We start from the raw sequence: 55477 nt of genomic DNA, 5'->3' as shown, positions 1-55477 counted from the left end.
GGCGTCATCCAGGTGAGCTCGAGCGCGTCCTGCCGCGGTTCGCAGGTGCCGGTGACGGGCACGACGTAGACCAGCGAGACGGCGTGCTGGCGGTCGTCGTGGAAGGCGGAGAGACCGGGCATCGGAAAGTATTCGGCCACAGAGAACGGCACGGGGCTGAGTGGCAGCTGCGGGAACGCCATCGGGCCGAGGTCCTTCTCCAGGTGCCGGAACAGCGCATCGCGCACGGTCTCGCCGTACATCACCCGGCCGGAGACGAGGGTGCGCGTCATCTCGCCGATCGCGGTCGCCCGCAGCAGCACGCCGAGCTCCGTCACCTGGCCGAGCCCGTCCACCCGCACGGGAACGGCCTCGACGTAGAGCAGCGGCAGCCGCTCGCGGATCTCGGCGAGCTCCAGATCGCTCAGCCAGCCCGGCGACGGCACCGCGGAGCGGGGCGGTTCGGAATCCGGTGTCCACTCTGGGTCGGGATCAGGTGTGCGCACGCTCATGGCTCCATTGTGTATCACCGCGCACCCACACGCGGCTGCTCGCGCCAATCTCATGGAGTCGGTGTCAAGATGGATCAGTCAGGATGGAGCGAGGAGCACCAGGCAGAAAGGCACGTGATGAGCGAGAGCAGCCCCGTTCAGCCGGCTGTCGGCGGCCCGGTCCTGTTCAGTGAACGGCTGCGCCTGCGGCCCGTCACGCTCGACGACACGGCGGCCGTGCAGAGCTACCGTGGGCGTGACGACGTCGTGCGCTACCTCACCCACGACCCGCTCTCGCTCGACGCGACCCGTGCCAGGATGCGCGTCTCCGTCGAACACTGGCGGCGCTATCCGGCCGACTGGTTCAACGCCAACTTCGCGGCGGAGTTGCCGGCCGGTGGCGCCGAGAGCGACGGCAAGCGAGTTCCGGGCGCCGGCCGCGTGATCGGCGATCTGCGGGCATGGAACCTCGAGCTCGACGCCAGCGGCCCGGCCACGGAGAGCGCCGACGTCTTCTGGATCGGCTACGCCTTCCACCCCGACATGCAGGGCAAGGGCTACGCGCGCGAGGCCGCCGCCCGCATGGTGCGCTGGCTCTTCGACGAGCGCTCGGCGCGCGAGCTGCGCGCCATCGCCTGGACCCCCAACACGGCGTCGATCATGCTGCTTGAGAAGCTCGGATTCCGCATCTTCCGTGAACTCCCAGCAGAGCTTGAGGAGCACCCCAAGAAGCTGCCTGCCGTGCACCTGCGCCTCATGCGCTCCGACTGGGCGGCCGCCCAGCACAAGCACGCCACCCGGCAGAGCACCAGCCGAACACAGACAGAGGAATCATGACCGCTCTCTCGCTCGACGCCGACGCCGTTCTCTGGTCGGCCAACGAACACGACCGCGCCGACCGGCCGCTGCTCGTGCTCCTGCATGGCTACGGCTCGAACGAGGCCGATCTCTTCGACCTCGCGCCCTATCTGCCGCTCGAACCCGTGATCGCCTCCGTGCGCGCGCCCCTCCCGATGGGGCCGGGGCACGCCTGGTTCCCGTTGGGCGCCCAGCCCGGCGTCCCCGATCCGCAGACGGTGACGGATGCCGCCCGCGGCGTGCTCGCCTGGCTCGACGGTCTCACGGTGCAGCCCACCTCCGTCGGCCTGCTCGGCTTCTCGCAGGGCGGCGCGATGGCGCTGCAACTGCTGCGGCTGGCGCCATCGCGCTTCGACTACGCGGTCGTGCTCGCCGGCTTCCAGGCCGGCGGCCAGCAGGCGGGCGACACCGAACTCGGAGCCAGCAGGCCGCCGGTGTTCTGGGGGCGCGGCACGGCAGACCCGGTCATCTCGGCGGCGGCGATCGACCGCACCCAGGCGTGGCTGCCCGACCACAGCACGCTCACCGAGCGCATCTACGAGGGGCTCGGGCACTCCGTGTCGCAGGCCGAACTGGCCGACACGGTCGCATTCCTGCGCGAGCGCTACGCAGCCGCGCCACGCAGCTAGCCGTACCGGAGGCCGCCGCGGCGCAACCTGTTCGCGCCACCTGCTGCGTTCCGCGCCGCACTCTGTGGCGCGGAACGCAGCACGTGGCGCAGACGAGTCGGCCGGGCGGAGTGTAGGGCTCCACCCGGCCGGCCCGACGGTTTCGCCGGGCCGGCGACAACGTGCGGCCTAGGCCGCCGCGCGGGCTCCGGTGACCGCGCCGAGCGCCTCGTCGATGATCGCGAGGGCGCTGGCGACCTCCTCGGCCGACACGGTGGCCGGCGGCACGACGTGGATGCGGTTGTCTGCGATGAACGGCAGCAGGCCGCGCTGCAGCAGCTGTGCCTTGACGGCGCCCATGAAGGCGGCATCCACCGGCGTCCGGCTCTCGCGGTCTGCAACGAGCTCGACCGCCCAGAACACGCCACGGCCGCGCACCTCGCCGATGACGGCGTGACGCTCGGCGAGCGCGAGCAGGCCGGGGCCGAGGTGGTCCCGGCCGATCATGGCGGCGTTCTCGACGATCTGTTCCTCCTCGAATGCGGTGATCGAGGCCACGATCGATGCGGCGGCGAGCGGGTGGCCGGAGTAGGTCAGGCCGCCGGGGAATACGCGCTCGTCGAAGGTCGCGGCGATCTCCTCGGAGATGATGACGCCGCCGACCGGAACGTAGCCGGAGTTGACGCCCTTGGCGAAGGTGATGAGGTCGGGCACGACGTCGAAGGCGTCCAGGGCGAACCAGTCGCCCGTGCGGCCGAAGCCGGACATGACCTCGTCCAGGATGAGCAGGATACCGAACTCGTCGCAGAGCGCGCGCACCCCGGCGAGGTAGCCGGGCGGCGGAACGAGTACGCCGGCCGTGCCCGGGATCGTCTCGAGCAGGATGGCGGCGATGCTCTCGGCACCCTCGGCCACGATCGTTCGGCGCAGGTACTCGAGGGCGCGCTCGCTCTCCTGCTCCGGCGTCGTCGCCCAGAAGTTGCTGCGGTAGAGGTACGGGCCGAAGACGTGGAGGTGCCCGCGGGCGTACTCGTTGGGGATGCGGCGCCAGTCCCCGGTCGCGACGATGGCCGCACCGGTGTTGCCGTGGTACGAGCGGTACCGCGAGATCACCTTGTCGCGCCCGGTGTGCAGGCGTGCCATGCGGATGGCGTTCTCGTTGGCATCCGCACCGCCGTTGGTGAAGAACACCTTGCTCATGTTGGCCGGGGCGTGCGCGAGGATCTTCTCCGCCGCCGTGCCGCGCACATCGCTGGCGTGGGCCGGGGCGAGGGTGGCGAGCTGGGCGAGCTGGTTCTGGATGCCGGCGATGACCGCCGGGTGCTGGTGCCCGATGTTGACGTTGACGAGCTGGCTCGAGAAGTCGAGGTACTCGTTGCCCTCGTAGTCCCAGATCGTCGTCCCAGAGCCGCCGGCGAAGGCGAGCGGCTTGAGGGCGGCCTGCGCCGACCAGGAGTGGAAGACGTTGGCGCGATCACGCGCGACGGCGTCGGCGTTGCTCGTCTCGCGGGGGCTGTCGAGGGTCGTCATGGGGGTCCTTCCGTCATGGATGCCACCATCCTGACTCACCGAGCCCGCCCCACCCACTCGACTTCTGTATAGTCGCGCGTAGTTGTCTCAACATATGTACACAGCGCGAGCTGCGCAGAACCTCAGCTGCGCAGCACGTCACCAGCACAGAGTCGGAAGCGAGCAGAGATGCCACCATCCATCCGGGCGATCCTGCAGAACCCGGCGTTCAACGTGCGCGTCGTCAACGTTCGGGACGGCGCCCCGGCCGGTGCACCGGATGGCGCGCTCGACGAGCCGCTCAGCTGGGTGCACAGCTCCGACCTGGCCGACCCGACCGAGTTCCTCGAGCCTGGGCAGCTGCTGCTCACCGACGGTGCCCAGTTCCCGCAGCGTGCCAGGGCGCAGGAGTATTACGACGCCTACGTCGAGCGGCTCGCCGCCCTCGGCATCCGGGGCCTCGGCTTCGCCACGGCCGTGATCCACCCGCAGATCCCGCCCCGCCTCATCAGCGCCTGCGAGCGCGCGGGGATGCCGCTGCTCGAGGTCTCGAACCGCACGCCGTTCATCGCCATCATCCGCTTCATCTCCGCCGAACTCTCGCGCGAGCAGCTGGCGCGCGTTGAGTGGTCGCTCAACGCCCAGCGGGCCATCTCCCGCGCCGCGCTGCGCCCCGACGGCCTGCGCTCGATCCTCGCCGAGCTCGAGAAGCAGCTCGGTTGCTGGGTGCTGCTCTTCGATGCGGCCGGCAATCGGGTGCCGTTCCCGACCCGGCACCCCATCCCAGGTGACCTCGTCGACTCCGTGGCGGATGCCGCCACGCAGGCGCTGAAGAAGGGCACCCGCTCCGCCTCCCGCCAGAGCGGGCCGCAGGAGTTCACGCTGCAGACGCTCGGCGGCGGCAAGCGCCTCCGCGGCGCCCTGGCCCTCGGGACCTCTGAGGCGATGGACCCGGCCGGCGCCGATCTTCTCGGCAGCGTGATCGGCCTCGCCAGCCTCGCCCTGGAGCAGAACCGCGCGCTCGACAACGCGCGGCGCCACCTCCGGGCCGGCCTGCTCGAGCAGCTCCTCGCCGGCGACCGCACCGTCGCCGATCGCACAGCGGAGAAGGTGTGGGGCCGACTGCCGGAGGAGCCGATCACGGTCTCTGTTGTGCGCGACGCACAGCACGGCGACCACCTGCTCGAGGCGTTGGAGCTCGAATCCGACGAGCACCGCGGCGGGGTCTTCTACGCACAGCGCAACGATCACATCGTCGCGATCGCCGGAGAGAAGCACGGCGGCGACCTGCGCGAGCTCTTCGCCGCGCACCGGGCGACCGTCGGCAGCTCCACCCCCATGCGCTACGCCGAGCTGGGCCGCGGGGTCACCGAGGCCGAGCGCGCACTGGCGCGCGCGGTGGAGACGGGGGCGGATGACGTCGGCTTCACCGAGTTGCTCGGCGACGGCATGCTGGGCCTCCTCAGCACCGACAGAGCCGCTGCGGTCGCCCGCGGCGTGCTGCTTCCGGTCGCCGGCCACGACGCGAGGGAGGGGACCGCGCTGGTGCCGACCCTGCGCGCCTGGATCGCCAACAACTGCGCGTGGGAGCCGACGGCGCAGCGGCTCGGCATCCACCGGCACACGCTGCGCAACCGGATCGACCTCGCTGGAACGCTGCTCGGGCTCGACCTCGACCTGTTGCAGGACCGCCTGGAGCTCTGGGCAGCGGTGCAGTTCACCGAGTAGCGCGGCCCGGCTGTCCTCGTACCGCGCCCAACTCGAAGAATCGGCGGCATCTCCCGCGAGAATGCAGCCGATTCTTCGAGTTCAGTGGCTGCGGGGCTACTCGTTCTCGGGGAAGCCGAGGTTGATGCCGCCGTGGGTGGCCGGGTCGAGCCAGCGGCTCGTGATCGCCTTCTGACGGGTGTAGAAGTCGAAGCCGGCGACGCCGTAGGCCTTCGAGTCACCGAACAGCGAGTCCTTCCAGCCACCGAAGGAGTGGTACGCGACGGGAACCGGGATCGGCACGTTGATGCCGATCATGCCGACCTCGACCTCGTTCTGGAAGCGGCGGGCGGCGCCGCCGTCGTTGGTGAAGATGGCCGTTCCGTTGCCGAACTGGCCGGAGTTGATGAGCTCGAGGCCCTCGGTGTAGCTCGCCACGCGCACGATGGAGAGCACCGGTCCGAAGATCTCCTCCGTGTAGACCCGACTGCTCGTCGGAACGGCGTCGAGCAGGGTCGGGCCGAGCCAGAAGCCGTTCGGGTCGCCGTCGACCTCGATGCCACGCCCGTCGACGACGACGGTCGCGCCATCCGCGGCCGCGATGTCGATGTAGGAGGCGACCTTGTCGCGGTGCGCCTCGGTCACGAGCGGGCCCATGTCGAGGTCACGGCGGCCGTCGCCGATGCGCAGCGTCGCGATGCGCTCGGTGATCTTCTCGATCAGCACGTCGGCAACGGGCTCGACGGCGAGGACGACGGAGATGGCCATGCAGCGCTCACCGGCCGAGCCGAAGCCCGCGTTGATGGCCTGGTCCGCCACGAGGTCGAGGTCGGCATCCGGAAGCACCAGCATGTGGTTCTTCGCGCCGCCGAGAGCCTGCACGCGCTTGCCGTGCTTGGCGGCCGTCTCGTAGATGTACTGCGCGATCGGGGTGGAGCCGACGAAGGAGATCGCCTTGACCTCCGGGTGGGTGAGCAGGCCGTCGACGGCCTCCTTGTCGCCGTTGAGCACGGTGAAGACGCCGTCGGGCAGACCGGCCTCCTTCCATAGCTCCGCCAGCCAGAGCGCGGCGGACGGGTCCTTCTCCGACGGCTTCAGCACGACGGTGTTGCCGACCGCGATCGCGATCGGGAAGAACCAGAGCGGCACCATGGCAGGGAAGTTGAACGGGCTGATGACCCCGACGACGCCGAGCGCCTGCTTGGTCGAGTACACGTCGACACCGGTGGAGACGTTCTCGGAGAAGTCACCCTTGACCAGGTGCGGGAAACCGGTGGCGAGCTCGACGACCTCGAGGCCGCGCTGCACCTCGCCCGCGGCATCCGAGAGGGCCTTGCCGTGCTCGCTGGTGATGATCGCGGCCAGCTCGTGCTTGCGGGCGCTCAGCAGCTCGCGGAAGGCGAAGACGATCGACTGGCGCTTGGCCATCGAGGTCGCGCTCCACGCGGGGAAGGCGGCGGCCGCGGAGGCGATGGCCTTCTCGATCTCGCCCTGGTCGGCGAGGCCGACGTTCGCGGTCACGACACCGAGAGCTGGGTCGTAGACCGGCGCGGTGCGACCGCTCGTGGATTCGTGACGGGTGCCGTCGATCCAGTGCGGGATGGTTGGCAGTTGCTTCTCGCTCATGTGGGGTTCTCTCTCTGTGGGGCTGCATCACACACTAGGTATGAGCAGCCCCGCCACATGATGGACATTTGTCAGGGGCAGTGCCCCGGTCTCGACAAACGTCCCGATCGTTACTTCGTCTTCTTGAGCGCTTCCTTGCCGGCCTTCGCGTTCTTCACGCGGATCTGCTCCTCGCGCACCTCGTGCTGGGTCGCGCGCTCGACGACGAGCCACTGCGGCTTGGTCTCGAGCAGGTGCTTGATCTCGGCGGTGGTCAGCGGCTCGGTGACGTCGGCACGGATCAGGCCGGAGATCGAGACGCCGAGCTTGGCGGCGACGACGGGGCGCGGGTGCGGGCCGTTGGCACGCAGCTCGACGAGCCAGACGGGCGGCTCGGCGATGATCGCTTCGAGGCCGTCACGGGTGATCGGCTCGCTGGTGAACTCTGCGGGGGCGGCGCTCAGCAGAATGCCGAGCTTCTTGGCCGCCGTCTCCGGCTTCATGATTTGCTGCTTCTTGGGCTTGGGCTGCTGACGCTTGTCTTCGACGTAAACGGGTGCCTCGGCGTTGTCGGCGGCTGGCGCGACTGGATTGCTCTCTTCGGTACTCACCTGCCCAGCGTATAGCCTGAAGCTGTGGGTTCGGCATCCGGTGCCCACCGCCCAGCGCGAGGTCGTCGCGCGGGGCCCAGCCAGCAGAAGGAACCCTCGTGACACTCAAGCTCGGCTTCGTTGAAGGGGTCACCCCCACCAAGTGGATCCGCATCTGGAAAGAGCGATTCGCGGATGTCGCGATCGAGGCGTTCTCGCTGCCGCAGAGCGCGCAGCTCGATCCGCTCAGCGCGGAACCGGGCGCAGCTGGCCACGCCGATCTCGTGCTCGTGCGCCTGCCGCTGAACGCCCCTGACGCGCTCGAGCTGAGCGTCATCCCTCTCTACTCCGAGGTGGCCGTCGTCGTCGTGCCCAAGGACCACGCCATCGCCAAGCTCGACGAGCTCACCCTGGCTGAGCTGGCCGAGCTCGCCGGCGAGAGCACGACGGGCTACGCGCCGGGCGACCCGGATCTCGGCATCGCGATGGAGCTCGTCGCAGCCGGCGTCGGCCCGATCATCGTGCCGCACAGCATCGCCAGGCTGCACAGCCGCAAGGACCTGACCGCCAAGCCGGTGACGGATGCCGCAGAGACCCGCATCGCGATCGCCTGGCCGGTCGATGCGACGACCGAGCAGGTCGAGGAGTTCGTCGGCATCGTGCGCGGCCGCACCGCGCAGAGCTCGCGCGGGATCGCGCCGGAGACCGACGCCAACGGCAAGGTTCTCAGCCGGGCCGCCAAGGCCAAGGCCGCCGCCCGTGCGGTGCGCGAGGCATCGGGCAAGCAGAAGAAGCCCGGCCAGGCCAAGAAGAAGGTCGCCGGAAACGGCCACCGCCCGAACCCCAACCCCGGCCGGCCGCACTCCAACAAGGGCAAGAAGGGCAAACGCCGCTGATGACCACGAGCACTCCGTTCCTCTTCCTCTCGGCGCGCCCGGAGGAAGACGCGGTGACCCCGGAGTACGAGGCGATGCTCGCCGCGACCGGCCTCGGTCCCACCGAGTTGCTGCACCACCGGCTGGATGTCGACGCGCTGCCCCCGTTGCCGCTCGACGGATTCGCCGGGGTGATCGTCGGCGGCAGCCCTTACAACATCACCCAGCTCTCCGAGCGGAAGTCGCCGACGCAGCTGCGCGTCGAGCACGACCTCGCGAAGCTCGCCGACTGGGCGGTCTCCACTGACTTCCCCGTGCTCTTCACCTGCTACGGCATCGGCATGCTCACCCAGTGCCAGGGCGGCGTCGTCGGCACCGAGTTCGGTGAGGAGGCCGGGCCCGTCACCGTGACACTCACCGCCGACGGCCTGGCCGACCCGCTGCTCGCCGGCCTCGAGCCGAGCTTCACTGCGCTCGTCGGCCACAAGGAGGCGACGAGCGTGCTGCCCGCGTCGGCCACGCTCCTCGCCACGAGCGAGGCCTGCCCGGTGCAGATCTACCGCGTCGGGGCGAATGTCTACGCCACGCAGTTCCACCCCGAGGTGCTGCCGCTGGACTTCATCGCGCGCGCACACGTCTACAAGGAGCACGGCTACTTCCCCGCGCACGAGCTCGACGAGGTCGCGGCCAGGCTCGCGGCATCCGTCGTCACCGAACCGCCGAAGATCATGACCCGCTTCGTGGAGCGCTTCACACGGCGTCACGCGGCGTAGGGCTCCGCAACACGGCACACCCGCGCCGCCGGCCTCCGTAGTGTCGAGGCATCGCGGCGTACCCAAGTGGTCAAAGGGAACGGTCTCATAGCCCGTCATTCGCAGGTTCGAATCCTGCCGTCGCGTCTGCTCGGGCCCGCAGTGTGACGACCCCGTCGGGCGGATGCCGTACGCTCACGTGGTGCCCTCCCCCTCCTCCCGAACTCCCGCGTCACGCCAGCGCCGCATGAACCCGTGGCTGCGCCTGTTCATCCCGCTCGCGCTCGTGCTCCTGGCCACCGCCGCCATCTGGGCGCCGAAGCTGGGCTGGTTCGATGCTCTCGGCAGCACGGACAGCGGCGCCGGCAGCGGTATCGAGAGCGGAGCGGCGAGCGAGCAGGGTCTCGAGGCAGGGCCCGCGGCGGCCGCGCCGCCCCGCCCGGATTCGGCCGTCGCCGTCACAGTCGACTACGTCCACGACGGCGACACCCTCTTCGTCTACCCGGAGCAGCCGACCGCAGTGCTCGGCAGCACCGAGAAGACCAAGGTGCGCCTGCTCGGCATCGACACCCCAGAGGTGGGCGAGAACGCCGAGTGCTTCGGTGCGGAGGCGACGGAGGCGCTCCGCGCGCTGCTGCCGGAGGGCAGCACGGCGTGGGCGCTCACCGACGTGAATCCCACCGACAAGTACGGCCGCAGCCTGTTGCTGATGTGGACGGATGACGGCCGCTTCGTCAACAACGAGCTGCTGCTGGGCGGCGCGGCCACCGTGCTGCAGATCGACCCGAACCGGGCGCACACAGCGCTGTTCCAGCAGTCAGAGGCCGCCGCCGCGGAATCCGGCGCCGGCCTCTGGGGTGCGTGCTGAGCGCTGTCACAGCTCGGGGGAAATCTCGTCTTCCCTTCTGGTCGTCTGCTCGCCGCGCACCGGGTCCGAGAGCGTTTGTGTCGTCGAGACGCTGCGGCGCCGACGCATGAGCAGCGCGATGCCGATGATCGTCACCACCGCACCGGCAGCCATCAGGATGTAGCCGACGAGATCGAGGTCGATCCAGTCAAGCGTCACGTTCAGTGCGAAGGTGAGAATGGCGCCGATCGCGATCAGGAAGATGCCGAGTCCGATACTCATGGTTGCACCTCATTTCTCCGTGGGGCCCTGAGTTCGGCTCCCAGTTCGGACCCTACGCGGCAGGCAGGGCGCCGAGAAGGGCTTGACACCGCAGCGGCCTCGGCTCCCCTCTGGCCGATGCGCACCGCCGGGTTGATACTGGAACGGTGCTCTCGCACGCCGGAAGGATCACACCTCATGCCTGACACCCCACCAGCAGGCCTGCCCGCCGAGTCGCCAGCGGGCGCGGCCACCGCACCGGCGGCATCGCCACCCGCGGTTCCCCGGCGTGCGTGGTCCGCACTCATCGTGCTGCTGCTCGGCATGTTCATGGCGCTGCTCGATACCACCATCGTCAACGTCGCGCTGCCGACGATCCGCACCAGCCTCGACGCCTCGGAGGCGACCCTGTCGTGGATCATCTCCGGCTACGCCCTCGCCTTCGGCCTCGCGCTCATCCCGGCCGGCCGCGTCGGTGACCGGATCGGCCACAAGTGGGTGTTCTTCACCGGCCTCGCCCTGTTCACGCTCGCGAGCCTGTTCTGCGGACTCGCAACGAATGACCTCCAGCTCGTCGTCGCCCGCGTGGCGCAGGGCCTCGCCGGCGGTGTCTTCGTGCCGGCCGTCACGGCCCTGATCCAGCTGATGTTCCCGCTGAACGCCCGTGGCAACGCGTTCGCGATCATGGGGGCGACGATCGGGGTCTCCACCGCGATCGGTCCCATCCTCGGTGGCCTCATCATCGAGGCGTTCGGCGAGGTCAACGGCTGGCGCGTCGTGTTCTGGGTGAACCTGCCGATCGGCGTCATCGCGCTGATCGCCGCAGCCATCCTGCTGCCGGTCCGCGGCGGGGCACGAGTCAAGACGGCCACCGATCCGATCGGGCTGCTGCTGCTCTCGGCCGGGCTCATCGCCATCCTCGTCCCACTGATCGAGGGCCAGGACCTCGGCTGGCCACTGTGGACCTACCTCACGCTCGTGGCCGGGGCCGTGCTCATCCTGCTCTTCGCACTCTGGGAGCTGCGCCTGGCCAAGCGCGGGCGCTCACCGCTGGTGCCACCGCACCTGTTCTCCCACCCGGCGTTCAGCGGTGGCGTGATCCTCGCGCTGGTCTACTTCGCGTCGTTCACCGGCATCTTCTTCACGATCTCGCTGCTCTGGCAGGCCGGCCTCGGCCACACCGCCCTCGAAGCGGGCCTCGTCTCGCTGCCATTCGCGATCGGCAGCATCATCGGCGCGGCGCAGAGCGACCGCCTGTCGCGGATGCTGGGCCGCACCGTTCTGGTGATGGGCACCGCGCTCGTGAGCATCGGTCTCATCTGGGTGTGGCTGGTGCTGCTGCTGACGCCGGCCACCGAGCTGAGCAGTTGGCTGCTGCTGGTGCCCCTGTTCATCGCCGGCGTCGGCAACGGCTGCTTCATCGCCCCGAACGCGCAGTTCATCGTCGCCACCGTCGATCGTTCGGAGGCCGGGGCGGCGAGCGGCGTGATCAGCGTCATGCAGCGCGTCGGCGCGGCCATCGGCATCGCCATCGTCGGCAGCGTGTTGTTCGGAACGCTGAACATCACCGGAAACACGCCGGAGGCGGTCGCAGACGCATTTGCGAGCAGCGCGGCATCCGCCCTCGCGGTGAGCGCCGGGCTCAGCATCGTCGCCTTCCTCTTCGTCTTCACCCTGCCGAAGCGGGCGCCGACGCCCTAGAGCGGTGGTTCCCGATCGGCGTGCTGAGCCGACTCGTCGGCCGCCTCCGGTGAAGCCTCGTCATCCTGCGCATCGCCGCCCTGCCTCGCATCGAGCATCGCCGCCTCGACATCAGCCGCGGCTGCATCGTCGATGGCCTGCTGCTCGGCCTCCATGAGCGTGTCGATGGCGGCCGTCGACGGTTCGGGGTTCGGCAGAGCGCTGGCCGTCGTGGCGACCGTTACCGGTTCCGCGGCCGGCCGCTTTCGGAGCGGCCACGGCCAGAGTGCCGGCCGAACCGGCGTTGGCTCCTCGCCGCCGTCGTCGGCATCCAGCCCATAGAAGTCGCCGATGTCGTCGACGAGTTGTGCCCGCCGCGCGAGGGCGTAGGCTCTCCGCTCCCGGCTGAAGGCGATCACGGTCGACCAACAGATCATCAGCATCACGATGCTGAACGGCAGGGCGATGATGATCGCCGCCGTCTGCAGCGCGACGAGGCCGCCAGAGAGCAGGAGCGACGCGGCCAGCAGCGCCGTGATCACAACGAAGAAGACCCGCACCCACCGCGCGGGGTGGATCTGGCCGCCGGATGCGAGCATGCCCATGACCAGCGCACCGGAATCGGCCGAGGTGATGAAGAACACGCCGATCAAGATGATGACGCCGATGGTGAGCACCTGGCCGCCCGGAATCTGGGCGAGCATGGCAAAGAGCGCGCCCTGCAGCTCGACGGTTCCATCCTCACCGACGAGGGTGCCCGGGTTGGTGAGCTCCATGGCGATGGCTGTACCACCCAGAACGCTGAACCAGAGGATGCCGATGAGCGTCGGAACGATGATCACACCGGTGACGAACTGCCGCACGGTGCGGCCCTTCGAGACGCGGGCGATGAAGACGCCGACGAACGGCGCCCACGAGATCCACCAGCCCCAGTAGAACGAGGTCCACTGCGCCTGCCACGCCTCGCCCTCCTCCCCGGTGAAGGCGTTCACGTTGAAGGAGAGGCTGATGAAGTTCTGGATGTACGACCCGATCGACTGCACGAACTCGCGCAGCAGGAACGTCGTCGGCCCCATCACCAGCAGGTACACGACCAGCAGCCCCGCCAGCACGAGGTTCGTGTTGGAGAGCCACTTCATGCCTCTGTCCACGCCGGAGAGCACCGACCACAGCACGAACACGGAGATGACGCCGATGATCAGAAGCTGAGTGAGCTCGGTCGGGTCACCGAGCCCTGCGGCCTCCAGCCCCGAACTGATCTGCAGCACACCGAGGCCGAGCGAGGTGGCCACACCGAACAGGGTGCCGACGAGGGCGACGGTGTCGATCGCGTTTCCCCAGCCGCCGCGCACACGCCGGCCGAGCAGCGGCTCGAGCGCCCAGCGCATCGAGAGCGGGCGTCGGCGTCGGTGGATCGCGTAGGCCAGCGCCAGCCCGACGACCACGTAGATCGACCAGGCGTGGACGCCCCAGTGCAGATAGGTCTGGGTGAGAGCCTGCTGGGCCAGCTGTGCCGGGGTGCCTGAAACACCGGGCCGCGGGTCCGCGTAGTGGCTGAGTGGTTCGCTCACACCGTAGAAGACGAGGCCGATGCCCATTCCGGCGGCGAAGAGCAGCGAGAACCACGACATGAGGGAAAACTCGGGTTCCTCGTCGTCCTTCCCGAGCCGGATGTCGCCGAAACGGCTGAACCCGAGGAAGAGGCTGAACACCACGAAGAACGCGGCGATCAGCACGTAGTACCAGCTGAAGGTGTTGACGATGCTGGACTGGATCGCGCCGAACATGGCTTCGGCCGCCGCCGGGGCAAGCAACGCGAAGCTCACGAAGAGCGTCACGATCACCGCCGCGGGCCAGAAAACCCATCGTTTCACCGCTGGCTGTTTGGACTTCACCACGTTTGCCACATCTCTCAGGCTAGTCACTCCTCGAGATCGTGCCCAGCGCCGCGCGTCGCCAGGACGCGGCGACAGCCCGGCTCACGCGCGGCGACTCCGGCGACGATCGGTCGGGAACGCCTATCTCACCACGGGGATGGCACTCAGGAGGTGGAGTGTCGTTCGGCCGGCTGGCTGGCGGCGAGGACCTCGAGGTAGTGCGGGTTGGACATGACGCCGAGCACATTTCCGAAAGGGTCGACCACGGACGCCGTGACGAACCCGGCATCGCCGTGCGGCGTGATCGGCTGGTACTCGGTGGCTCCCATCGCGAGCAGCCGCGCCACGGTTGCCTCGAGATCGTCAACATGCCAGTGCATGACGACACCGCCCGGTTCCGTCGCGGAACCGGGCGGCGCCCAGGCGCGGCTGATGATGCCGAGCTCGTGCTGATAGTCGCCGACGCGGTACTCGATGTAGGCAGCACGGCCATCGGGTCCAGGCTGGCTGAAGTACGGCTCGATGCCGAGAAATTCGGTGTACCAAACGGATGCGGCCGTGACGTCGTCGGCCCACATGTTGATGGTGCTGAATCCCCGCAGACTCATGAGTTTCCCTCTCTTGTCGTGTCGTTGACACAACGGTAAGGGTCAACCCGGAGATTGCGGCGACAATTTTCTGAAGTTCGTAGTCAAGCGTTGACCGCTCGGTTCCAGATCCGCGCCGCCGGCTGCCTGACCACGGCCGGGTAGCCGAGTCCCGGCGCGGCGCCCGCCGGTGACGCTCGCTCGGCCCGCGGCGCACTAGTCTGGCCCAGTGAAACGTGCGCTGCGGCAGAGACTGACCCTCCTCGGTGTTGCGGCGGCACTCCTCGCACTCGGCGCCGGCGTTGCCGTGCAGGTCTCGGATGCCCTCGGCCTGCAGAGCGAGCCATCGATCGGGATCCCCGTTGAGGAACTCGCGGTCGCACCCGCCACCGCCGCCGTGTTGCCGCCTCAGTTCACGAGCATCGATGCGCCGGATGATCTGCGCACGAACACCGCCATCGACGCGCTCCGTGATGCCGTTGCCGGTGCGGGAGCGACGGAGGGGACCGCGACGCTGACCGTGCGGTTCGATGCAGCCGAGCCGGACTCGGATCAGAGCTACACCGTGTCGGGCAGCGCGGAGGCGATCACGATCGCGGCGCCCACCCGCGCCGGAGCCGTGCTCGGCATCTACGACCTCGCATCCGCGGTACGGGCCGGGCGCCCAGTCGCCGAGAATCTCGGCCGCACCGTCGACTCCGCACTGCCGTTCCGCATGGTCGACCTCGGCGCCGTCGGGGTGAAGCCGGATCCGGCCGGCTACACGGACGGCACCGACTACTCGCACAACTCCAATGCGTTCAAGGACGTCATCCTCGCAGACGCCCCGTACATCGACGCGACGGAGCTGGCCGTCGCGACGAGCGAGTTCGAGGAGTACGTCCGGCACTCACTCGCCCTCGGCTACAACGCGATCGCGGTGCCCGGCTTCATCGAGTACCTCACCTTCGACGCGGTGCGCGACGGCACCGACGTCTACGCCGCCGATGATCAGCACCGCGCCCGCGCACTGGCCATGCGGGAGGCGTTCGGGCCGCTGCTCGACTACGCAGACCAGCTCGGCATGAAGGTCTACATGCGCACCGACATGCTCGCACTCAGCACGCCCCTCGCGCAGTACTTCGACGAGGCCTTCGGCGGGCTCGCAACAGAGGACCCGAGGTTCTGGGATGTCTACCGCGCCGGGCTCGACGAGCTCTACGCCGCCCTGCCCGCCGTCGACGGCGTCGTGATCCGGATCGGCGAGGCCGGCCGCGTCTACGACCTTCCCGGTTGGGACTACTACTCCGAGCTGGCCGTGACCTCGGTCGACGCGGTGCGTGCCATGCTCACCACCTTCAGCGAGCAGGCAGAGGAATCGGGGCGCGAGGTGATCTTCCGCTCGTGGAGCGTCGGCGTCGGAGCCGTCGGCGACATGCACACGAACCCCGAGTCCTACGCCCAGGTGCTCGATGGGATCGACTCCCCCGCCCTCGTCGTGTCGACGAAGTACTCCCTCGGCGACTTCTACAGCTACCTACCGCTGAACACGACGCTCGAGACGGGCAGCCAACGGCGCATCGTCGAGTTCCAGAGCCGACGTGAATTCGAGGCCTTCGGCGCGCTGCCGAACGATCTCGGTTCGCTCTACCAGACCGCCCTGGCCCACTTCATCGCCGCCAACCCCAACGTCGAGGGGATCTGGACCTGGACCCAGGATGGCGGGCCGTGGCGCGCCGGGCCCATGACGCTCGAGTTGAAGGCCGGCTTCTGGCAGCTCTACGAGCTGAACACCGAGCTTGCCGCGCGACTCGCCCGCGACCCGGCGCTGGACCCGGCCGCTCTGACGGCCGACTGGATCCACGAGTGGTTCTCCGATGACCCGGCCACCGTGCGGGCGATCGCCACGGCGATGTCCGAGTCGCGGGACGCCGTGACCGGCGGTCTCTACATCGGTCCATTCGCCTCCCAACGGGTCGAGGCACTCGGCCTGGAGCCGCCGCCCATGATGTGGATCTTCGAATGGGACATCCTCACCGGCGACAGCGCGGTGCTCTCCGTGATCTACCACGTGAGTAAGTCCGAACTCGAGACGGCCATCGACGGCGGCGCCGAGGCCGTACGGACCGCCGAATCCATGCGCGATGTCGTCGCGGCATCCGACCCGGCGACGTGGAAGGACCAGGGGCTGCGTGAGCAGTTCGTTGCCGCCCTCGACTACCAGGTGAATCTGTTCGAGACGCTCGGCTCCTACCGCACCATGGTGCTGCGCCACAGCCAGTGGCTGGACACCGGATCGAGCACGGCCAAGGAGCAGTGGGCGGCCGCGCGCACAGCGTTCGACGGCTTCGCCGCGGAGCACGAGGCCCGCTACGGCGACTCGATCGAGCTGCCGGCGTTCAACCTCACGGCGGCCCGCATCGGCGAGGCCAGAGCGGCCCTCGACCTGCCGATGGCGTGGCTGGCCCGCATCGCAGGCGGGCTGCTCGTGCTCTGGCTCGCTCTGGGGATCCTGGCCAGGTGGCCCCGCTTCGCGGCGTGGCCGGGAGCGGCAGCGGCCCGGGCCCTGTGGCTCGCCGGGACACGGCCGTGGCGCGCCGCGGGCGCCGTCGCCGGACTCTCGACCGCTTCCCGCGTGCTCCTCGTCGGGGTGCCGGCGGTGCTGCTCGTCGTGAGCCGGGGCATCTATGGCTGGTTCCTGGCGCCGTCGCACCTGCTCTTCACCACCGCGGCCTGGCTCATCTTCGCCGCGGCCATCGCGCTCGCGCTGCGCCGCCGCTCTCCGTGGGCGGTGATCGCGGCCGTGGGAGGGGCCGTTCTCCTGCGCACGCTCCTGCTGCTCGCCGTGCTCGCGGTGCGCGGCCCCGGCCACTACTGGTTCGAGTTCTGGACCGATCCGCTCGCCCGAACCGCCTACATCACCGTGGCGTTCGCCCTGTTCCTCTGGGTCCTGGTCGCGGCAGGCTGGTCACTCGGCATCCAGATCGGCGCGCGTCGGGCGACGGGGGTCGTGCTCGCGGCCGCCGGCCTGGTGCTCGCGGTGCTTGGCGGGTTCCTCGGTGCGATCGGGCTCGAGCAGGCGCTGACCGCGTGGAACGACGAGATGTCACTGATGCCGTGGGGGCTCTCGCGCATCCTCGGCCTGACGGTGTACCTCGAGATCCCCGCGTCGACGCCGTGGTACGCCGTGGTCGGCGGCGGAGCCCTGCTTCTCATCGGGGTGCTCTTGGCGTTGCCATGGCGACGCTCCGCTCGCGGGTCGTCGGCCCCGTCCCGCTCGGGAGCCGTCGCCGAGCTCTGACCGCCGGGGAACGCAAAGGGGAGGGGCGCCGAAGCACCCCTCCCACTCACGCGCAGGTTCTCGAACCCGACGGCGCCCGTCAGTCGTCGCGCAGCTGTTCTTTCGCTGCGTTCCGCTTCTTGACGGATTCGGCTTCCGCCTCGGCCTTGCGCACTTCGGCATCCGCCTTCACCTCGTCGATCTTGTCCTTGACGCGATCGACGGTGTCTTCGACCGAGCGCGACACCTTCTCGGCTGCGGCGCCGGCCGTCTCCTTGGCGTCATCGAGAATTCCCATGTTTCCTCCAACTGCGAGTCGTTCGAACAGACAAATGTGTTCGGCCCGCGGCAGCTCAGAGAGCCCTGAGCCGGCGCGGGCCGGGAGTGACCGCGACTACGCGGTCTTCTTGCGGCCGAAGATGAGGCCCCAGATCAGGAGCACGACGATCGAACCGGCGATGGCCACGAGCCAGGTCTGAATCGACCAGAACTCTTCGAGGCTGACGTTGAACAGCAGGCCGCCCAGCCATCCGCCGAGCATCGCGCCGACCACACCGAGGAGGAGCGTGACGAACCACCCACCACCCTGGTTGCCCGGCAGGATCAGCTTGGCGAGGGCCCCGGCGATCAAGCCGAGGAGAAGAAATGCAAAGAACCCCATGGTCATATCCCTTCCCGTTGAGGGCCGAACGCCGAGCGTTCGATCCCTGCTCCTCCGAAGTACGTGAGGAGCGGACTCCACCGTCCCACTCCGGCATTCCTAATGCAACCCATTCGGGGTACATTTCGGTATCGGCGACCGCGCTGAACCCCAGAAACTCGGGGCGCGGAGCGTCGAGCTGGGAAAGCTCTGGGAGAGCGCTGACGGGCTCAGTCTTCGACGATGATGCCCAGATTCGAGGCGATGGCCGGAGCGAGCATGCCGAGCTGAAGCTCGTTGATCGTGACGCCGGCGAGGTTGCGGATGCCGGCCACCTCGTGCACGTCTGCACCACGCAGATCGAAGTCGCGCACGGTCGCGTTGTTGAGGTCGAGCGCGCGGATGCCGCATCCGTCGAATGCGAGCCGCTCGGCCTTGGCCCCGCCGAGGTCGAGCTCGTCGATCGTGCAGTTGACGAAGAGCACGTCGAACAGCGTGGAGCCGCGCAGATTGACGTAGCCGAGCTTGCAATTCTCGAAGCGGAGCGCACGGAGCCCGGACTCGTAGAGTTCGGCCGAGCCGATGCGGGACTCGCGAATGGCCACGTCGCGCCAGGTCGAACGCGCGGCCCGCAGCACGGGAACGTTGAAGCCGTTCAGCACGGAGTCGACGATGCGGATGCTCCGCATCTCGGCCTCGTCGGCAATCACACCCGCGAAGGTGCTCTCACTCACCGTCGCGAAGTCGAGGGCGAGCGTGTCCAGGCTGAGCGCCTCAAAGCCGAGCGCGTCGACGCCCGCGTTCGCGCCGAGGTCACCGGCGTAGCCGGCCGCGAGATTCTGCGGATCGACACGGTCCAGTCGCGGGGCTTTCGTGGTGGAGCGAGCGGTGTTCGTGCGGCGTTCTGGCATCTGGCGCCCCTCCTCGTGCTGGCGTGCGCCCAGCCTATGTCGAAGCGCCGACGCCCGGATTCCGATACGGCTGCGCCCCGCGCTGCTCAGTGCGCCGCGCTGCTGCCGAACTCGACCGTGATCACGCCGGCGGCAATGAGGGCGATGCCGATCGCCATCGTGCGCGAGAGCGGCTCCTTGAAGATGATGCGGGAGAGCACCGCGGTGAGGGCAATGCCCGTTGCGGCCCACACCCCGTACGCGACGGCAACCGGCATCCCGAAATGGAGTGAGAAGCCGAGGCAGACGAACGCGGCGATGTATCCGATGGCGATGGGCGCAGCCCAGATCTTGCGTTTGAGTCCCTCGGAGGCCCGGAGCGAGAGCGTCGCGGCGACCTCGGTGAGGATCGCGAGGGCGAGGAAGAGCCAGCTCATGCGGCCACCTGCTCATTCTCCCGCTCGCGCGCGGCGATGGCACGCTGCGAGCCCACCTCGACGAGGAGGACGCCGCCGATGATCAGGATGATCCCGATGCCCATCACCGGCGTCAGCGGATCGCCGAAGATCACGGCGGAGAGCACCGCCGTGAGCGCGACGCCGCTCGCGCCCCAGATGCCGTATGCGACGCCGACGGGCAGGCCGAGGCGCAGGCAGACGGCGAGCAGCACGAGGGCCGAGGTGTAGCCGACGACGACCAGCACGTACCAGGCGGGGTTCGACAGCGCGGCCTTCAGCGCGAGGGTCGCCGCGACCTCCACGGCGATCGCGACGCCGAGCGCGAACCAGGCCCTGCTCACGCGCGGCACCCCCGACCGCGCTGGCACCGCACGGTACTTCGAACGTGGACGGTCACGGTCATGTCGCGCTGCACTTTCTCTCGGTGCACATCGGTCGGTGGCGACGATCTGCCACGCCATCCCAGATTGTATGGCCAGAGCCCGGGCTTTCATGCGAACTCCATGATGTGACCGGGAATGTCCGGAGGTCGAATGGGGCGTGCAGCGTCGCTGCGATTCCACCAGAGCTTCAGTGAGAGGAAATTTTCATGTCTGACGCAAGCGCCGACGATGCACCCGTGCTCGATCTGCTCGCCCGGATGACGGCCGACTCCCTCGACGCGTCAACCCTCGACCCCGACACGGTGATGTTGGTGCGCCTCGCCGCGCTCGTCGCCGTCGGAGCGCCTCCCGTCTCGTACGCCCTGAACATCGACGTCGGTGCCGAGCTTGGCCTCGATGCCGACGACATCCGCGGCGTGCTGACCGCGATCGCCCCGATCGTCGGAACGGCGAAGGTCGCGGCGGCCACCGGCAGCATCGTGCGGGCCCTGGCCGCCGAGATCGAGCTCGCCGATCTGGAGATCGCGTTGCTCGAAGACGAGGACGACGACTAGTCGCACGTCCCGGGACAGCACAACCCCCTGATGTTCTCGCCATTGCGAGTACATCAGGGGGTTCTCTGCTGGTGGGGCACTGGAGGCGCCCCGGCTCGCAGCTACCTCGTCATCACGCGATCGGAACCGCTGTCTGTGCGACGACCGGTCGTGAGCCGGGCTGGCCCAGATCGTAGTACTCGATGAGGTCGGCGGGCAGGGCAGGAACGGTACGAGCCCCCTGATCCGTGCGCATCGACTCCGTGGCCAGCACTCCGGCCGCGACCGCCTGGCGGGCTGCGATCGGCGATGTGGCGGTGATGCCGCCGTCCGCGACGAACCGGATGAACTCGGCGAGCAGCCGCGGGTCTGCGCCGCCGTGCGTCCCGTCTGCGGCGGGAACGGGGATGACCTCATCGGGTCGCGGATCGCTGCGCCTGCTGGTCCAGACGTGAATGCTCTCGCCGTCCGCGTCGCTGATGTTCTCGATCCGTCCCTCTGTGCCGATGACGGTGTAGTTCCGCGCGGAGTCCGGGGTGTAGTGGCACTGCTGATAGCTGGCCAGGACGCCGTTGTCGAGCTGCATCGTGACCAGTGACAGATCTTCCACGTCGACGTTCGGGTTGATCCCGGTCACCGTCCGCGGCGGCCAGTTCTGCTCGTCGAGCCACTCGGGCATGAGTTCGCCCTCCGGGGTTCCCCGCTCGCCCAACTCGCCGTAGACGGTCAGATCGCCCATCGCCGAGACCCGCCGGGTGTATCCCCCAGCGAGCCAGTGGATCACGTCGATGTCGTGGGCGCCCTTCTGCAACAGCAGGCTCGTCACCCGGCTCCGCTCGGCGTGCCAGTCCTTGAAGTACCAGTCGCCGCCGTTGCCGACGAAGTGCCGAACCCAGATCGACTTCACCGCGCCGATGCGCCCGGCACGGATGACGTCACGCATCGTCGTGAACACCGGCATGTGCCTCAGGTTGTGACCGAGGTACAGCCGCGACCCGGTCCGCCTGGCCACCTCGAGCATCTCGTCGGCGTCCTCGATCGTGATTGCGATCGGCTTTTCGCAGAACACCGCGATCCCGGCTTCAAGGCACGCTTTCGTGATCTGCGCGTGCGTGTCGTCTGGCGAGAGCACGAATACCGCCGCGAGCCCCGCGGCCAAGAACTCCTCGAGGTCCCCGGTCACCAGCGCGTCGGGGAACTGGGCACGCGCACGGCGCTGGCCCGCATCGGATGGATCGCAGATCGCCCGCACGTCAACATCCGGCATCGCCTGGAGTTCCTCGGAGAGGGACGCGCGTGCGCCGAAACCGACGATGCCAACCGGCATACTCATTGTCTTTGTCCTTTCAATTCTTGCTGACCATTGGCGCTACTCCGTTCGTAGCGGCCGATTCCGACTGCGGGCTGCAGTCGGCTGCGAAACTCACATGTGTTCACGACGGCAACGAGACAACGGCGCCCGTGAGACGTGCCTCTTCTGCCGCGAACACCACCCGGTGACTGGCCATGCTCGCGGAGATGCTGGTCGTGAGTGAATCGGGCGATGCCTCCCGAAGGGCCCTGATGAACTCCGTCAGGAGAGCCCTGTCGCCTCCGCCGTGCCCAGCTGCGGCGTCGAAACCGAACTCATCGGTGTCGTACACCGTCGTCTTCAGGGTGCGGAAGTCGTACACGCTGATCATTCGACCGTCGCCGGTGATCTGCCCGGCCGTGCCGAAGAGGCGTGTCTTGCGGTTGGCGCCCTCCGAGAACGCAGTGAGAGTGAAGCTTGCGAGCCTTCCCTCGGTGAACTCCATCTGCACAGTCTGGTGATCGACCATGTCGTTGTCGGCGAGAAATGCACACCGCCCCCACGGACCCGTCTCGAGTGCTCGGTCAATCGCCTCAGGGGTCACCTCGCCTGCCATGACGAGGGCGTTGTACTCCTCGGCCGAACCAGGGTTGTTCAGTCCGCGACGATAGAACCGTACCGCCGAGAACGCACAGGATGATTCCACGGCACAGCTCACACACCGATCAGATCCGCCGGCGGGCTGCGATTCGGGCCGAAAGTACCCCAGCGAGCCGAAGGAGGCCACCCGTTGCACCGGTCGACCCATGATGTGCAGCAGCCAATCGATGTCGTGGCACGATTTCGCAAGCAGCAGGCTGTGTGCCGTTTCTGAACGAGCCCAGTTTCCGCGCACAAAGGAGTGCGCGAAGTGGAGGTGGCCGATCGGCTCGAGATGTTCGATCTGCATGATCTCGCCGATCGCGCCGGCTTCGAGAAGCTGGCGCAGTTTCTGCGTGTACGTGGTGTACCGCAGCACGTGACAGACCGTGATACTGACCCCATTGGCCTTCGCGGCGGCCTCGATGTCGTCGCAGTCTTCTGGGCTGGTCGCGATGGGCTTCTCGAGGAGGATGTCGTAGCCCGCCTCGGCAAACGCAACGCTCGCGTCGCGGTGATACGCATCGGGAAGCGACACGATGACGGCATCCGCGAGGCGAGGCAAAGCGGCGAGCTCGCGCCAGTCGTCGAAGACCTGCGCGTCCGGGAAGAGGCTTGCGAATCGACGCACCGTCGTCGGATTCTTCTCGGCGACGGCCACGATCTCAACACCGGGCATCTCCGCGGCCTCCGCCGCATACGCGTGCCCTCGCATTCCCGCGCCGACGACGGCGAGACGGATGTTCTGCGCGTGCCCGCTATCGGCGTTATCCCTTTGCTGCACCACTTGTCAGCCCTTTCACGAAGTATTTCTGCAAGAAGATGAACAAGATGACGATCGGGATCGTGGCGAGCACCATGTACGCGAACACCGCCCCGTAGTTCGATACGTACTGGCTGATCTGGCGGTACATGCCCACGGTGACCGTGGTTCCGCTACCCGGTCCGAGGATGATCAGCGGAGTGATGAAGTCGTTCCACACCCCGACGGCGAGGAAGATGATGACGCTGGCCGCCGCCGGCCGCAGCAGCGGAAAAACGATCGCCCAGAATGTGCGGATTGGGCCTGCTCCATCGATGGCGGCGGCCTCCTCGATCTCCTTCGGGATGGTCCGCATGAACCCGCTGAAGACCAGCACGCCGAAGGGCAAGTTGCCCGCGACGTAGACGATGATCAGTCCGAAGATCGATCCGATCAGGTGGAAGTCGTCCAGCATGCGCAGCAGCGGCAGCAGGGTGGTCGCCTGGGGGATCATCAGGCCGAGCGGAATCGTGATCCAGAGCAGCTTGGCGAACCAACTCGAGGATCGCACCATGTAGTGGGCCATCATCGCGGCGATGACGGTGGAGAGCAGCGTTCCGATGACAGTGATCTGGATGCTGTTGATCAGGCCAGTCCAGAACAGGCCGTCCGGGCGCGTGAACACGTCGACGAAGTTCTGCAGCGTGAGCGGCATGACCGGCAGCCCGGGGTACTTGTAGATATCCTCCTGCGACTTGAACGCGTTCAGCAGCACGAGATAGATCGGGTAGATGAAGACCGCGGTGACCACGAGTGCGATGATCGTGCGGACCGGGCTTGCGCCGCCCGCCTCCGGGCCGCTCCAACGGCGCCGGCGCCGGCGCGGAGCGCGGTGCTCCTGCGTGGCAGCCACTTCGGTGACGTCTGTCTGTTGGGTGAAGTCTTTCGACGCTGCGATGGTCACAGGTCTACCTCTCGCTTGCGCATCTGTCGGATTGAGAGCATTGAGACGGCGGCGATGATGATGAACATCACGGCAGCCTTGGCCGCGCTGTATCCCACCTCGCCGGAGTCGAGGCCGGTCTGCACGACATCGAATGCGAGCGTCGATGTTGTGCCGACGCCCGGTCCGCCGTTGGTCATGACCTTCACCTGGTCGTAGATCTTGAAGCCGCCGATCAGCGACAGCACTGTCATGATGGTGACGGATGGCGCCAGGAGCGGCCAGGTCACGGTCCAGAACCGCCGCGCGGGACCCGCGCCGTCGATGGCCGCCGCCTCAAGGAGCTCCTTCGGAATGCTCTGCAGCCCGGCGAGGTAGAGCACCACGCAGACACCGACGGATTGCCACGCGACGATGGCTGCGACGCTGTACAGGGCCAGATTGGGGTCGGACAGCCACCCGGGCGGGTCCGAGGTGAACGCGCGCAGCGCGGAGTTGACCAGTCCGTCATCCTTCAGCAACTGCTGCCAGACCACAGCGACGACCACCGAGGAGAGGATGACGGGCACGAAGAAGACCGCTCTCAGTGCGTTGAAGACCCATCCGGTCCGGTCCAGCAGGATGGCGATGCCCAGCCCCACCGCATTGGGCACCACCGCGCAGATGATCGTGAGGATCACCGTGTTGCTGAGGGTCTGAAGGTACGCCGGATCGGAGAACAGTCGAACGTAGTTCTCGAACCACACGAACGAGGTGACGGCCCGGTACGCGTCTTCGTTCGTCAGGCTCGATCCGAACGCGACCAGCAGCGGCCAGAGCACGAATACTGCGTAGAGCGCGGCGCCGGGCAACGCGAATGTGAGGAAATGGAGCGGGCGCACGGGCTTCCGGCGCTTCGTCTGCGTGTTCATGAGGGCATCTTTGCTTCTCGAATATCTCGTGGGGGAAGGGGACGGCTCCGACGGTGGTCGGAATCCGCCCCCTTCCCGTGTGAAGCCGCGGCTACTTCTGCGCTGCGGCGTACTGCTCGTCGAGGTACTTCGCGAAGTCCTCTGGGCTCGTCTTGCCCGTCATCAGGTCGACGTTGGCGGCAACCATCTTGTCGTTGAATCCAGGCGGCAGTGCACCGTCACCCGTCACGTTGCCCCAGGCAGGAACGGTGGCACCAGCGTCGACGGCCCCGTTGTAGGCCTCAACCATCTGCGAGTAGAGCGCACCGACGCCATCGGGGACCGTGTACCCCTTCACCGTCACGATCGCTCCATCCGTGATCACGGTGGAGTCCAGGTTCTCGGTGTTGGTCTGGAACGCCAGCGCCCACTTCTTGGCGAGATCGACGTTCTCCGAGTTGGCGTTCACATTCATGCCCGCACCCGTCACCACCGGGAACGCCGGCTTGCCGCCGTCGCTCGGCCAGCCGAAGACGCCGATGTTGCTCAGGTTCTTGGAGTCCGCCGCCGCCGTGAACCAGGAGCCCATCGGGTACATCGCGGCCTTGCCGTCGAGGAATGCCTGCTCGAGGTCCGCATAGGTGCGGGTCATTCCGTCGGGGTCGGAGAAGCCATCCTTCACGAGGTTCGCGACCTTTGCCGCAGAGCTGACGAACTCAGGATCGGTGAACTTCACCTCGTCCTTCTCACGCTTGAGGAACCACGCCGGATCCTCGATGAGGACATCCGCCGCGACCACCGAGTTCAACGTGAGCACGGTCGCCCAGGTGTCCTCGCCGCCGCCGCCGATCTCGAACGGGGCGATGCCGGCTGCCTTCAGCGCGGCAGCGTCCTCAACGAGCTCGGCGTACGTCGTCGGGGGCGCGCTGATGCCAGCCTTCGCGAAGAGGTCCTTGTTGTAGTACACGAGCGGGATGGCCTGGGCACCCGTAGGGATGCCGTAGAACTTGCCGTTGATGGTGCCAGAGGTGAAGTCGGTGATGCCGGCCGCCTCGAGCTCAGCGCGGGTGTACTCGGCGAGCTCGCCCTTCTGGGCGAGGCCGTTCGCGATGCCGGCCGCGAAGATGTCGGGCGCCTGCCCTGAGGCGAACAGCTGCTGCGCGTAGGCCGGAGTGTTCTCGCCAACCACCTTCTTGATCGTGACGCCGGGAACCTCCTTCGATGCGCGGGCGATCGCGGCATCCCAGTACTCGGGGGTGAGGTTGGGGGATTCGGAGACGAGGAAGGTCAGCGTGACGTCGCCGTCAGCCTCCGAGCCGGTTGAGGGCGCGCCCGCCGTGCAGCCGGTCAGCACGAGGGCCGCCGCCGCGACGATGCCCAATGCCAGGTATTGCGTTCTACGTCGTTGTGTACGCACAGGATTCTCATTTCTTGGTGTGGGAGTGCGGGATTACCAAAATCATTATCATAATGTCTTGGTCCGGGTAGCTTCGCAGGGAGAACGGGTGTTGTCAACTGGTGATCATCCGCTAGTCTCTAGGGAATCGTGAGAGCTTGAGCGATTCAGAAATGAGATTCTTTATGTCGGTCAAGGGTGTCCGCATGGGCCCCGTGTGTGCGGGGACTCGTCTATGCCGCGGAAGTTGAAAGTCGCTGCCGTCATGCGGCTCCTCTATACGGCTCAGGTCAATGCGGCCGACGACGGTTGCGGTGACGGGCGCTACACGGTGACCGAGATCGCCCAGGCCGTGGGAATTTCGCGTCCGACCGCCGAAGACGTGGTGGATGCGCTCATAGCTCAGGGGTGGTTGGCCGAAGCTGCCCCGAACCCGGGTGACGGGCGTCGACAGGCTGGGCGCCCAGCGCGCACGATCTGGTTCGACGCTCAGGCAGGCTGCGTGGTGGGGGTTGATCTCGGTCCGCACTGGGTGCGAGCGCTCGTCTCTGACTTGGTCGGGAGTGTCATCGGGAGCGCGGAGTATCCCGTGGCAGAGGGCGCAACCGCCCGAGAGCGCATCGCTGCCGCACGCACGGCGATCACTGAGGCGCTGCACCTGGCCGGCCGCGAATTCGGACAGGTTCTCGCGGCGGCCGCCGCGACAGTAGGCATCGCGCAAGCGGACGGTCGAATCGTACGCTCAACGGTCCCCCAGCTGATGGGCCACAACATCTCCGAGATGCTCGGCGAGTTCCTTCCCGTCCCGGTGCAGATAGCGAATGACATGCGTGCGGCTGCTCTCGCCGAGTTCTGGAAGGGTGCAGCAGCGGGCAGCGGCAGTGCCGTGTACCTGCACGTGGGACGGCGACTCGGATCGGCCTACCTCATCGACGGCATCTCGCCGCTGGGGCATCACGGAGCTGCGGGTGAGATTCCGCCGCAGTCGGGTCACCGGCTCATCGATGCCTATCGCAAGCTCGTGAGCTTCACCGGGGTCGACGTCGATTCGCTGTCACAGGAGAGGATGCTGGGGATCGACCCGTTGACGGTCTTCGAGGCTGCGCAGCGCGGAGAGGCGGACGCGGGCCAGGCAGTCGCCGACTTCGCCGATGAATTCGCTTCAGGCATCGAGGGACTCGTGATCACCGTCGACCCCGAGGTGGTGGTCGTCGGCGGGGGTGTCGTCGTAGCCGGTGACATCGCAGCGGACGCGATCCGCATGCGGCTCGCCCAGGTGTGTGTCTTTGAACCACGGGTGGCTCTTTCGCCGCTCGGGGAGAGCGCAGCCGCAATGGGGGCGCTCCGTCTGGCCCTCAACGAACTCGAGGAGATGCTGTTCTCGAATCCCTTCGCCCACACGCAGACCGAACAGGATTAGCGGCACCTGCCTGGCAGCATTCACGACGTGATCCTGCGGCCCGGCATCCGCATGACCTGCAGGTGCCGACCGCCGCTCACCTTCACCTCGCCGCGTCGGCTGCCATCGCCACTCACTGACCGCGCACAACGAATGGACACCATGAAGCAGGCTTCACCCCCGTCACCGGTTCTCTCCGGCGCGGTTCACTACTTCCGGTCGCTTCCCGAGCAATGGCCCAATCTGATGCGATCGCTGAAGGCGATGGGCCTCAACACGGTCGAGACATACCTCGCGTGGAACGTGCACGAGCCCCGCGAGGGCGAGTGGCAGCGGCTCGACGAGATCACCCGGTTCCTGGACTGCGCTCACGCCGAGGGACTGCGCACGATCGTGCGTCCCGGCCCGTACATCTGCGCGGAGTGGGACAACGGCGGGCTGCCGTCGTGGCTGACCGGCCGCGTCGGCAAGCACGTGCGCACGCGGCATCCGGAATTCCTGGATGCCGTCGAGCGGTATCTGGACGCCGTCGTGCCCACCTTCGCCGAGCACCCGAGCCTGCTCATGGTGCAGGTCGAGAACGAGTACGGCTCGTTCGGATCCGATGCCGTCTACCTGGGCAAGCTGACGCGCATGCTGGCCGAACGCGGCATCACCGTGCCGCTGTTCACCAGCGACGGCTGGACGGACGCCTGCCTCACAGCTGGGATGATCCCCGGCATCCCGGCGACGGTGAACTTCGGCTCAGACGCGCCGGCGGCGTTCGGCGCGCTGGCGCGGTATCGCCCCGACGATGCGCCGTTCTGCATGGAGTTCTGGAACGGCTGGTTCGACCACTGGGGTCAGCAACATGTGACACGGGCTGCGGACGATGCCGCCGAGTCACTCGCCGAGATCCTGGATGCCGACGGCTCCGTCAACCTCTACATGGCACATGGCGGAACGAACTTCGGTGTCGGGGCCGGAGCCAACCACCACGATCACAATGGCGCGGATGAGTACCGGCCGACCGTGACCAGCTACGACTACGACTCAGCGCTCGATGAGCGCGGAGCGCCGACTCCGAAGTTCCGCGCCTTCCGCGACGTGCTCGCGGCACGAGGAGCCGAGATGGGTGAACTGCCGGAGCTGCCCCCTCTCATGCCCGATGCGACCGTGCCGCTGACCCGCACCGCCGAGGTCGTCTTCGATGATCGTGGGGCTTTCGCGGTTGCCCCCACCTTCGAAGAGCTCGGGATCGACCATGGGCTCGTGAGGTATGAGGTGCCCGTTGCGGGTCCGCGTGAAGCTCTGCCCCTCGAGATGATCGGGCTGCGTGACCGCGCCCACGTGTACGTCGACGACGAGCTGTTGGCGATCGTGGATCGTGACGGCGATACATCGATTCTTCCGCCGGTCGCCGGCGGCAGCATCGTGTCGGTCGTCATCGAATCGATGGGGCGGGTGAACTACGGGCCACGGCTGGGCGAACACAAGGGCCTCACCGGGCTGCGCCAGGGCCTGCAATGGCTCAACGGCTACACGGTGTCGACGCACGCGCTTCCGGAACTGCGCGAACTCACCTGGAGTCCGAACACGGGTGAGCCCGTCGCCGGCATGCGGTACTACCAGGCCGAGGTGCAGCTAACCGAGCAGGCCGACGGCTATCTCGAGGTCCCCGGCGGCGCGAAGGGCTACGTCTGGTTCAACGAGCTGTGCCTCGGTCGGTACTGGAATCGCGGACCACAGACGCGGCTCTACGTGCCGTGGCCGGCGACCAGGGTCGGTGCGAATGTGGTGACGGTGCTCGAACTCGACGGACTGACCGAGGCGACCGTTTCGCTGTCGGGCACGCCCGGGCTCGGTTGACTCCGTCGCGGTGTGATCGCCGAACGACCTGAGGCGGCGCTTCCCGCGGCGGCGGCGGCGCGGTGGAAACTGCACTTCAGCGCCAGACGTTTCCGCCGCGCAGCCGCCGTTTCTGCCGCGCTTGCGGAGCCTGCTCGGTCGGGCCGACGGCGATCCCGTCATCCCGCAATGCAGAGGCCCCCTAGCGTTCTTGCTGGTGCGAGATCGCCAGGGGGCCTCTGTGGCGACTGTCCAGCGCCTACCGCAGGCGCGGAACGTCGACCGTGATCAGGCCTCGACGGTGTCGACGAGCGACTTACGCGAGAAGGCGAAGGTGATCGCGCCGCCGAATCCGAGGAGCAGCCCGGCCAGAATGAACGGGACGGTGAACGAACCCGTGAAGTCGACGAGGTAGCCGGTCACAATCGGTGCGAGCAGGCCGAAGACATTGCCGCCGACCGAGACCAGCGCGAAGACGCGACCCTTCGCGGCATTGCCCTGGATCAGGTCACCGGCCAACGCGTAGTTCAACGTCATCGCCGAGGTGATCATGATCAGCACCCACGCGATCGTGACGACGATGAGCGGGACAGCCGTGATGAAGGGCAACGCGATCAGCGGCAGGCCGAGCAGCATCGTCGCGACGACCAGCTTGCGACGGGCGCCGTTCTTCAGCTGGTCGGTGGGGATGAGGCGGTCGCTGAAGTAGGCGATCGCGATACTGCCGAAAGCGGCGACGGTGTAGGTGATGCCCGTGACCCAGCCGGATCCGAGTCCGACCAAACCGCGTTCGTTCTCCAGGTAGAGCGGCATGAAGCTCAAGAAGAGGTAGTTCGTGTACGCGGCGCAGCCGTGGGCGATGAGCAGACTCCACATGGTGTGCTTGCGGAGCAGCTGAGCCAGCGTCAGCGGGATCGAGGAGAAGACGAAACCACCGTCCGTCGGAGGATCAACACGCTCGCGAACGATCATGTCGCGCTCGGCCGGGCTCAGCCACTTCGCCTTCTCCGGCTTGTTGTAGATGAAGACCCAGATCAGCCCGAAGACGATTCCCACTCCACCAAGGATGAAGAAGGACTCGCGCCAGCCGATGATGGAGATGAGGTAGGCCGCTACGACCGCGCCGACTGCGGGACCGAAGAGGGCGCCGGAGTTGAGCATTCCCACGAACCGCGCACGCTCCTGACGAGGCGCCCAATCCGAGATCACCGAGTTACCGACGGGGTACATTGGGGACTCGCCCGCGCCGAGGATCAACCGGGCGACCACCAGCGAGCCGAGTCCAGCTGCGGCACCGGTGAAGCCGGCGCCAACAGACCACACGACGACGCTGATGGGCAGAATCAGCCGCGCGCCCCACTTGTCGGCCATCATGCCAACGGGGATGAGCATTGCGAGGTATGCCCAGCTGAATGCCGACGTCAGCAGTCCGAACTGACCAGTCGTCAGACCGAACTCCGCCATGATGTGTGAACCGGCCACCGACCAGTTGATCCGGTCCATGTAGCCGAGCGTCACGAGCATGAGCAGCCCGGCACCGATGATGAATCGTCGTTTGCCGACCGCGTTCAAAGCGAGCGGCTCGCTCACTGTTTTCAACGTCATTGTTGATGACCCCTTTTGTTCGAGCGCGCCCCCATGGCCCGCAATAGTATTGGCTATACTATACGACATGGTGTGAAATGAGCGTTCACCACCGCTTAGCCTGCTCCCACCGGTGCACCCATGGGCGCGCCCTGCGGTGCTCGCCACTGAACGGGTTGCCCGGCCGTTCGGCGCCGCAGACCGTCGGAGCAGGCAGTGAGAAACCCCCTGACGTTCTCGCTGTTGCGAGTACATCAGGGGGTTTTCGTGGCGGTACCGGTGGGATTTGAACCCACGGTGGACTTTCACCCACACAACTTTTCGAGAGTTGCACCTTCGGCCGCTCGGACACGGTACCGCGGATTAGTTTAGTTGCGAGATGCGCCGAGCGCGAATCGAGAGCTCAAACCGCGGATGCCGCGCGCGTCGCGCCCTGCGGCATCCGCTCTCTCGCACCGCCAGACGGCCCGCCTGGCGGCCCTGTCGGAGCGGCAGGCTACCCTCGGATCATGGCCAAATCCGTGAGTTCCTTCCGCTGCGTCGAGTGCGGGTGGACCAGCATTCGTTGGGTCGGGCGGTGCGGTGAATGCCAGCAGTGGGGCTCCGTGCAGGACCTCGCCGATCAGGCCGGCCCGGCACGCGCGCTGCGTCCGGTGCAGATCTCCGACGCCCGCTCCGCCCGGCCCATCACGGCCGTCACGACCGAGGCCGTGCAGCACTGGCCGAGCGGCATCGCCGAGTTCGATCGCGTTCTCGGCGGCGGCATCGTCCCGGGTGCGGCGATCCTGCTCAGCGGCGAGCCCGGCGTCGGCAAGTCGACGCTGCTGCTCGAGGTGGCGGCTCGCGCCGCGGCGACCGGCCAGAGGGTGCTCTACGTCAGCGCCGAGGAGTCGGTGCAGCAGGTGCGCCTGCGCGCCGAACGCACGAACGCGCTGGTGCCGACCCTCTACCTCGCCGCCGAAACCGATCTCGCGACGATCCTCGGCCAGATCGACGCCGTCGAACCCCAGCTGCTCATCGTCGACTCGGTGCAGACTGTCGCCAGTTCCCTCTCAGACGGGCTCGCCGGCCAGCCCAGCCAGGTGCGCGAGGTCGCGTCGACGCTCATCCGAGTCGCCAAGGACCGCCACCTCCCCGTTCTCCTGGTCGGTCACGTGACCAAGGACGGCTCGATCGCCGGGCCGCGACTGCTCGAACACCTCGTCGACGTCGTGTGCCAGTTCGAAGGCGACCGGCAGACCGCGCTGCGTTTCGTGCGCGCGCTGAAGAACCGCTTCGGCCCGACCGACGAGGTCGGCTGCTTCGAGATGACGGGCGACGGCATCGCCGAGGTGCCTGACCCGAGCGGGCTCTTCCTCAGCCGCGGCGCGACGGGCGTCAGCGGCACCTGCGTGACCGTCGCCCTCGAGGGGCGGCGCGCACTCCCCGTCGAGGTGCAGGCGCTGCTCGTCAAGTCCACGGGGCCGCAGCCCCGGCGGGTGGTCAACGGCGTCGACCCGTCACGGGTGGCGATGATCCTCGCCGTGCTCGAACGCCGGGCCAAGCTCGCCGGCGTCGGCCAGCTCGACGTCTACATCTCCACCGTCGGCGGTGTGCGGCTGAGCGAACCGGCCGCCGACCTCGCCATCGCCGTCGCCATCGCCTCCGCGATGCACGACCGCCCGGTTCCCCACGACATGGCCGCCTACGGCGAGATCAGCTTGGCCGGAGAGGTGCGCCCGGTCACGGCCGGTAAACTCCGCGGGGCGGAGGCCAGGCGGCTCGGTTTCAACAAGATCCTGGATGCCGAGCTCGGCAGTGTCACGGCCGCGCTCGAACGGCTCCGGCTCGCCGGGCCCAGCACACCGGCCGAGCAGCGCCAGCAGCGCGCCGAGAACCGCGAGCGGGAGCTCGACGGCGCGTTCTGAGCCAGCGACGGGTCGCTGCGGCATCCGCAGGTCGCCTGCCGCCGCGGGCGCCTGCCGGCCGTGCTCGCCTGCCGACGCGGGCGTCTGCCGGCCGTGGCCGGGGACGGATGCCGCGCGACGCTAGAGCTCGAGCGCGGCCAGTAGTTCGTTCGGCGATGCCTGCATCGGGTGCGGGCCCGCGATGTCGAGGAACACGGTCGTGATCTGCTCGCTGTAGCGACGGAGGAACGTCTTCAGCCACTCCGGGCCTTGCAGACCGACGGCGGGCGGCAGGTTCTCCGGCTTGTGGCGCGCGTCACTGAAGAGCAGCAGCGCGATCTCGCCCGTGTTCGGGTCGCGGTACGTCCAGACCTCACCCGATTCGAGCGGCCGATCCCGGTCGCCGGCCTTCATCAGCGGTACGACCGTGTTGCCGTTGCGCAGCGCGAGGGCGACGGCGGCCATGTCCTGGCGTTCGAGCGCCTCGGCGAGGGCCTGCGAGCGGAACTCCTCGGCGCCCGGGCCCTTCTTCGCGGCCTTGGCCGCCTTGCTCGCCGGGTGCCCGCCCACGCGCTTCGTCTTCTTCTGAGCTCCGGATGCCATGACTCCAGCCTAGCCAAGCCGCACGCCCGGCCCCCGGCCGTTCGCTCGCGGCGTGCGCGGAGCGCTCACGACCGGGCTGCGTGCCAGAAACCGCGTTATGCGCCAGAAACTACTACGGCAAAGCGCGGTTTCTGGCGCGCATCGCGCGTGGCCCGCACGCACCGGCGGACGCGGCGGGGAGCGCCTAGTTGAGGATGAACTGCTTCGAGCTCGCCGATTCCACGCCGTCGACACTCACCGACAGGTGGTACGAGGCTCCCCCGGCCGGAGCGGAGTCGCGCTCGGCGGAATCACAGGTGTCCGGCGCCGAACGGGTGCGGTCCCAGACGATCGGCGCGGAGGACTTCACGGGCTCGCCCGGCTGCAGTTGGAACGGCACATCGCTGGACTCGGTCTGGCAGTCGGTCGAGGTCCAGTAGACGTCCTCGCCGCTCTTCACGGTGAAGACCTGGGCGGCCGTTCCGACGTTGAGGGTGCACGCCGTCGCCCCGGTGTTCGTCACGACGAGCGAGAGCTCCGGCTGCTGGTCGGCTGCGTAGTCACCGGCGTCGGTGACGGCCTCGACCGTGACCACCGCTGGCGCGCAGACCGCATCGGCGGAGGCGGGCGTCGTCGGGGGCGTGCTGCTGCCGGCATCCGGCGTCTGGCTGGACGAGCCGGTGGAATCGGGCTTCTGCGCCTCGGCGTTGCCACCGGGTCGCACGATGATCAGCACGACGACAACGATGACGGCGAGCAGACCGAGCAGGACTACGAGCCTCCGGCGCCAGTAGACCTTGCTGGGCTGGGGGCCGACGGGATTCTTGATCGTCGACATGCCATCAGGCTAGAGCGCCGTCTGCGCTTTGCCCGGCATTTACCCGGTGATTCAGCGCTTTCGCAGGGTCGGCCGGGCGCGTCAGAGCCGCTTGAGCATGCGGGTGTTGCCGAGGGTGTTCGGCTTGACCCTGGCCAGGTCGAGGAACTCGGCGACACCCTCGTCTGGCGAGCGCACGAGCTCGGCGTACACCTCGGGGGCCACGGTCTCGGTGCCCATGTCGGCGAAGCCGTGGCGCACGAAGAACGGTACCTCGAAGGTGAGGCAGAAGACGCGCGAGAGGCCGAGCTCACGGGCGTCCTCGAGCAGTCGGTCGAGCAGGGCGTGGCCGACGCCGGTTCCGCGCCAGGCCCGCGACACGGCGAGGGTGCGCACCTCGGCGAGGTCCTGCCACATCACGTGCAGCGCGCCGCATCCGATGATCTCACCGGTGTCGCTCTCCGCGACCCGGAACTCCTGCACCGCCTCGTAGAAGACCACGAGGTCCTTGCCGAGCAGGATGCGCTCCTGCACGAGCGGTTCGATCAGGCGCTGGATGGCGGGGACGTCGCTCGTGCGTGCGCGACGCACCGTGTACTGCTGAGCCACCCTGGCACCCTTCTGTCTGCGTGAATCCAGCGTACTGCCGAAGATTCCGGATGCCGCGCACCGCGACACGACGCGATGCGCGTGGTCCGGCGGCGCGTGGTCCGGCGCGTGGCGCCATGGCACGCAGAAGGCCCCGACGGCCGAAGCTGTCGGGGCCTTCGCGGTGTGCGCTGCGCCTAGCCGGCGATCGCGATGCCGGGCGTGACCGGACCGGTGCCGAGGGCGGCTCCGGCGTTCACGTTCGAGGTCGCGGAGACCGAACGCTGCGTCGTGGTGAAGACGAACTTGCCGTCGACGAAGTCCACGTGCACGTGGTCGCCCGCGTTGAGCTCACCGTGCAGGATCTTCTCGGAGAGCAGGTCCTCGACCTCGTGCTGCACGGCGCGACGCAGCGGGCGCGCACCGAGAGCGGGGTCGAAGCCGACCTCGATGAGGCGCTCCTTGGCGGCGAGCGTGAGCTCCACCGTCATGTCACGGTCGAGCATCCGCTCGGAGAGGCGCTTGATGAAGAGGTCGACGATCTGCAGCAGCTCGGGCTTGCTCAGCTGCGGGAACACGATCGTCTCGTCGACACGGTTGAGGAACTCGGGCTTGAAGTGCTTCTTCAGCTCTTCGACGACCTTGCCCTTCATGATGTCGTAGCCGACCGCGCTGTCACCCTCCAGCTGGAAGCCGACCGGCCCGCCGGAGATGCCCTTCGAACCGAGGTTCGTGGTCATGATGATGACGGTGTTCTTGAAGTCGACGACGCGGCCCTGACCATCGGTCAGGCGGCCTTCTTCAAGCACCTGCAGCAGCGAGTTGAAGATGTCGGGGTGTGCCTTCTCGATCTCGTCGAAGAGCACGACGGAGAACGGCTTGCGGCGCACCTTCTCGGTGAGCTGGCCGCCCTCTTCGAAACCGACGAATCCGGGAGGGGCACCGAACAGGCGCGAGACCGTGTGCTTCTCGCCGTACTCGCTCATGTCGAGCGAGATGATGGCGTCTTCGTCGTCGAACAGGAACTCGGCCAGCGCCTTGGCCAGCTCCGTCTTTCCGACACCGGTCGGGCCGGCGAAGATGAACGAGCCGGACGGACGCTTCGGGTCCTTGAGGCCTGCGCGGGTGCGGCGGATCGTCTTGGAGAGTGCCGAGATGGCCTCCTCCTGGCCGATGACGCGCTCGTGCAGTGCCTTCTCCATGAAGACGAGACGCGAGGACTCCTCCTCGGTGAGCTTGAACACGGGGATGCCGGTGGCCTGAGCGAGCACCTCGGCGATGAGTCCCTCATCCACGACGGCGGTCGTCTTGACGTCGCCGGACTTCCACTGCTTCTCGAGGCGCAAACGCTCGCCGAGGAGGTTCTTCTCCTCGTCGCGCAGGCTGGCGGCCTTCTCGAAGTCCTGGTCCTCGATGGCGGCTTCCTTGTTGCCACGGACGACGGCGATCTTCTCGTCGAACTCACGCAGCTCGGGCGGGCTCGAGAGGATCGAGAGGCGGAGGCGCGCGCCGGCCTCGTCGATCAGGTCGATGGCCTTGTCCGGCAGGAAGCGGTCGGCGATGTAGCGGTCGGCGAGGTTCGCAGCCGCGACGATCGCGCCGTCGGTGATGGACACCTTGTGGTGCGCCTCGTAGCGGTCGCGGAGACCCTTGAGGATGTTGATCGTGTGCGGCAGGCTCGGCTCTGCGACCTGGATCGACTGGAAGCGACGCTCGAGCGCGGCATCCTTCTCGAAGTGCTTGCGGTACTCGTCGAGCGTGGTCGCACCGATGGTCTGCAGCTCGCCACGGGCAAGCAGCGGCTTCAGGATCGAAGCCGCGTCGATGGCGCCCTCTGCGGCACCGGCACCGACGAGGGTGTGGATCTCGTCGATGAAGATGATGATGTCGCCGCGGGTGCGGATCTCCTTGGTGACCTTCTTCAGGCGCTCCTCGAAGTCACCGCGGTAGCGGCTTCCGGCGATGAGCGAACCGAGGTCGAGGGAGTAGAGCTGCTTGTCCTTGAGCGTCTCGGGCACGTCGCCCTTGACGATGGCCTGGGCGAGGCCCTCGACGACGGCGGTCTTGCCGACGCCGGGCTCACCGATCAGCACGGGGTTGTTCTTGGAGCGACGCGAGAGGATCTGCATCACGCGCTCGATCTCCTTCTCGCGCCCGATCACGGGGTCGAGCTTGCCGTCGCGGGCAGCCTGCGTGAGGTTGCGGCCGAACTGGTCGAGGATCTGCGAGCCGCCCTGGGCCTGCGTCTGCTCGTTGGCGCCGACGGCGACCTGCTCCTTGCCCTGGTAGCCGGAGAGGAGCTGGATGACCTGCTGGCGCACGCGGTTGAGGTCGGCGCCGAGCTTGACGAGAACCTGCGCGGCGACGCCTTCACCCTCGCGGATGAGACCGAGCAGGATGTGCTCGGTTCCGATGTAGTTGTGGCCGAGCTGCAGCGCCTCGCGCAGCGACAGCTCGAGCACCTTCTTCGCGCGCGGCGTGAAGGGAATGTGGCCGGTCGGCTGCTGCTGACCCTGACCGATGATGTCCTGCACCTGCTCGCGCACGGCGTCGAGCGAAATGCCGAGCGACTCGAGCGCCTTGGCCGCGACACCCTCACCCTCGTGGATCAGACCGAGCAGAATGTGCTCGGTTCCGATGTAGTTGTGGTTGAGCATCTTGGCCTCTTCCTGGGCCAAGACAACGACGCGGCGGGCACGGTCGGTAAATCTCTCGAACATCATCACTCCTCGCGACGCCACGCAGGTATGCGGCGCCGATACATAGAGAGTAACCAGCGCAGGGTCCGCGCGTGCCGGTGTTCGCCCAGAGCATGACGATGTGACACGGGATGCCGCGGGCGCCCGGCGCAACCCACAGCCGCCGCACAGTTGACAACCGCGGCATCCGCCCCTACCTTAACGATAATCGTTGTTATCGATAAACGTGAAGGAGCCACACCATGCGCACCGCGCCCAGCTACACCATCAAGCGGTCAGACGCCGTCGGACTCTGGGTCTTCATGGCGGTCGGCGCCGCGATCGCCGTGTGGACGAGCATCGCCGCGTCCCAACGGATCATGGAGGTGCTGCCGAACACGGACGTCCGCGTGCTCGGGCAGTTCGCCGGCACCGTCGGGTCCGCGCCGATCGGCGTCGACGGCGCCCCCATCGACGTCGAGCTGGAGCAAGCCATGCTCACCGTGCCCGAACTGCCGGTCGCTGCGCTCTGGGCGATCGTCTTTCAGCAGGTGGTGGTTGTCGTCACCGTGCTCACCGTCGTGGTCGCGCTCATCTGGCTCGGGCGGAACGTGACGCGCAGCATCGTGTTCAGTCGCACGAACACCGTGCTCGTCAGCACGGCGGGAATCGTGGGGCTGATCGGCTACGCCGCCGTGCCGTTCCTCGGCAACATGGCCGCCAACGGCGCCTTCGCGGTGCTGAGCGAGCGCACGTTCGACAACGTGATCATCTCCGTCGAACCGTTCAGCCTTCTACTCCTGGCGTTCATTGCGGCGCTGATGAGCACGGTGTTCGCGATCGGGGAACGCCTGCAGCGCGATACCGATGGGCTCGTCTGATGCCCCCAGCCGAGACCGATGACGACGGCATCCGCTGCCGGCTCGACGAGCTGCTCGCCGAGCGCGGCATGACCCTGACCCGGCTGAGCGAGCTGGTGGGCGTGAGCATCGTGAACCTCAGCGTGCTGAAGAACGACCGCGCCCGCGCCATCCGCTTCTCGACGCTGCGCGCGATCTGCGACGCGCTCGACTGCGAGGTGGGCGAGCTGCTGGTGCGCGCCCCGCGCGGCTGAGCACCGCAGTTACGCACACCGTCGCGCCCACAGGTCCCGACGGCAAAAAAGGACTTCGCGCGGTTGCAAGGATCGAATCGCAGATTCAGTCCGTGCAACCGCGCGAAGTCCTGAGAAACGCGCGAGCGGCGGTGGCTAGTGGTCGGAGCCTTCGGCCGGCGTGGCCGACTTGATCGGCAGCACGATGGTCTGCTCCATCACCGTGATCTCGAGCGGCTCCGTCGTGGTGACATCCTGCGGAGTCCAGAACTCGGTCGTGTGGGGCACCAGATCCATGGTGCACGGCTGGTCGGGCAGCGGCGGAACCTCGATGCTCACCGCGTTGCCCTCGCCCGCCTGCTTCTCAACGTTGATGGCGCTGCCAACGTAGGGGCAGGTCGAGCTGCCGAAGATGGTGATGGCGATCTTGTTCCCGATGCCCAGCCAGGCGGCCACCGGCTCACCCGTCGGCGAATCGCTCTCGACATCGACGCCCTCCGGGAAACCGGGGAAGTCGCCTGTCGGCGTGTTGGGGACGGGCGCGCAGCCCGCCAGCACCAGAACGGATGCCGCAACCACGGTTGCGAGAACGAAACGGTTGCGCACTGTAGTAGCCATGCCGCCACTCTAGCGCCAGAGGCCCGGCGCACCCCAGCATCGATTTGGGCGCGCCGAGCCCGTACATTCGGGCCCCGAGAATGCCCGCACCGGCAGAAACCGGAGCCCTCGTGGAGGGATCCGGGGTTAGCGCTCGGCGGGGAGGGTGAGGCTGGTGCCGTCGAGCACGATCGTGACATCGGAGCTCGGCGTCGTGCTCTTCGGCGTCGCGAAGACGGTCGTGTGCGGCACGAGGTCGCGCGTGCACGGCTTCGCCGGGATCTCCTGCAGTGTCGCCTCGAAGGCGTTGTCCGAAGTCTGCGTCAGCGATTCGACGATCGGCGGGCAGCTCGAACTCCCCCACAGCGTGATGCCGATCTGGCTCGCATCCTGCAGCCAGTACAGCTGCGGCTCGCCGCTCGGATTCTGCGGCAGGCCGACCATGCCCTCCGGCAGCCCGGCGTAGTCCTCCTCCGCGCTGATGGTGGAACCGGCGCCTCCGACGCCGCCCTCCGAACTCGCGCAGGCGCTGATCGTGAGAGCAACGGATGCCGCCAACAGCACGGCCGCGGCGGGGCGGAGAGAGCGGAGACTCGGTGTCATGCCGCCAGACTAGCGCCCCGCACGCGGGCATAGGCTGGGGATATGAGCAATCTTGAGCGGGAGCCGGCCGAGCTCATCTGCGAGTACATCGAGGCGGCGGCATCCGCCCGCCCGGCCCCCGTCGAGGTGCTCCAGCCGCGCGACGTGCCGCTCGGCGGGCCGCGGGCCATGCCGGTGCGGCGCACGCTTCCGCAGCGCGGACGCACCACCATCGGGGCCTGGTGCTTCGCCGACCACTACGGCCCGGATGACGTCGCCGCCACCGGCGGCATGGTCGTCCCGCCGCACCCGCACACCGGCCTGCAGACGGCGAGCTGGCTGTTCGAGGGCGAGATCGAGCACCGCGACAGCGTCGGCAGCCACGCCATGGTGCGCCCGGGCGAGCTCAACCTGATGACCGCGGGCAGCGGCATCTCGCACTCCGAGGTCTCCACGCCGGCCACGACCACCCTGCACGGCGTGCAGCTGTGGATCGTGCTTCCGGATGCCGCACGCGCCACCCAGCCGTTCTTCGAGCGTCACGACGCCCGCGTACTGCGTCGCGGTGCCGCCGAGTTGCGCGTGTTCATCGGCGCCATCGCGGACGAGGCGCAGCCGGCAACCGGCCTCGGCGCGTCAGCCCCTGCCGGCCCGACCGTCTTCAGCCGGCTGCTCGGCGCCCAACTCGATCTGCCTGCGCACGGCGGCGTGACCCTGCCGCTCGACCCCGCCTTCGAGCACGGCATGCTCGTCGACGCCGGCCCCGTCACGGTGCACGACGAGGACCACGACACCGAGGCCGCGGCCTCGACCACGCTGGAACGCTCCGAGCTCGGCTACCTCGCGCCCGGCCGTCACAGCGTCACGCTGCGGGCCGGCGAGCGGCCGGTGCGCGTGCTGCTGCTCGGCGGCGAGCCGTTCACCGAGGAGATCGTGATGTGGTGGAACTTCATCGGACGCAGCCACGACGACATCGTCGAGTACCGCCGGGACTGGCAGCACGACGTGATCAACGAGACCGGGGACGCCACGGCATCCGGTCGTTTCGGAATCGTCGCCGACTACCCCGGCTCCGCACTACCGGCGCCCGCACTGCCGACCGTGCGGCTCAAGCCCCGCGGCTAGGGCCGAGACCGATCGAGTAGGCCGCTTACGGCCGGTTCGAGGGGTGTTACTGCAGCGCGGAGGTGAGGCGGGCGAGCCCGTCCAAAACCGTGGAGCGCAGCGGCTGCTTCATCCACTCGTCGAGGGTGAGCTCCTTGCTGACGGAACGGTAGTGATCCTCGACCACCCGCATGTCGCGCACGAAGCTCTCTCCGCGCACGAGCATGGAGACCTCCATGTTGAGGCCGAATGAGCGCATGTCCATGTTGCTGGAGCCGATCACGGCCACGTCATCGTCGATCGTGAAGTGCTTGGAGTGCAGGATGTACGGCGACTTGTACTGGTAGATGCGCACCCCTGCGCGCAGCAGAGCTTCGTAGTAGGAGCGCTGCGCGTGCCAGACCAAGGCCTGGTCGCCGATCTCAGAGACAAACAGGTCGACGGGCACACCGCGCTCGACGGCGGTCGTGATGGCGTAGAGCATCGACTCGTCCGGAACGAAGTAGGGGCTCGTGATGACGATGCGGTCCTGGGCGCCGTAGAGCAGCGCGAGGAACAGCCTGAGGTTGTTCTCGCCCTCGAAGCCGGGCCCGCTCGGCACCACCTGGCACTCCAGCAGGGCGGGGTCGTCGATCGACTCCAGCACCCGCGCCTCGTTCTCGAGCAGCTCCTCCGACTCGATGTACCAGTCGGTGATGAAGATCAGGTTGAGGGCGTCGACGACGGGCCCCTCGACGCGCGTCACCAGCTCCTGCCACTTGAGGCCGCGCTTGATGTTCGAGCGCTTGTTGTAACTGCGGTCGATCACATTCAGCGAGCCCATGAAGGCCGCCCGCCCGTCCACGACGAGGATCTTGCGGTGGTTGCGCAGGTCCGGGCGCTGGAAGTGTCCGCGCAGCGGCTGCACGGGCAGCATCTGGTGCCACTCTGCACCCATCCCGGTGAGGCGGCGCACCGTGTGCTTGAACCCCTTGCTCCGCCACGACGCCCAGTGGTCGAACAGCACGCGCACCGTCACGCCGCGCGCGATGGCCCGCTCGAGCGCGTCGAAGAACACGGCCGTGGTCTGGTCGCAGGAGAGGATGTAGAACTCGACGTGCACATACTTCGTCGCCAGATCGACCTCGGCCGCCATCGCCCGGATCGTGCCGTCGTAGTCCTCAAGCAGCGTCGCGGTGTTGCCGTCGACCATCGGCATCGAGGTGAGGTTGCGGTTCAGCTGGGCGACCGAGGCGAACCACTCCGGCCACTCCTCGTTGTGCGGCCGCCCGCCCGGAACATCGGAGTTAGCGCGGATGAACGCGTCCATCCGGCGCTGCTTCGCCATGCGCTTGCGCGGGAGCTTGGGGTTTCCGATCAGCAGGAACAGCAGGATGCCGAGGTACGGGATGAAGAAGACGGCGAGCAGCCAGGCCATGCCGGCCGTCGGGCGCCGGTTGCGCGGGATGATGATGATCGCCGCGACGCGGACCGCGAGGTCCACGAGCAACAGCAGGATGATGATGACGAGCGACGTGTCCGATGGATCCGTGAAGTCAATCAGCATCTGCGGCTATCGGGCCGGAGAGTCGAGGCCCAGACGCGCGCGCTCTTCTGCTTCGATGCGGGCGTACACCTTGCGTTCCGTCCGGTCCATCCGGATGATCGAGCGCATGACGATCCAGAAGATGACTCCGACGAGCAGCGTCGGAACAATCGAGAAGATCGCGTTCACCCAGAAGTTATCCATAGCCCCTCCAGAATACGTTGCTTTTGCGGCTCGCGGGTGCCGGGTCGTCTCGGCCGCGCCCCGACGCGAGCTGCGGTGCGAGAACAGGCGTCGGATTGCGCTGGCGACCGTGGCCGCCTGCCGTCGCGGCCGGATGACGCCAACTGCCTGTTTCCGGCACGCGCGCAACCGCTAGGACTGCTGTTGTACACAGCTCGGCGTTCGCCGGCCGCCGTCCACAGAATCCGCCGGACACCTCAGATCGCCGCTTCGAAGCGCCACGCTGGTGTGATGGCACTGACACTGGCGGAGGACATGGACCGGCTCGGCGGGCTCGCCCGTCGAACGCAGCTCGAACAGCTGGGGCACTCGGCTCGCAGAATTCGAGCCGCGATCGAGTCGCGGGCGCTGCGCGTCGTCGCGCGCAGCTGGGTGGCAACACCCTTTGTCCGGCCCGATGCGATGCGAGCGGTCGAGCTGCGCGGCACGCTTGGCGGGGCCAGCGCGCTCGCCAGCTATGGGATCTGGGTCCCGCACGAGGTACCGCTCTGCGTCGCGACGCCTCACAGCGCAAGCCGCCTGCCGCCGGTTCTGGGCACCGAGTGGCGGCTGCGAATTCCAGGCGGCGCGGCGAAAGCCGCCCATCCCCGCACCGCGCAGTGGCGAGTGAGTATCGAAGAGGCCCTGCTTCAGCACGCGCGCGCCTGCCTCGACGGCGACCAGATCGTGGCGTCCTTCGACAGCGCCCTGCACTCGGGCGCGGTGGGTCGACAGTGGCTACTCGCGATCAGCGATGGGATGCCGCGACGGATCCGCCGGCTGTTGAGGCACGTCGATGGGCGCGCCGAGTCGGGGCTGGAAACCTTGTTGCGACTGGCTTTCGAGCGGGAGGGGTGGAGCGTCGAACTCCAGGTGCGAATCGACGGCGTCGGACGCGTCGATCTCGTGATCAACGGGTGGCTGGTGATCGAGGCCGACGGCAAGGCATGGCATGACGACCCGACGTCGGCGCAACGCGACCGCCTGCGCAACGCGGCCCTCGTGCTGAGGGGGTACCGCTGGCACCGATTCGGTTACGAGCAGGTGATGTTCGACCTAGGCGGCTGCGTCGCCGTGGTGCGGGCGCTACTGGCATCCGGTCGCCCGCGGCCGAGCGTGTAGCGAAAACAGGCGCCCGGTGGTTGATACGCCCGTGTGCGCCTGTTCTCGCGGTCACCGGCACCCATCTGCCTGCTTTCGCGACGGACCGGCGAGCCGGCCTGAGCAGGCAGGCCAGCAGGCCGGAGCTAGCCTCCGGTGATGATGCCCCACACGCCGCTGCCGACCATGTAGAGCCCGACACCGCCGACGATGATCCAGATGGCGAGGCGCCCGTTGGAGACCCTCTTCGGGTTCTTCTCCGGCTCGAGTTCACTCTTGGGCAGGAATTCGTCGTTCATGTCGTGTCTTCTGTTCTCTGATGCCAGGCTGCGGTGCCGGGCTGCGGTCTACTTGACCAGCGGGAAGAGGATGGTCTCGCGGATGCCGAGGCCAGTGAGCGCCATCAGCAGGCGGTCGATGCCCATGCCCATGCCACCGGTGGGCGGCATGCCGAACTCGAGGGCGCGCAGGAACTCCTCGTCGAGACGCATGGCCTCAGGGTCGCCGCCCGCCGCAAGGGTTGCCTGCTCGATGAAGCGCTCACGCTGGATGACCGGGTCGACGAGCTCGGAGTAGCCGGTGGCCAGCTCGAAACCGCGGATGTAGAGGTCCCACTTCTCGACGACGCCGGGGATGGAGCGGTGGCCGCGCACGAGCGGGCTCGTGTCGACCGGGAAGTCCATCACGAAGGTCGGGCGCACGAGGCCGCCCTTGACGAAGTGCTCCCAGAGCTCTTCGATGTACTTGCCGTGGATCGGGTGGTCGATCTCGATGCCCTCGCGCTCGGCGAGAGCCTTGAGCTCGCTGATCGGCGTCTCCGGCGTGAACGCGGTTCCGGCTGCTGCGTTCAGGCTGTCGTACATGGAGATGCGGTCCCACTGTCCGCCCAGGTCGTACTCGGTGCCGTCTGCCCAAGTGACGACGTGGCCGCCGGCGATCGCGGTCGCGGAATCCTGGATCAGCTTCTGGGTGAGGTCGGCGATCGAGTTGTAGTCGCCGTAGCCCTCGTAGGCCTCGAGCATGGCGAACTCGGGGCTGTGCGTGGAGTCTGCACCCTCGTTGCGGAAGTTGCGGTTGATCTCGAACACGCGGTCGATGCCACCGACGACGGCGCGCTTGAGGTAGAGCTCCGGAGCGATGCGCAGGAAGAGCTCGGTGTCGAAGGCGTTGGAGTGGGTGACGAACGGACGGGCGGACGCGCCGCCGTGCATGACCTGCAGCATCGGGGTCTCGACCTCGATGAAGCCGAGGTCGTCGAAGGTGCGGCGGAGGCTGGCGACGGCCTTGGCGCGGGCGATCACGTTGGTACGGGCCTGCTCGCGGGCGATCAGGTCGAGGTAGCGGCTGCGCACGCGGTTCTCCTCGGAGAGCTCGTTGTGCAGGTTCGGCATGGGCAGCAGCGTCTTCGACGCGATCTGCCAGCGCGTGGCCATGATCGACAGCTCGCCGCGGCGGCTGGAGATGACCTCGCCCTCGACGAAGAGGTGGTCGCCGAGATCGACGAGCTCTTTCCACTCGGCGAGGCTCTCCTCGCCGACCTCTGCGAGGCTGACCATCGCCTGGATGCGGCTGCCGTCGCCGGCCTGCAGCGTGGCGAAGCAGAGCTTGCCGGTGTTGCGCAGGTACATCACGCGACCGGCGACGCCGGCGATCTCGCCGGTCTCGGCACCGGGCTCGAGCTCGCCGAAGCGGGCGCGCAGTGCGGGAATCGTCGTCGTGACGGGAACGCTCACCGGGTAGGCGCCGCCACCGAGGTCGGCCGCGGCTGCGATGAGCCGCTCACGCTTGGCCAGACGCACGGCCTTCTGCTCGGAGATGTCCTGCTGCTCGGCAGCGATCTCCTCGGCGGTGAGCTCGGTCGTGGTGGGGGCGTCGGCCATGTCTTCTCCGTGAACTGGGGCGTGATGCGGGTATCGAGACGTATACACACGCAGTACTCAAGAGTAGTCGCAGCGAGCTGAGCCTCTGCTCGACGCCGGCCGCGGGCGTCGCGCGCCAGAAACTACGTACGCGCGGCGAAACGTTTCGCCGCGGAGGTGCGGTTTCTACCGCGCGACCGCTTAGCCCAGGATGATGGGCGTGTTGTCGATGAGACGGGTCGCACCGACACGCGCCGCGACGAGCGCGATCGCCGGCCCGCGGAAGTGCTCGTCGACGGGCAGGAAGCTGGCCGGGTCGACGACGACGAGGTAGTCCAGCGTCACGTCGTCGTGGTCGCCGAAGCTGGCCGTGGCCTCGGCGAGCAGTTCGACGAGACCATCGGATGCCGCGGCATCCGCGGACTGCAGAGCGCCGCTCAGTGCCAACGCCGCCCGCCGCGCACCGGCATCGAGGAAGCGGTTGCGGCTGGAGAGCGCCAGGCCGTCGCTCTCCCGCACGGTCGGGACGACCTCGATCACGAGCGGCAGGTTGAGCTCGGCGACCATGCGGCGCACCAGGAACACCTGCTGGGCGTCCTTCTGCCCGAACATGGCAACATCCGGCCGCACGATGTTGAAGAGCTTCGCGACGACAGTGAGCATGCCGTCGAAGTGGCCAGGCCTGGTCGCACCCTCGAGCAGGGTCCCGACGTGGCCGGCGGTGACGCGCGTCTCGCTCGGTCCGTTCGGGTACATCTCCCGGGCGGTCGGCGCGAACACGTACTCGACGCCCTCGGCGGCGAGGGCGGCCAGGTCGGCGTCCAGCGTGCGCGGGTAGGCGTCGAGGTCCTCCCCCGCGCCGAACTGCAACGGGTTCACGAAGATCGACACGATGACGGTGCCTGCAAGTTCCCGCGCACGCCGGACGAGGCTGAGGTGCCCGTCGTGCAGCGCGCCCATGGTCGGCACGAGCGCGATGCCGGATGCCGGGCTGCCTGCCCGCACGGCGGCGAGGGCGTTCTGCACCTCGGCCACCGTCGTCAGCACGACGGGGGTCGCAGGCGCGCTCGGCATGCTGGAGATGGTCATGCGGGGTCCTCCGGGTCGTTGTTGAGGTAGAAGCCGTTCCCGTGGCCGCCGAAGGCGCCGCCGGTGCCGTCGAAGTCGGCCTGGTCGCCGAACGCCGATCCACCGAACGCCTGCCCGCCGAACAGTGTCGGGTCGGCGGCATCCGCCCCGCCGGCCTTGGCCAGTGCCCGCTCAACGGCGGAGCGCACGAGCGGCGCGAGCACCGGGCCGGGCGCCTCGACCCCGATGCCGGCCAAGAGGGCGACGGCCTGGTCGACGATGGCGGTCGAGAAGGAGACGGCGGTGTCGACGGCCTCGGCGTAGGCCGCGCGGTCGGCCTCGGCGATGATGAGCGGTTCCCCGCCCATCTCGACGACGAGCGCCTGGCCGATCGGCAGCACCGGGCTCGGCGCGGTGACGGCGAACCAGGTTCCCGCGAGTTTGGCCAGGTCGAGGCTGGTGCCCGTGAAGGTCATGGCCGGGTGCACGGCGAGCGGGATCGCGCCGGCCGCGAGGGCGGGCGTGAGCACGCCGATCCCGTAGCGGGCGGCCGTGTGCAGCACGAGTTGGCCCGGCTGCCAGGCGCCGCGTGCGGCCAGCCCGGCCACGAGCGGCGCGAGCTCGGCATCCGGCACAGCCAGGATCACCAGCTCGCTGCGCTCGACCAGCACATCGACGTCGAGGATCGGGGCGCCGGGCAGGATCGCCTCTGCCCGCTCGCGGCTCGCGGCGGAGATCGCCGAGATCCCGACGATGGCGTGGCCGGCCCCGGCCAGCGCCGCGCCGAGAATCGGTCCGACGTTGCCGGCCCCGACGATGCCGACACCGAGCCTGCCCGCGCGCTGCGCCATCACTGTGCGTCCTGTCTGGAACCCCAGCGGTGGCTCGTGTCGCTGGCGCCGGACGCCACGGCGCCGGCCGCGAGCGTCTCGAAGAGTTCGGCTGCGATGGAGTCGTCGATCGTGTTCAGGCGAGCGGAGACGGGGCCGGCGACGGTGTGCAGGTGCACGGCGCCGAGACGAAGCTTGCGCTGGATCGGCCCCTGCGTTGCGCCGACGCTCTGCATGCGGGCGAACGGCACGAGCGCGAGCTCGCGCGCGATGACGCCGTGCCGCAGCAGCACGGTGTTCTCGGTGAGAGCGAAGCCGGTGCGGCGCCACGAGAACGGGCGCAGCCAGGCCGCGCGCCGCGGCGCGTTCGTGAAGCCGTCGGCACCGCCCTTGGAGACGAGGCCGCGCTCGATCAGGCTGGGGATCGCGGCGTCGGCGGCGGTCGGCAGCTCGGCCAGAGGCTCGGCCAGCAGCTCGGCCAGAGGCTCGGCCGGCCCGACCGGAAGCCCGGCCGACAGCTCGGCGGTCGGTGCCGGCTGCTCGACCGGCACGGCGCCTGGCGCGAGCGCGGTGAATCCGCTCCCGGCTGGGAGGAGCCCGGATTCCGGCAGCAGCAGTGCGAGCACGCGCTCGACATCGTCGATGCGCCCGACGGGCAGCACCGTCGTGTTCGAGGCGTTCTGGCCGTTCTGCTGCGAGTGCCCCGCGGTGTTGATGCGGATCGTCCACCAGCCGAACGGGCGCCAGAGCAGCGGCTGGGTGACCGCGATCGCGTGGATGCGGCCGGGCGGGATCGTCTCGTTGCTCGTCGAGAGCAGGCCGTATCCGACGCGCACGCCATCGGCCGTTCCCGCGATCGTGTAGCGCAGCCCCTTGGTGAAGCGGTTGATGTAGTAGCTCGCGCCACCGATGAGCGCGGGCACGAAGCCGAAGATGACCCAGTACTGCTGGTTCGCCAGGGCGATCGGAACGGCGACGGCGAGGGCGATCAGCACGAGCGTGAAGCCGCTCGCCGCGATCGAGGCGATGAGTCGGAGCGGCGGGATGTGCACGACGGACTCCGGCGGTGCGGCATCCGGGTCGAGCTCCGGCGCGAGGAACTCGTTCGCGCGCTGGGTGATCAGCGCGCCGGCGGATGCCGCGAGGCCGTGCGCCCCGGACGTGTGCGGTTCGTGGCCCGCTGCGGTGCCGTTCGCGGCCCCCACCGTGCCGGGGGCGAGCTCCGCGGGCGCGGCCGTCGTCGCTGTTCCCGGCGTCGCCGCAGCAGCGGGCGCGGCGGCGCCCTGGCGCATGCCGGATGCCAGCCGCAGGATGTCACGGCGGAGGGCATCGGTGTGGCTGGAGCCCAGGTAGGCCAACTGCACGTTGGCGTCCTGGCCCGCGACGCCGACCTCGAGCTTGGCCGCACCGAAGATGCGGGGCAGCAGGGGCCGATCGATGTTGACGCCCTGGATCCGGTCGAGCCTGGCCTTCCGATTGGTGCGGAACAGGATTCCGCTGCGCACCTCGACGGCCTCCTCGGTGACGCGGAAGCTGTGCATGCGCCACGAGAGGTAGAAGCCGACCATGACGATGAGCAGCGCGCCGAGAATGGCGAGCAGCGCCCAGCCGACGGCTCCGCGGTTGTAGATCTCGTCGATCGGGTCGCCGCCGTAGCTCGGAACGCCGAAGAACAGCTCGACCAGTCGCTCGCGCAGATTCGCGATCACGATGCCGGTGATCGCGATGAGGGCGACGCCGCCCTTCAGCAGCGGCGTGGCCGGGTGCAGCCGGTGCCACTCACCGTCGGCGAGGTTCGACACCCCGCGCGGAGGGATGCCGGGGGCAGCCGCGTCGTTCAGGCTCACAGCCCCGCCCGGCGGCTCTCGGCCAGTGCGACCAGGCGGTCGCGCAGCGCCTCGGCCTCGTCCATGGGAAGCCCGGGGATGATGACCCCTGTTGCCGCTGCGGCCGTCACGAACTTCAGCTCGGCCAGGCCGAGCGCCCGCGCGACGGGGCTGCGCGTGATGTCGACGAGCTGCATGCGCCCGTACGGAACAGACACGAAGCGTTGGAACATGATGCCGCGGCGGAACAGCAGGTCGTCGGAGCGGAGCTGGTAGCCGATCGAGCGCACGCGGCGCGGCTCCACGGTCAAGGTCACGATGAACAGGGCAGCGATTCCGATGAGAACCCAGAGCGCCCACTGCTGATCGCCGAGGATCCAGACGGCCGCGGCGCCCGCGCAGAACAGCAGACCACCGATCACCGTTCCAACGATCTCCACGACGAGGTACTTCGGCGACACCCGGTGCCAGGCGGTCGGGTCGCCGAGGTCGAGGCGCTCGGCGACATCCGCTTCAGGCGCTGGGCTCGTTGGCAGCTCGTGCATGCGTGATTCTCTCAGTTCGGCGGTGTGCGTATCGGTGCGCTCGGTGTCGCGCCCTGCGTCGTGTGCGTCATCCGCATCGCGCTCAGGCATGCGAACCGTGCGGCTGCTGTGTTTCGCTGTCGCGGTCATCCGGCGGGAGCACACAGAAGTGCTCGGCGACGAGGCCGGCGATCAACAGGATGAGCCCGCCGGCCGCCATCGCGACCGCGAGCCAGAGTGACGTCGAGACGGGAGCGACGGAACGGCTGAGCAGATAGAACAGCAGCCCGATTCCCGCTCCGGTGAACAGCGCGCCAGAGAATGCGGATGCCTTCGCGAGCACGGCGACGCGCATCGCCCGGAACGGGTCGATGTGGACCTTGACCGACGCACGCACCGCACGCCGGATGGGCCACGCCAGCAGCACGACGACGACGCCGATCGCGACGAGGGTGACGCCGAGCGAGATCGGCGGGATGATGATGGGCAGACCGGATGCCGCGATCGCCAGCTCGGCCAGGAACGCGACGACTCCGCCGCCGAGGACGAGCAGCGCCAGCGCCGCCGGAGAGGTGCGCTTCATCGCGACTCCCCCGTTTCTTCGGCCTCAACCGGTTGGTCCACCGTCAGGGCGGCGAGCAGCGCGTCGACGCGGCCACGACCAGGCACGACGGCATCCGGTTGCAGCTCCAGCCACGGCCGCAGCACGAAATCGCGCTCCGCGGCCCGCGGGTGCGGCAGGGTGAGCCGGTCGTCGCTCTGCTGCAGCTCGGCGTAGGTGATGAGGTCGAGGTCGAGCGTGCGGTCGCCCCAGTGCTCGGCGCGCACCCGTCCGTTGGCGTGCTCGATCGCGTTGAGCGCGTCGAGGAGCGCATGCGGGGCGAGCGCGCTCACCACGGTGGCGACGCCGTTCAGGTAGGCCGGCGCGTCGGTGTCGACGCCGTGCGGCTTGAGGGCGGGGGTCTCGATAAAGCTCGACACGCCCGTGAGCTCGACGCCGGGCAGATCGGCGATGGCGCGCACGGCGGCGGCCAGCGTCGCGCGGCGGTCACCGAGGTTCGCGCCGAGGGCGATCACCGCGGGCGAGCCTGCCGTCTCGGCCTGCGCACTCATGATCGCTCCCTCGTGATCGTCACGGCGACGTCGCCGAAAGGCACAGCGATCGGCGCATCGGGCTTGTGCAGGCTGACGCGCACGCGTTGGGCGGCCGGGTGATTGAGCACGGTCGCAGCGATCCGCTCCACAACGGTCTCGATGAGGTCGACTGGATCACGCTGCACGGCGGCGGCGACCTCCTCCGCGAGCTCGCCGTAATGGATGGTTGCGCCGAGATCGTCACCGGACGCCGCTCTGGCGAAGTCGAGCCACACCGTCGCATCGACGATGAAGAGCTGGCCGTTCTCCCGTTCGAAGTCGAAGACACCGTGATTCGCCTGCACCCGGAGCCCCGTGAGGGTGATGTGGTCCCGCGCGCTCCAGTCGACGGCGGTGCTGCCGGAGGTGAGGGGAGCACCGTCGGAGGAGCTGCGGACTGCGTTCTGATCAGGCACGTTCTCCACTTTGCCACGAAGCGAGCACTTCGAGGGCAACACGCGTGCCGGCCACGTCGTGGACCCGCACCGCCCAGGCCCCCGCTTGCGCCGACAGCACGCTCACAACGGCCGTCGGCAGGTCCCGCTCTCCCGGTGCGGCGCCGTCGGGCAACAGCGCACCGAGGAAGCGTTTCCGTGAGGCACCGACGAGCACGGGGTAGCCGAGCGCGCGCAGTTCCCCGAGCCGGCCGAGCAGCGCCCAGTTGTGCTCCGTGTTCTTGGCGAAGCCGAGCCCGGGGTCGAGCACGATCTTCTCCGCCGCGACACCGGCAGCGAGCAGCGCGTCCACGCGGGCGGCGAGCTCGGCGCAGACGTCGGTGACGACGTCGCCGTAGCTGGCCAGCTCCTGCATGTTCTCGGAGTGGCCGCGCCAGTGCATGGCGATGTAGAGCAGCCCGCTCGCGGCGACGGCGTCGGCCATGGCAGGGTCGGCCAGTCCGCCGGACACGTCGTTGATGATGAGCGCACCGGCGGATGCCGCTGCAGCGGCGGTTGCCGCGTTCATGGTGTCGACGCTCACCGGGATGCCGGCCTCGGCGAGGGCCGCGATGACCGGGATCACCCGTGCCTGTTCCGCCGCCGGGTCGACCCGGGCGGCACCCGGCCTGGTCGATTCGCCGCCGACGTCGATGATGTGCGCGCCGGACGCCACGAGTTGCTCGGCGTGCGCGAGGGCCGCGCGCGGGTCGGCCCATCGCCCACCGTCGCTGAAGGAGTCCGGCGTGACGTTGACGATGCCCATGATGAGCGGGCTGGAACCGGCATCCGGCAGGCTAAGCACGGTGCCCGCCGCTTGTCGACTCCTCGCGCGGGCGCCCGGCGGGGGCCGCGCTGCCGATCAGAGCCATCAACTCGGCGCGGGCAACCGGCTCGGCGAGTTCGCCGCGGCTCGCGATGGTGACCGTCGAGCTGTTGGTCTGGCGGGATCCGCGGGCCACGACGCAGCGGTGCACGGCGTCGAGCACCACGAGCACGCCGCGCGGGGCGAGGCCGTCGTTCAGGGCGTCGGCGATCTCCTCGGTGAGGCGCTCCTGCAGCTGCGGGCGGGCGGCGAGCGTGTCGACGACAGCGGGCAGCCTGCCGAGACCGACGACGCGATCGCTCGGCAGATAGGCGATGTGCACGACGCCGACGAACGGCAGCAGGTGGTGTTCGCAGACCGAGCGGAAGTCGATGCCGCGCAGCAGCACGACGTCGCTGGTCTGGGGCACGCCGTCGATGTCTTCACCGATCGGAACCGAGTCGAGCAGGTGCTCGAGCGGGTCCTGGCTGAGCCCGCTGAAGAACTCGGCGTACGCATCGGCGACTCTGGCCGGTGTCTTGGCCAGCCCAGGGCGCGCCGGGTCCTCACCGATCGCGAGAATGATCTCGCTCACGGCTGCCTCGATGCGTGCCCGGTCGACTCCGCTCACGGGCGCCGCCTAGGCCGTGGCCGGGCGCGGGTTCGTGGCGCGGGGGTGCTGGTCCGAGGCCTCGACCGCCGCGGCACCCGGAACATCTTCGGAGAGCACGCCGCCATCGGTTGCACCCGGGTTCACCGGGGAGGTGAGCACGGGGTACTCGATCGGCGGAACCGTCGAGAGTGGGCGCTTGTCGCTGGAGAGCCACTGCGGGCGCTCAGGCAGCTTCTTGACGTCCTTGAAGATCTCGGCGATCTGGTTGTGGTCGAGCGTCTCCTTCTCGAGCAGCTCAGCGGCCAGTCGGTCGAGCACGTCGCGGTTGTCGTTGAGCACGGCCCAGGCCTCGTCGTGCGCCTGCTCGATGAGGGCGCGGACCTCCTGGTCGACGCGTTCGGCGATGCGCTCCGAGTAGTCGCGCTGGTGGCCCATGTCGCGACCGAGGAACATCTCACCGCTCGACTGGCCGAGCTTGACGGCGCCAACGTCGGTGCTCATGCCGAACTCGGTCACCATCTTGCGCGCGGTGGCCGTCGCCTTCTCGATGTCGTTCGATGCGCCGGTGGTCGGGTCGTGGAAGACGATCTCCTCCGCGACGCGGCCGCCCATGGCGTAGGTGAGCTGGTCGAGCAACTCGTTGCGCGTGACCGAGTACTTGTCCTCGAGCGGCATCACCATCGTGTAGCCGAGGGCACGGCCGCGGGGCAGGATCGTGATCTTGGTCACCGGGTCCGTGTAGTTCATGGCCGCTGCAGCGAGGGCGTGGCCGCCCTCGTGGTAGGCCGTGATCAGCTTCTCCTTGTCCTTCATCACGCGGGTGCGGCGCTGCGGGCCGGCGACGACGCGGTCGATGGCCTCGTCGAGGGCACGGTTGTCGATGAGCTGGGCGTGTGAGCGCGCCGTGAGCAGTGCGGCCTCGTTGAGCACGTTCGCCAGGTCCGCACCGGTGAAACCGGGCGTCTTGCGGGCGACGACCTCAAGGTCGACACCCTGGGCGAGCGGCTTGCCCCGACCGTGCACCTCGAGGATCTTCTTGCGGCCGAGCATGTCGGGGGCGTCGACGCCGATCTGGCGGTCGAAGCGGCCGGGACGCAGCAGAGCCGGGTCGAGGATGTCCGGACGGTTCGTCGCGGCGATCAGGATGACGTTGGCCTTGGGGTCGAAGCCGTCCATCTCGACGAGCAGCTGGTTGAGCGTCTGCTCGCGCTCGTCGTGGCCGCCGCCCATTCCGGCACCGCGGTGCCGGCCGACGGCGTCGATCTCGTCGACGAAGATGATGGCCGGGGCGTTCTCCTTGGCCTGCTGGAACAGGTCGCGAACGCGGCTGGCGCCGACACCGACGAACATCTCGACGAAGTCCGATCCGGAGATCGAGTAGAACGGAACGCCTGCCTCGCCTGCAACGGCGCGGGCGAGAAGCGTCTTACCGGTTCCGGGAGGGCCGTACAGCAGCACGCCCTTCGGGATGCGGGCACCGACGGCCTGGAAGCGGGCCGGGTCCTTGAGGAAGTCTTTGATCTCTTCGAGTTCTTCGATCGCCTCGTCGGCGCCTGCGACATCCTCGAACGTGACCTTGGGGCTCTCCTTCGAGACGAGCTTGGCCTTCGACTTGCCGAACTGCATGACCTTGTTGCCGCCGCCCTGCATGCTGGAGAGCATCCACCAGAAGAACAGGCCGATCAGCAGCACCGGGAGCAGGATGCCGAGCAGCGAGAGCAGCCAGTTGGGCTGCGGAACCTCGTCGTCGAAGCCGTCGGCCGGGTCGGCGGCCGTCACGGCGTCGACGACCTCGGTGCCGCGCGGCGCAACGTAGTAGAACTGCACCTGCTCGCCCAGCTTGGGGTCAGCCTTGGTCAGCGTGAGGTCGACGCGCTGTTCGCCGTCGACGATCTTCGCGCTGGCGACCTTGCCGTCTTTGAGGAACTGCAAGCCCTCCTGGGTGGAGACCTCGCGGAATCCAGACATAGTGATCAGGCTTGACCCGATCCACACGGCAACAACCGCGAGCACGATGTAGAGCAGCGGACCCCGAAGAAGCTTCTTGACGTTCATGGTGCTGCAAGGCTACCGCGACGGTGCTGCACGATTGCCGCATGTTCGCTGCAGGCTCACCGTGTGGCGTTGGCGCGCCCCTGATTCCTGATTTCGACAGGCTCAATCAACGGGCATCGGCGGCTGAGCGCCGCGGTGGTTGAGCGTGTCGAAAACCGGTGGTTGAGCGTGTCGAAACCCGCTGTTTGAGCTTGTCGAAACCGGTGCTTGAGCGAGTCGAAACCGCACCAGCATCGCTTGCGGTTCCTGGGTCTGCCTTCGACGGGGCTGCCGCCTTTCGCGACGCTTCGCGTCGCGCGCTTTAGCTGTAGATGCGCGGCGCCAGGATGCCGACGCTGCGGAGGTTGCGGTACTTCTCGTCGAAGTCGAGGCCGTAGCCGACGACGAACTTGTTGGGGATGTCGAAGCCGAGGTACTTGACGTCGATGTCGACGCGGGCTGCCTCCGGCTTGCG

Annotated in this window: 55 protein-coding genes and 2 tRNA genes (2 of these 57 cut by a window edge); 17 read left to right on the top strand and 40 right to left on the bottom strand. The window is 68.2% G+C overall.

Annotation, left to right across the window (positions count from 1 at the left end):
• Positions 1–491: the 5' portion of an NUDIX hydrolase family protein gene (locus tag EV379_RS01740; RefSeq protein WP_130504638.1), read on the bottom strand. 97 nt of this gene lie to the left of the window's left edge; the window shows 491 of its 588 coding nt (coding positions 1–491); it begins with the start codon at positions 489–491; its stop codon lies beyond the left edge, outside the window.
• Between the two features lie 69 nt (positions 492–560).
• Between EV379_RS01740 and EV379_RS01735 the strand changes: the two genes are divergently transcribed.
• Both EV379_RS01735 and EV379_RS01730 read left to right on the top strand, forming a co-directional pair.
• Positions 561–1307, top strand: coding sequence for a GNAT family N-acetyltransferase (locus EV379_RS01735; protein ID WP_130504637.1), 747 nt, complete (start codon positions 561–563; stop codon positions 1305–1307).
• Positions 1304–1957, top strand: a complete 654-nt coding sequence (locus EV379_RS01730; protein ID WP_130504636.1) for an alpha/beta hydrolase — start codon at positions 1304–1306, stop codon at positions 1955–1957. The genes EV379_RS01735 and EV379_RS01730 overlap by 4 nt, the downstream gene beginning before the upstream one ends.
• Positions 1958–2125: 168 nt before the next feature.
• Here EV379_RS01730 and EV379_RS01725 read toward each other — a convergent pair whose 3' ends face one another.
• Positions 2126–3466 carry an aspartate aminotransferase family protein gene (locus EV379_RS01725; RefSeq protein ID WP_130504635.1) on the bottom strand — a complete coding sequence of 447 codons (1341 nt, stop codon included), beginning with the start codon at positions 3464–3466 and terminating at the stop codon, positions 2126–2128.
• A gap of 168 nt (positions 3467–3634) precedes the next feature.
• Between EV379_RS01725 and EV379_RS01720 the strand changes: the two genes are divergently transcribed.
• A complete protein-coding gene (locus tag EV379_RS01720) occupies positions 3635–5173 on the top strand; it encodes a PucR family transcriptional regulator (RefSeq protein WP_130504634.1) in 1539 nt (512 codons plus the stop codon).
• Positions 5174–5269: 96 nt separating this feature from the next.
• Here the strand turns inward: EV379_RS01720 and EV379_RS01715 are convergent, their stop codons facing one another.
• Positions 5270–6778, bottom strand: coding sequence for a CoA-acylating methylmalonate-semialdehyde dehydrogenase (locus EV379_RS01715; protein WP_130504633.1), 1509 nt, complete (start codon positions 6776–6778; stop codon positions 5270–5272).
• A 110-nt stretch (positions 6779–6888) separates the two neighbouring features.
• Positions 6889–7368 (bottom strand): DUF5997 family protein, encoded by a 480-nt coding sequence (locus EV379_RS01710; protein WP_341273520.1) that lies wholly within the window; start codon positions 7366–7368, stop codon positions 6889–6891.
• A 98-nt stretch (positions 7369–7466) separates the two neighbouring features.
• On the opposite strand from EV379_RS01710, the gene EV379_RS01705 reads away from it, so the two are divergent.
• The 4 genes from EV379_RS01705 to EV379_RS01690 all read left to right on the top strand — a co-directional run bounded on the left by EV379_RS01705 (position 7467) and on the right by EV379_RS01690 (position 9842).
• A complete protein-coding gene (locus EV379_RS01705) occupies positions 7467–8243 on the top strand; it encodes a LysR substrate-binding domain-containing protein (protein WP_130504632.1) in 777 nt (258 codons plus the stop codon).
• A complete protein-coding gene (locus EV379_RS01700; RefSeq protein ID WP_130504631.1) occupies positions 8243–8995 on the top strand; it encodes a glutamine amidotransferase in 753 nt (250 codons plus the stop codon). The genes EV379_RS01705 and EV379_RS01700 overlap by 1 nt, the downstream gene beginning before the upstream one ends.
• A 52-nt stretch (positions 8996–9047) precedes the next feature.
• Positions 9048–9121 (top strand) — tRNA-Met (locus tag EV379_RS01695).
• Positions 9122–9176: 55 nt separating this feature from the next.
• Positions 9177–9842 (top strand): thermonuclease family protein, encoded by a 666-nt coding sequence (locus tag EV379_RS01690; RefSeq protein ID WP_165397258.1) that lies wholly within the window; start codon positions 9177–9179, stop codon positions 9840–9842.
• A 6-nt stretch (positions 9843–9848) separates the two neighbouring features.
• Here EV379_RS01690 and EV379_RS01685 read toward each other — a convergent pair whose 3' ends face one another.
• Entirely contained in the window at positions 9849–10103 is a 255-nt protein-coding gene (locus EV379_RS01685; RefSeq protein WP_130504629.1) for a DUF6458 family protein, read from the bottom strand.
• A gap of 177 nt (positions 10104–10280) precedes the next feature.
• Between EV379_RS01685 and EV379_RS01680 the strand changes: the two genes are divergently transcribed.
• A complete protein-coding gene (locus EV379_RS01680) occupies positions 10281–11783 on the top strand; it encodes a DHA2 family efflux MFS transporter permease subunit (RefSeq protein WP_130504628.1) in 1503 nt (500 codons plus the stop codon).
• On the opposite strand, the gene EV379_RS01675 is transcribed toward EV379_RS01680, so the two are convergent.
• Together EV379_RS01675 and EV379_RS01670 are read right to left on the bottom strand one after the other, a co-directional pair.
• A complete protein-coding gene (locus tag EV379_RS01675) occupies positions 11780–13636 on the bottom strand; it encodes a BCCT family transporter (protein WP_242616186.1) in 1857 nt (618 codons plus the stop codon). The two genes, EV379_RS01680 and EV379_RS01675, sit on opposite strands and share 4 nt — an antisense overlap.
• Before the next feature lie 167 nt (positions 13637–13803).
• Positions 13804–14247: a VOC family protein gene (locus tag EV379_RS01670; protein WP_130504627.1), complete on the bottom strand. Its 444-nt coding sequence runs from the start codon at positions 14245–14247 to the stop codon at positions 13804–13806.
• 208 nt (positions 14248–14455) lie between these two features.
• Between EV379_RS01670 and EV379_RS01665 the strand changes: the two genes are divergently transcribed.
• The gene (locus EV379_RS01665; RefSeq protein ID WP_130504626.1) at positions 14456–17506 is read left to right on the top strand and encodes a hypothetical protein; all 3051 of its coding nucleotides are present in this window, start codon (positions 14456–14458) and stop codon (positions 17504–17506) included.
• Between the two features lie 79 nt (positions 17507–17585).
• On the opposite strand, the gene EV379_RS01660 is transcribed toward EV379_RS01665, so the two are convergent.
• The 5 genes from EV379_RS01660 to EV379_RS01640 form a co-directional block, all read right to left on the bottom strand.
• On the bottom strand, positions 17586–17783 hold the full coding sequence (locus EV379_RS01660; RefSeq protein ID WP_130504625.1) for a hypothetical protein: 198 nt from the start codon (positions 17781–17783) through the stop codon (positions 17586–17588).
• 96 nt (positions 17784–17879) lie between these two features.
• Complete coding sequence (locus EV379_RS01655; protein ID WP_055834996.1) at positions 17880–18146, bottom strand: GlsB/YeaQ/YmgE family stress response membrane protein; 267 nt, start codon at positions 18144–18146, stop codon at positions 17880–17882.
• A 209-nt stretch (positions 18147–18355) separates the two neighbouring features.
• Complete coding sequence (locus EV379_RS01650; protein WP_130504624.1) at positions 18356–19036, bottom strand: pentapeptide repeat-containing protein; 681 nt, start codon at positions 19034–19036, stop codon at positions 18356–18358.
• A gap of 86 nt (positions 19037–19122) precedes the next feature.
• The gene (locus tag EV379_RS01645; protein ID WP_130504623.1) at positions 19123–19452 is read right to left on the bottom strand and encodes a DMT family transporter; all 330 of its coding nucleotides are present in this window, start codon (positions 19450–19452) and stop codon (positions 19123–19125) included.
• A complete protein-coding gene (locus EV379_RS01640; protein ID WP_242616185.1) occupies positions 19449–19814 on the bottom strand; it encodes a DMT family transporter in 366 nt (121 codons plus the stop codon). Before EV379_RS01640 ends, EV379_RS01645 begins: the two co-directional genes overlap by 4 nt.
• A gap of 248 nt (positions 19815–20062) precedes the next feature.
• On the opposite strand from EV379_RS01640, the gene EV379_RS01635 reads away from it, so the two are divergent.
• Complete coding sequence (locus EV379_RS01635) at positions 20063–20410, top strand: carboxymuconolactone decarboxylase family protein (protein WP_130504621.1); 348 nt, start codon at positions 20063–20065, stop codon at positions 20408–20410.
• A gap of 112 nt (positions 20411–20522) precedes the next feature.
• On the opposite strand, the gene EV379_RS01630 is transcribed toward EV379_RS01635, so the two are convergent.
• The 5 genes from EV379_RS01630 to EV379_RS01610 all read right to left on the bottom strand — a co-directional run bounded on the left by EV379_RS01630 (position 20523) and on the right by EV379_RS01610 (position 26311).
• Positions 20523–21722, bottom strand: coding sequence for a Gfo/Idh/MocA family protein (locus tag EV379_RS01630; RefSeq protein WP_130504620.1), 1200 nt, complete (start codon positions 21720–21722; stop codon positions 20523–20525).
• 100 nt (positions 21723–21822) lie between these two features.
• On the bottom strand, positions 21823–23103 hold the full coding sequence (locus tag EV379_RS01625; protein WP_130504619.1) for a Gfo/Idh/MocA family protein: 1281 nt from the start codon (positions 23101–23103) through the stop codon (positions 21823–21825).
• Positions 23087–24025: a carbohydrate ABC transporter permease gene (locus tag EV379_RS01620; protein ID WP_207226177.1), complete on the bottom strand. Its 939-nt coding sequence runs from the start codon at positions 24023–24025 to the stop codon at positions 23087–23089. The genes EV379_RS01625 and EV379_RS01620 overlap by 17 nt, the downstream gene beginning before the upstream one ends.
• Positions 24022–24915 (bottom strand): carbohydrate ABC transporter permease, encoded by an 894-nt coding sequence (locus tag EV379_RS01615; protein ID WP_130504618.1) that lies wholly within the window; start codon positions 24913–24915, stop codon positions 24022–24024. The genes EV379_RS01620 and EV379_RS01615 overlap by 4 nt, the downstream gene beginning before the upstream one ends.
• A 91-nt stretch (positions 24916–25006) precedes the next feature.
• A complete protein-coding gene (locus tag EV379_RS01610; protein WP_130504617.1) occupies positions 25007–26311 on the bottom strand; it encodes an ABC transporter substrate-binding protein in 1305 nt (434 codons plus the stop codon).
• Positions 26312–26525: 214 nt separating this feature from the next.
• Between EV379_RS01610 and EV379_RS01605 the strand changes: the two genes are divergently transcribed.
• Complete coding sequence (locus EV379_RS01605) at positions 26526–27710, top strand: ROK family transcriptional regulator (RefSeq protein WP_130504616.1); 1185 nt, start codon at positions 26526–26528, stop codon at positions 27708–27710.
• A gap of 51 nt (positions 27711–27761) precedes the next feature.
• On the top strand, positions 27762–29537 hold the full coding sequence (locus EV379_RS01600) for a beta-galactosidase (RefSeq protein WP_341273542.1): 1776 nt from the start codon (positions 27762–27764) through the stop codon (positions 29535–29537).
• A 267-nt stretch (positions 29538–29804) separates the two neighbouring features.
• Here EV379_RS01600 and EV379_RS01595 read toward each other — a convergent pair whose 3' ends face one another.
• Positions 29805–31121 carry an MFS transporter gene (locus EV379_RS01595; protein ID WP_165397256.1) on the bottom strand — a complete coding sequence of 439 codons (1317 nt, stop codon included), beginning with the start codon at positions 31119–31121 and terminating at the stop codon, positions 29805–29807.
• A gap of 247 nt (positions 31122–31368) precedes the next feature.
• Positions 31369–31458: transfer RNA gene (locus tag EV379_RS01590), tRNA-Ser, on the bottom strand.
• Positions 31459–31609: 151 nt separating this feature from the next.
• Between EV379_RS01590 and radA the strand changes: the two genes are divergently transcribed.
• On the top strand, positions 31610–33007 hold the full coding sequence (radA, locus tag EV379_RS01585; RefSeq protein ID WP_130504613.1) for a DNA repair protein RadA: 1398 nt from the start codon (positions 31610–31612) through the stop codon (positions 33005–33007).
• 120 nt (positions 33008–33127) lie between these two features.
• Here the strand turns inward: radA and EV379_RS01580 are convergent, their stop codons facing one another.
• The 4 genes from EV379_RS01580 to EV379_RS01565 all read right to left on the bottom strand — a co-directional run bounded on the left by EV379_RS01580 (position 33128) and on the right by EV379_RS01565 (position 37693).
• Positions 33128–33589: a dehydrogenase gene (locus tag EV379_RS01580; protein ID WP_130504612.1), complete on the bottom strand. Its 462-nt coding sequence runs from the start codon at positions 33587–33589 to the stop codon at positions 33128–33130.
• Between the two features lie 184 nt (positions 33590–33773).
• Positions 33774–34406, bottom strand: coding sequence for a hypothetical protein (locus tag EV379_RS01575; protein ID WP_130504611.1), 633 nt, complete (start codon positions 34404–34406; stop codon positions 33774–33776).
• A gap of 81 nt (positions 34407–34487) precedes the next feature.
• The gene (locus EV379_RS01570) at positions 34488–34994 is read right to left on the bottom strand and encodes an amino-acid N-acetyltransferase (RefSeq protein WP_130504610.1); all 507 of its coding nucleotides are present in this window, start codon (positions 34992–34994) and stop codon (positions 34488–34490) included.
• Between the two features lie 176 nt (positions 34995–35170).
• Positions 35171–37693, bottom strand: coding sequence for an ATP-dependent Clp protease ATP-binding subunit (locus EV379_RS01565; protein ID WP_130504609.1), 2523 nt, complete (start codon positions 37691–37693; stop codon positions 35171–35173).
• 221 nt (positions 37694–37914) lie between these two features.
• Here EV379_RS01565 and EV379_RS01560 point away from each other — a divergent pair, with 221 nt between their 5' ends.
• Positions 37915–38532, top strand: coding sequence for a DUF2975 domain-containing protein (locus tag EV379_RS01560; protein ID WP_130504608.1), 618 nt, complete (start codon positions 37915–37917; stop codon positions 38530–38532).
• Positions 38532–38765: a helix-turn-helix domain-containing protein gene (locus EV379_RS01555; protein ID WP_130504607.1), complete on the top strand. Its 234-nt coding sequence runs from the start codon at positions 38532–38534 to the stop codon at positions 38763–38765. Before EV379_RS01560 ends, EV379_RS01555 begins: the two co-directional genes overlap by 1 nt.
• A 135-nt stretch (positions 38766–38900) precedes the next feature.
• On the opposite strand, the gene EV379_RS01550 is transcribed toward EV379_RS01555, so the two are convergent.
• Positions 38901–39362 (bottom strand): hypothetical protein, encoded by a 462-nt coding sequence (locus EV379_RS01550; RefSeq protein ID WP_130504606.1) that lies wholly within the window; start codon positions 39360–39362, stop codon positions 38901–38903.
• 126 nt (positions 39363–39488) lie between these two features.
• The gene (locus EV379_RS01545; protein WP_130504605.1) at positions 39489–39944 is read right to left on the bottom strand and encodes a hypothetical protein; all 456 of its coding nucleotides are present in this window, start codon (positions 39942–39944) and stop codon (positions 39489–39491) included.
• Positions 39945–39986: 42 nt separating this feature from the next.
• On the opposite strand from EV379_RS01545, the gene EV379_RS01540 reads away from it, so the two are divergent.
• Positions 39987–41048: a pirin family protein gene (locus tag EV379_RS01540; RefSeq protein WP_130504604.1), complete on the top strand. Its 1062-nt coding sequence runs from the start codon at positions 39987–39989 to the stop codon at positions 41046–41048.
• 46 nt (positions 41049–41094) lie between these two features.
• On the opposite strand, the gene cls is transcribed toward EV379_RS01540, so the two are convergent.
• Together cls and EV379_RS17100 are read right to left on the bottom strand one after the other, a co-directional pair.
• Positions 41095–42573 (bottom strand): cardiolipin synthase, encoded by a 1479-nt coding sequence (gene cls, locus EV379_RS01535; RefSeq protein ID WP_130504603.1) that lies wholly within the window; start codon positions 42571–42573, stop codon positions 41095–41097.
• A 6-nt stretch (positions 42574–42579) separates the two neighbouring features.
• A complete protein-coding gene (locus tag EV379_RS17100) occupies positions 42580–42756 on the bottom strand; it encodes a hypothetical protein (protein WP_165397255.1) in 177 nt (58 codons plus the stop codon).
• A gap of 270 nt (positions 42757–43026) precedes the next feature.
• Between EV379_RS17100 and EV379_RS01530 the strand changes: the two genes are divergently transcribed.
• Positions 43027–43896, top strand: a complete 870-nt coding sequence (locus EV379_RS01530) for an endonuclease domain-containing protein (protein WP_130504602.1) — start codon at positions 43027–43029, stop codon at positions 43894–43896.
• Positions 43897–44021: 125 nt separating this feature from the next.
• Here the strand turns inward: EV379_RS01530 and EV379_RS17095 are convergent, their stop codons facing one another.
• From EV379_RS17095 to hpt, 13 genes are all read right to left on the bottom strand, one after another.
• Positions 44022–44174: a hypothetical protein gene (locus EV379_RS17095; RefSeq protein WP_165397254.1), complete on the bottom strand. Its 153-nt coding sequence runs from the start codon at positions 44172–44174 to the stop codon at positions 44022–44024.
• A gap of 48 nt (positions 44175–44222) precedes the next feature.
• On the bottom strand, positions 44223–45755 hold the full coding sequence (gene lysS / locus EV379_RS01525; protein WP_130504601.1) for a lysine--tRNA ligase: 1533 nt from the start codon (positions 45753–45755) through the stop codon (positions 44223–44225).
• Positions 45756–45935: 180 nt separating this feature from the next.
• Complete coding sequence (gene panC, locus EV379_RS01520) at positions 45936–46823, bottom strand: pantoate--beta-alanine ligase (protein ID WP_242616183.1); 888 nt, start codon at positions 46821–46823, stop codon at positions 45936–45938.
• Positions 46820–47653 carry a Rossmann-like and DUF2520 domain-containing protein gene (locus EV379_RS01515; protein ID WP_130504600.1) on the bottom strand — a complete coding sequence of 278 codons (834 nt, stop codon included), beginning with the start codon at positions 47651–47653 and terminating at the stop codon, positions 46820–46822. Before EV379_RS01515 ends, panC begins: the two co-directional genes overlap by 4 nt.
• Positions 47653–49479: a PH domain-containing protein gene (locus EV379_RS01510; protein WP_130504599.1), complete on the bottom strand. Its 1827-nt coding sequence runs from the start codon at positions 49477–49479 to the stop codon at positions 47653–47655. Before EV379_RS01510 ends, EV379_RS01515 begins: the two co-directional genes overlap by 1 nt.
• Complete coding sequence (locus EV379_RS01505) at positions 49476–50003, bottom strand: PH domain-containing protein (protein WP_130504598.1); 528 nt, start codon at positions 50001–50003, stop codon at positions 49476–49478. Before EV379_RS01505 ends, EV379_RS01510 begins: the two co-directional genes overlap by 4 nt.
• Before the next feature lie 82 nt (positions 50004–50085).
• Complete coding sequence (locus EV379_RS01500) at positions 50086–50565, bottom strand: DUF3180 domain-containing protein (protein WP_130504597.1); 480 nt, start codon at positions 50563–50565, stop codon at positions 50086–50088.
• Positions 50562–51095, bottom strand: coding sequence for a 2-amino-4-hydroxy-6-hydroxymethyldihydropteridine diphosphokinase (folK, locus tag EV379_RS01495; protein ID WP_130504596.1), 534 nt, complete (start codon positions 51093–51095; stop codon positions 50562–50564). The genes EV379_RS01500 and folK overlap by 4 nt, the downstream gene beginning before the upstream one ends.
• Positions 51092–51532 carry a dihydroneopterin aldolase gene (gene folB / locus EV379_RS01490; RefSeq protein WP_130504595.1) on the bottom strand — a complete coding sequence of 147 codons (441 nt, stop codon included), beginning with the start codon at positions 51530–51532 and terminating at the stop codon, positions 51092–51094. Before folB ends, folK begins: the two co-directional genes overlap by 4 nt.
• Positions 51525–52316, bottom strand: a complete 792-nt coding sequence (folP, locus tag EV379_RS01485) for a dihydropteroate synthase (RefSeq protein WP_130507225.1) — start codon at positions 52314–52316, stop codon at positions 51525–51527. The genes folB and folP overlap by 8 nt, the downstream gene beginning before the upstream one ends.
• 31 nt (positions 52317–52347) lie before the next feature.
• On the bottom strand, positions 52348–52986 hold the full coding sequence (folE, locus tag EV379_RS01480) for a GTP cyclohydrolase I (RefSeq protein ID WP_130504594.1): 639 nt from the start codon (positions 52984–52986) through the stop codon (positions 52348–52350).
• Between the two features lie 9 nt (positions 52987–52995).
• The gene (gene ftsH / locus EV379_RS01475; RefSeq protein WP_130504593.1) at positions 52996–55023 is read right to left on the bottom strand and encodes an ATP-dependent zinc metalloprotease FtsH; all 2028 of its coding nucleotides are present in this window, start codon (positions 55021–55023) and stop codon (positions 52996–52998) included.
• Positions 55024–55324: 301 nt separating this feature from the next.
• Positions 55325–55477, bottom strand: the 3' portion of a protein-coding gene (gene hpt / locus EV379_RS01470; RefSeq protein ID WP_130504592.1) for a hypoxanthine phosphoribosyltransferase. The gene runs 399 nt beyond the window's last position; only the last 153 of its 552 coding nucleotides appear in the window; the start codon falls outside the window, past its right edge; its stop codon occupies positions 55325–55327.

Origin of the sequence: Microterricola gilva (assembly GCF_004217495.1) — a bacterium.
GTDB classification, from domain to species: Bacteria; Actinomycetota; Actinomycetes; order Actinomycetales; family Microbacteriaceae; genus Microterricola; species Microterricola gilva.
This window is presented reverse-complemented; position numbering and strand designations above follow the sequence as displayed.

What these genes read in the sequence shown, in the direction of transcription:
- EV379_RS01735 (WP_130504637.1), top strand. Translation starts at nt 561, where the DNA reads ATGGATCAGTCAGGATGGAGCGAGGAGCACCAGGCAGAAAGGCACGTG.
- EV379_RS01730 (WP_130504636.1), top strand. Translation starts at nt 1,304, where the DNA reads ATGACCGCTCTCTCGCTCGACGCCGACGCCGTTCTCTGGTCGGCCAAC.
- EV379_RS01725 (WP_130504635.1), bottom strand. Translation starts at nt 3,466, where the DNA reads ATGACGACCCTCGACAGCCCCCGCGAGACGAGCAACGCCGACGCCGTC.
- EV379_RS01720 (WP_130504634.1), top strand. Translation starts at nt 3,635, where the DNA reads ATGCCACCATCCATCCGGGCGATCCTGCAGAACCCGGCGTTCAACGTG.
- EV379_RS01715 (WP_130504633.1), bottom strand. Translation starts at nt 6,778, where the DNA reads ATGAGCGAGAAGCAACTGCCAACCATCCCGCACTGGATCGACGGCACC.
- EV379_RS01700 (WP_130504631.1), top strand. Translation starts at nt 8,243, where the DNA reads ATGACCACGAGCACTCCGTTCCTCTTCCTCTCGGCGCGCCCGGAGGAA.
- EV379_RS01685 (WP_130504629.1), bottom strand. Translation starts at nt 10,103, where the DNA reads ATGAGTATCGGACTCGGCATCTTCCTGATCGCGATCGGCGCCATTCTC.
- EV379_RS01680 (WP_130504628.1), top strand. Translation starts at nt 10,281, where the DNA reads ATGCCTGACACCCCACCAGCAGGCCTGCCCGCCGAGTCGCCAGCGGGC.
- EV379_RS01670 (WP_130504627.1), bottom strand. Translation starts at nt 14,247, where the DNA reads ATGAGTCTGCGGGGATTCAGCACCATCAACATGTGGGCCGACGACGTC.
- EV379_RS01660 (WP_130504625.1), bottom strand. Translation starts at nt 17,783, where the DNA reads ATGGGAATTCTCGATGACGCCAAGGAGACGGCCGGCGCCGCAGCCGAG.
- EV379_RS01655 (WP_055834996.1), bottom strand. Translation starts at nt 18,146, where the DNA reads ATGGGGTTCTTTGCATTTCTTCTCCTCGGCTTGATCGCCGGGGCCCTC.
- EV379_RS01650 (WP_130504624.1), bottom strand. Translation starts at nt 19,036, where the DNA reads ATGCCAGAACGCCGCACGAACACCGCTCGCTCCACCACGAAAGCCCCG.
- EV379_RS01645 (WP_130504623.1), bottom strand. Translation starts at nt 19,452, where the DNA reads ATGAGCTGGCTCTTCCTCGCCCTCGCGATCCTCACCGAGGTCGCCGCG.
- EV379_RS01635 (WP_130504621.1), top strand. Translation starts at nt 20,063, where the DNA reads ATGTCTGACGCAAGCGCCGACGATGCACCCGTGCTCGATCTGCTCGCC.
- EV379_RS01630 (WP_130504620.1), bottom strand. Translation starts at nt 21,722, where the DNA reads ATGAGTATGCCGGTTGGCATCGTCGGTTTCGGCGCACGCGCGTCCCTC.
- EV379_RS01615 (WP_130504618.1), bottom strand. Translation starts at nt 24,915, where the DNA reads ATGAACACGCAGACGAAGCGCCGGAAGCCCGTGCGCCCGCTCCATTTC.
- EV379_RS01605 (WP_130504616.1), top strand. Translation starts at nt 26,526, where the DNA reads ATGCCGCGGAAGTTGAAAGTCGCTGCCGTCATGCGGCTCCTCTATACG.
- EV379_RS01600 (WP_341273542.1), top strand. Translation starts at nt 27,762, where the DNA reads ATGACCTGCAGGTGCCGACCGCCGCTCACCTTCACCTCGCCGCGTCGG.
- EV379_RS01595 (WP_165397256.1), bottom strand. Translation starts at nt 31,121, where the DNA reads ATGACGTTGAAAACAGTGAGCGAGCCGCTCGCTTTGAACGCGGTCGGC.
- radA (WP_130504613.1), top strand. Translation starts at nt 31,610, where the DNA reads ATGGCCAAATCCGTGAGTTCCTTCCGCTGCGTCGAGTGCGGGTGGACC.
- EV379_RS01580 (WP_130504612.1), bottom strand. Translation starts at nt 33,589, where the DNA reads ATGGCATCCGGAGCTCAGAAGAAGACGAAGCGCGTGGGCGGGCACCCG.
- EV379_RS01575 (WP_130504611.1), bottom strand. Translation starts at nt 34,406, where the DNA reads ATGTCGACGATCAAGAATCCCGTCGGCCCCCAGCCCAGCAAGGTCTAC.
- EV379_RS01565 (WP_130504609.1), bottom strand. Translation starts at nt 37,693, where the DNA reads ATGTTCGAGAGATTTACCGACCGTGCCCGCCGCGTCGTTGTCTTGGCC.
- EV379_RS01560 (WP_130504608.1), top strand. Translation starts at nt 37,915, where the DNA reads ATGCGCACCGCGCCCAGCTACACCATCAAGCGGTCAGACGCCGTCGGA.
- EV379_RS01555 (WP_130504607.1), top strand. Translation starts at nt 38,532, where the DNA reads ATGCCCCCAGCCGAGACCGATGACGACGGCATCCGCTGCCGGCTCGAC.
- EV379_RS01550 (WP_130504606.1), bottom strand. Translation starts at nt 39,362, where the DNA reads ATGGCTACTACAGTGCGCAACCGTTTCGTTCTCGCAACCGTGGTTGCG.
- EV379_RS01545 (WP_130504605.1), bottom strand. Translation starts at nt 39,944, where the DNA reads ATGACACCGAGTCTCCGCTCTCTCCGCCCCGCCGCGGCCGTGCTGTTG.
- EV379_RS01540 (WP_130504604.1), top strand. Translation starts at nt 39,987, where the DNA reads ATGAGCAATCTTGAGCGGGAGCCGGCCGAGCTCATCTGCGAGTACATC.
- cls (WP_130504603.1), bottom strand. Translation starts at nt 42,573, where the DNA reads ATGCTGATTGACTTCACGGATCCATCGGACACGTCGCTCGTCATCATC.
- EV379_RS17100 (WP_165397255.1), bottom strand. Translation starts at nt 42,756, where the DNA reads ATGGATAACTTCTGGGTGAACGCGATCTTCTCGATTGTTCCGACGCTG.
- EV379_RS01530 (WP_130504602.1), top strand. Translation starts at nt 43,027, where the DNA reads ATGGCACTGACACTGGCGGAGGACATGGACCGGCTCGGCGGGCTCGCC.
- EV379_RS17095 (WP_165397254.1), bottom strand. Translation starts at nt 44,174, where the DNA reads ATGAACGACGAATTCCTGCCCAAGAGTGAACTCGAGCCGGAGAAGAAC.
- lysS (WP_130504601.1), bottom strand. Translation starts at nt 45,755, where the DNA reads ATGGCCGACGCCCCCACCACGACCGAGCTCACCGCCGAGGAGATCGCT.
- panC (WP_242616183.1), bottom strand. Translation starts at nt 46,823, where the DNA reads ATGACCATCTCCAGCATGCCGAGCGCGCCTGCGACCCCCGTCGTGCTG.
- EV379_RS01515 (WP_130504600.1), bottom strand. Translation starts at nt 47,653, where the DNA reads ATGGCGCAGCGCGCGGGCAGGCTCGGTGTCGGCATCGTCGGGGCCGGC.
- EV379_RS01505 (WP_130504598.1), bottom strand. Translation starts at nt 50,003, where the DNA reads ATGCACGAGCTGCCAACGAGCCCAGCGCCTGAAGCGGATGTCGCCGAG.
- EV379_RS01500 (WP_130504597.1), bottom strand. Translation starts at nt 50,565, where the DNA reads ATGAAGCGCACCTCTCCGGCGGCGCTGGCGCTGCTCGTCCTCGGCGGC.
- folK (WP_130504596.1), bottom strand. Translation starts at nt 51,095, where the DNA reads ATGAGTGCGCAGGCCGAGACGGCAGGCTCGCCCGCGGTGATCGCCCTC.
- folP (WP_130507225.1), bottom strand. Translation starts at nt 52,316, where the DNA reads ATGGGCATCGTCAACGTCACGCCGGACTCCTTCAGCGACGGTGGGCGA.
- ftsH (WP_130504593.1), bottom strand. Translation starts at nt 55,023, where the DNA reads ATGAACGTCAAGAAGCTTCTTCGGGGTCCGCTGCTCTACATCGTGCTC.